This is a genomic window from Acinetobacter sp. 766875 (assembly GCF_000582055.1).
In the GTDB taxonomy this organism is placed as follows: Bacteria; Pseudomonadota; Gammaproteobacteria; order Pseudomonadales; family Moraxellaceae; genus Acinetobacter; species Acinetobacter nosocomialis.
The window spans coordinates 1-53,102 of record NZ_JEXX01000027.1; the positions used below are offsets into that span (position 1 = coordinate 1).

51 protein-coding genes are annotated in these 53,102 nt (G+C 38.0%); 32 read left to right on the forward strand and 19 right to left on the reverse strand.

Features of this window, described 5'->3' with window-relative positions:
* The 6 genes from J576_RS17065 to J576_RS17090 form a co-directional block, all read left to right on the forward strand.
* Nucleotides 1-307: IS5/IS1182 family transposase (locus J576_RS17065; RefSeq protein ID WP_033855602.1), on the forward strand; the 307-nt coding region annotated here is incomplete at its 5' end.
* A 263-nt stretch (nt 308-570) separates the two neighbouring features.
* Nucleotides 571-1,806 (forward strand): lactonase family protein, encoded by a 1,236-nt coding sequence (locus tag J576_RS17070; RefSeq protein WP_002049019.1) that lies wholly within the window; start codon nt 571-573, stop codon nt 1,804-1,806.
* 133 nt (nt 1,807-1,939) lie between these two features.
* Nucleotides 1,940-2,302, forward strand: a complete 363-nt coding sequence (locus J576_RS17075) for a hypothetical protein (RefSeq protein WP_002048992.1) — start codon at nt 1,940-1,942, stop codon at nt 2,300-2,302.
* A 257-nt stretch (nt 2,303-2,559) separates the two neighbouring features.
* Nucleotides 2,560-5,199, forward strand: a complete 2,640-nt coding sequence (locus J576_RS17080) for a bifunctional aconitate hydratase 2/2-methylisocitrate dehydratase (RefSeq protein WP_002049011.1) — start codon at nt 2,560-2,562, stop codon at nt 5,197-5,199.
* 229 nt (nt 5,200-5,428) lie between these two features.
* The gene (locus J576_RS17085; protein WP_002049000.1) at nt 5,429-5,863 is read left to right on the forward strand and encodes a hypothetical protein; all 435 of its coding nucleotides are present in this window, start codon (nt 5,429-5,431) and stop codon (nt 5,861-5,863) included.
* A gap of 138 nt (nt 5,864-6,001) precedes the next feature.
* Nucleotides 6,002-6,985, forward strand: coding sequence for an ion transporter (locus tag J576_RS17090; RefSeq protein WP_025467734.1), 984 nt, complete (start codon nt 6,002-6,004; stop codon nt 6,983-6,985).
* A gap of 28 nt (nt 6,986-7,013) precedes the next feature.
* Here the strand turns inward: J576_RS17090 and J576_RS17095 are convergent, their stop codons facing one another.
* Entirely contained in the window at nt 7,014-8,213 is a 1,200-nt protein-coding gene (locus J576_RS17095; protein WP_002048995.1) for an MFS transporter, read from the reverse strand.
* 230 nt (nt 8,214-8,443) lie between these two features.
* Between J576_RS17095 and J576_RS17100 the strand changes: the two genes are divergently transcribed.
* Complete coding sequence (locus J576_RS17100; RefSeq protein ID WP_004708124.1) at nt 8,444-8,872, forward strand: hypothetical protein; 429 nt, start codon at nt 8,444-8,446, stop codon at nt 8,870-8,872.
* Nucleotides 8,873-9,143: 271 nt separating this feature from the next.
* On the forward strand, nt 9,144-10,064 hold the full coding sequence (locus J576_RS17105) for a LysR family transcriptional regulator (protein WP_002048985.1): 921 nt from the start codon (nt 9,144-9,146) through the stop codon (nt 10,062-10,064).
* A gap of 62 nt (nt 10,065-10,126) precedes the next feature.
* Here J576_RS17105 and J576_RS17110 read toward each other — a convergent pair whose 3' ends face one another.
* A complete protein-coding gene (locus J576_RS17110; protein WP_002049035.1) occupies nt 10,127-10,579 on the reverse strand; it encodes a DUF441 domain-containing protein in 453 nt (150 codons plus the stop codon).
* A 256-nt stretch (nt 10,580-10,835) separates the two neighbouring features.
* Between J576_RS17110 and J576_RS17115 the strand changes: the two genes are divergently transcribed.
* Together J576_RS17115 and J576_RS17120 are read left to right on the forward strand one after the other, a co-directional pair.
* Complete coding sequence (locus tag J576_RS17115; protein WP_002049030.1) at nt 10,836-11,054, forward strand: hypothetical protein; 219 nt, start codon at nt 10,836-10,838, stop codon at nt 11,052-11,054.
* Nucleotides 11,055-11,156: 102 nt separating this feature from the next.
* Complete coding sequence (locus J576_RS17120; protein ID WP_002049002.1) at nt 11,157-11,861, forward strand: pseudouridine synthase; 705 nt, start codon at nt 11,157-11,159, stop codon at nt 11,859-11,861.
* Here J576_RS17120 and J576_RS17125 read toward each other — a convergent pair.
* The 3 genes from J576_RS17125 to J576_RS17135 all read right to left on the reverse strand — a co-directional run bounded on the left by J576_RS17125 (nt 11,854) and on the right by J576_RS17135 (nt 13,723).
* The gene (locus J576_RS17125; RefSeq protein ID WP_002049009.1) at nt 11,854-12,297 is read right to left on the reverse strand and encodes a GNAT family N-acetyltransferase; all 444 of its coding nucleotides are present in this window, start codon (nt 12,295-12,297) and stop codon (nt 11,854-11,856) included. The two genes, J576_RS17120 and J576_RS17125, sit on opposite strands and share 8 nt — an antisense overlap.
* Nucleotides 12,298-12,394: 97 nt before the next feature.
* Nucleotides 12,395-12,703 (reverse strand): type II toxin-antitoxin system RelB/DinJ family antitoxin, encoded by a 309-nt coding sequence (locus tag J576_RS17130; protein ID WP_002049033.1) that lies wholly within the window; start codon nt 12,701-12,703, stop codon nt 12,395-12,397.
* Between the two features lie 111 nt (nt 12,704-12,814).
* Entirely contained in the window at nt 12,815-13,723 is a 909-nt protein-coding gene (locus J576_RS17135) for a pseudouridine synthase (protein WP_002049040.1), read from the reverse strand.
* A 118-nt stretch (nt 13,724-13,841) separates the two neighbouring features.
* Here J576_RS17135 and tsaE point away from each other — a divergent pair, with 118 nt between their 5' ends.
* The 5 genes from tsaE (at nt 13,842) to J576_RS17160 (ending at nt 18,802) form a co-directional block, all read left to right on the forward strand.
* Nucleotides 13,842-14,315 (forward strand): tRNA (adenosine(37)-N6)-threonylcarbamoyltransferase complex ATPase subunit type 1 TsaE, encoded by a 474-nt coding sequence (gene tsaE, locus J576_RS17140; protein WP_002049012.1) that lies wholly within the window; start codon nt 13,842-13,844, stop codon nt 14,313-14,315.
* Entirely contained in the window at nt 14,308-16,263 is a 1,956-nt protein-coding gene (gene mutL / locus J576_RS17145; protein WP_002049038.1) for a DNA mismatch repair endonuclease MutL, read from the forward strand. Before tsaE ends, mutL begins: the two co-directional genes overlap by 8 nt.
* A 6-nt stretch (nt 16,264-16,269) precedes the next feature.
* Nucleotides 16,270-17,214: a tRNA (adenosine(37)-N6)-dimethylallyltransferase MiaA gene (gene miaA / locus J576_RS17150; RefSeq protein ID WP_002049018.1), complete on the forward strand. Its 945-nt coding sequence runs from the start codon at nt 16,270-16,272 to the stop codon at nt 17,212-17,214.
* Nucleotides 17,215-17,308: 94 nt separating this feature from the next.
* Nucleotides 17,309-17,815: an RNA chaperone Hfq gene (gene hfq / locus J576_RS17155; protein ID WP_000033651.1), complete on the forward strand. Its 507-nt coding sequence runs from the start codon at nt 17,309-17,311 to the stop codon at nt 17,813-17,815.
* Between the two features lie 129 nt (nt 17,816-17,944).
* Nucleotides 17,945-18,802, forward strand: a complete 858-nt coding sequence (locus J576_RS17160; protein WP_002048989.1) for an EamA family transporter — start codon at nt 17,945-17,947, stop codon at nt 18,800-18,802.
* A 36-nt stretch (nt 18,803-18,838) separates the two neighbouring features.
* Here J576_RS17160 and nfsB read toward each other — a convergent pair whose 3' ends face one another.
* Complete coding sequence (gene nfsB / locus J576_RS17165) at nt 18,839-19,492, reverse strand: oxygen-insensitive NAD(P)H nitroreductase (RefSeq protein WP_002048986.1); 654 nt, start codon at nt 19,490-19,492, stop codon at nt 18,839-18,841.
* 138 nt (nt 19,493-19,630) lie between these two features.
* Between nfsB and J576_RS20495 the strand changes: the two genes are divergently transcribed.
* Nucleotides 19,631-19,861: a hypothetical protein gene (locus J576_RS20495; RefSeq protein WP_002048982.1), complete on the forward strand. Its 231-nt coding sequence runs from the start codon at nt 19,631-19,633 to the stop codon at nt 19,859-19,861.
* 7 nt (nt 19,862-19,868) lie between these two features.
* Here the strand turns inward: J576_RS20495 and J576_RS17175 are convergent, their stop codons facing one another.
* Both J576_RS17175 and J576_RS17180 read right to left on the reverse strand, forming a co-directional pair.
* The gene (locus tag J576_RS17175; RefSeq protein WP_002049015.1) at nt 19,869-20,588 is read right to left on the reverse strand and encodes a UDP-2,3-diacylglucosamine diphosphatase; all 720 of its coding nucleotides are present in this window, start codon (nt 20,586-20,588) and stop codon (nt 19,869-19,871) included.
* 15 nt (nt 20,589-20,603) lie between these two features.
* Complete coding sequence (locus J576_RS17180; RefSeq protein ID WP_002049022.1) at nt 20,604-21,113, reverse strand: peptidylprolyl isomerase; 510 nt, start codon at nt 21,111-21,113, stop codon at nt 20,604-20,606.
* A 167-nt stretch (nt 21,114-21,280) separates the two neighbouring features.
* Here J576_RS17180 and J576_RS17185 point away from each other — a divergent pair, with 167 nt between their 5' ends.
* Nucleotides 21,281-23,008 carry a glutamine--tRNA ligase/YqeY domain fusion protein gene (locus tag J576_RS17185; RefSeq protein ID WP_002049025.1) on the forward strand — a complete coding sequence of 576 codons (1,728 nt, stop codon included), beginning with the start codon at nt 21,281-21,283 and terminating at the stop codon, nt 23,006-23,008.
* A gap of 661 nt (nt 23,009-23,669) precedes the next feature.
* Here the strand turns inward: J576_RS17185 and J576_RS17190 are convergent.
* From J576_RS17190 to exaC, 5 genes are all read right to left on the reverse strand, one after another.
* The gene (locus J576_RS17190) at nt 23,670-24,392 is read right to left on the reverse strand and encodes a glutamine amidotransferase (protein ID WP_002048996.1); all 723 of its coding nucleotides are present in this window, start codon (nt 24,390-24,392) and stop codon (nt 23,670-23,672) included.
* 164 nt (nt 24,393-24,556) lie between these two features.
* A complete protein-coding gene (gene eutC / locus J576_RS17195; RefSeq protein WP_002049027.1) occupies nt 24,557-25,372 on the reverse strand; it encodes an ethanolamine ammonia-lyase subunit EutC in 816 nt (271 codons plus the stop codon).
* Between the two features lie 10 nt (nt 25,373-25,382).
* On the reverse strand, nt 25,383-26,768 hold the full coding sequence (locus J576_RS17200) for an ethanolamine ammonia-lyase subunit EutB (protein WP_002049003.1): 1,386 nt from the start codon (nt 26,766-26,768) through the stop codon (nt 25,383-25,385).
* 14 nt (nt 26,769-26,782) lie between these two features.
* Nucleotides 26,783-28,219: an ethanolamine permease gene (eat, locus tag J576_RS17205; protein WP_002049020.1), complete on the reverse strand. Its 1,437-nt coding sequence runs from the start codon at nt 28,217-28,219 to the stop codon at nt 26,783-26,785.
* Between the two features lie 221 nt (nt 28,220-28,440).
* Complete coding sequence (exaC, locus tag J576_RS17210) at nt 28,441-29,952, reverse strand: acetaldehyde dehydrogenase ExaC (protein ID WP_002049023.1); 1,512 nt, start codon at nt 29,950-29,952, stop codon at nt 28,441-28,443.
* 142 nt (nt 29,953-30,094) lie between these two features.
* Between exaC and J576_RS17215 the strand changes: the two genes are divergently transcribed.
* Nucleotides 30,095-31,285 (forward strand): helix-turn-helix domain-containing protein, encoded by a 1,191-nt coding sequence (locus J576_RS17215; RefSeq protein WP_002049036.1) that lies wholly within the window; start codon nt 30,095-30,097, stop codon nt 31,283-31,285.
* Here J576_RS17215 and J576_RS17220 read toward each other — a convergent pair.
* Together J576_RS17220 and mdh are read right to left on the reverse strand one after the other, a co-directional pair.
* Nucleotides 31,282-32,250, reverse strand: a complete 969-nt coding sequence (locus J576_RS17220) for an alpha/beta hydrolase (RefSeq protein WP_002049001.1) — start codon at nt 32,248-32,250, stop codon at nt 31,282-31,284. The genes J576_RS17215 and J576_RS17220 overlap by 4 nt on opposite strands.
* Nucleotides 32,251-32,443: 193 nt before the next feature.
* Nucleotides 32,444-33,616 (reverse strand): iron-dependent methanol dehydrogenase, encoded by a 1,173-nt coding sequence (gene mdh, locus J576_RS17225; RefSeq protein ID WP_002049024.1) that lies wholly within the window; start codon nt 33,614-33,616, stop codon nt 32,444-32,446.
* Nucleotides 33,617-33,846: 230 nt separating this feature from the next.
* Between mdh and J576_RS17230 the strand changes: the two genes are divergently transcribed.
* From J576_RS17230 to J576_RS17240, 3 genes are all read left to right on the forward strand, one after another.
* On the forward strand, nt 33,847-35,559 hold the full coding sequence (locus J576_RS17230; protein WP_002049014.1) for a DEAD/DEAH box helicase: 1,713 nt from the start codon (nt 33,847-33,849) through the stop codon (nt 35,557-35,559).
* A 43-nt stretch (nt 35,560-35,602) separates the two neighbouring features.
* On the forward strand, nt 35,603-35,962 hold the full coding sequence (locus J576_RS17235; RefSeq protein WP_002048994.1) for a 5-carboxymethyl-2-hydroxymuconate Delta-isomerase: 360 nt from the start codon (nt 35,603-35,605) through the stop codon (nt 35,960-35,962).
* Nucleotides 35,963-36,043: 81 nt separating this feature from the next.
* Nucleotides 36,044-36,895 carry an AraC family transcriptional regulator gene (locus J576_RS17240; RefSeq protein WP_002049007.1) on the forward strand — a complete coding sequence of 284 codons (852 nt, stop codon included), beginning with the start codon at nt 36,044-36,046 and terminating at the stop codon, nt 36,893-36,895.
* Nucleotides 36,896-36,923: 28 nt separating this feature from the next.
* Here the strand turns inward: J576_RS17240 and thiM are convergent, their stop codons facing one another.
* The 3 genes from thiM to J576_RS17255 all read right to left on the reverse strand — a co-directional run bounded on the left by thiM (nt 36,924) and on the right by J576_RS17255 (nt 39,351).
* Nucleotides 36,924-37,751: a hydroxyethylthiazole kinase gene (gene thiM / locus J576_RS17245; protein ID WP_002049010.1), complete on the reverse strand. Its 828-nt coding sequence runs from the start codon at nt 37,749-37,751 to the stop codon at nt 36,924-36,926.
* 33 nt (nt 37,752-37,784) lie between these two features.
* The gene (locus J576_RS17250; protein WP_033855702.1) at nt 37,785-38,942 is read right to left on the reverse strand and encodes a hypothetical protein; all 1,158 of its coding nucleotides are present in this window, start codon (nt 38,940-38,942) and stop codon (nt 37,785-37,787) included.
* A gap of 151 nt (nt 38,943-39,093) precedes the next feature.
* Nucleotides 39,094-39,351: a hypothetical protein gene (locus J576_RS17255; protein ID WP_002049016.1), complete on the reverse strand. Its 258-nt coding sequence runs from the start codon at nt 39,349-39,351 to the stop codon at nt 39,094-39,096.
* 319 nt (nt 39,352-39,670) lie between these two features.
* On the opposite strand from J576_RS17255, the gene pepN reads away from it, so the two are divergent.
* The 10 genes from pepN to J576_RS17305 all read left to right on the forward strand — a co-directional run bounded on the left by pepN (nt 39,671) and on the right by J576_RS17305 (nt 51,704).
* Entirely contained in the window at nt 39,671-42,277 is a 2,607-nt protein-coding gene (gene pepN, locus J576_RS17260; protein ID WP_002049005.1) for an aminopeptidase N, read from the forward strand.
* A gap of 567 nt (nt 42,278-42,844) precedes the next feature.
* Complete coding sequence (locus J576_RS17265) at nt 42,845-43,375, forward strand: Csu type fimbrial protein (RefSeq protein WP_002049041.1); 531 nt, start codon at nt 42,845-42,847, stop codon at nt 43,373-43,375.
* Nucleotides 43,376-43,449: 74 nt separating this feature from the next.
* Nucleotides 43,450-44,154, forward strand: a complete 705-nt coding sequence (locus J576_RS17270) for a fimbrial biogenesis chaperone (protein ID WP_002048998.1) — start codon at nt 43,450-43,452, stop codon at nt 44,152-44,154.
* A gap of 9 nt (nt 44,155-44,163) precedes the next feature.
* On the forward strand, nt 44,164-46,623 hold the full coding sequence (locus J576_RS17275) for a fimbria/pilus outer membrane usher protein (protein ID WP_033855703.1): 2,460 nt from the start codon (nt 44,164-44,166) through the stop codon (nt 46,621-46,623).
* Nucleotides 46,614-47,636, forward strand: a complete 1,023-nt coding sequence (locus tag J576_RS17280) for a Csu type fimbrial protein (protein ID WP_002048984.1) — start codon at nt 46,614-46,616, stop codon at nt 47,634-47,636. Before J576_RS17275 ends, J576_RS17280 begins: the two co-directional genes overlap by 10 nt.
* Before the next feature lie 163 nt (nt 47,637-47,799).
* Nucleotides 47,800-48,672, forward strand: coding sequence for a DUF4882 family protein (locus J576_RS17285; RefSeq protein ID WP_025467732.1), 873 nt, complete (start codon nt 47,800-47,802; stop codon nt 48,670-48,672).
* 247 nt (nt 48,673-48,919) lie between these two features.
* Nucleotides 48,920-49,606, forward strand: coding sequence for a glutathione S-transferase (locus J576_RS17290; RefSeq protein WP_002049028.1), 687 nt, complete (start codon nt 48,920-48,922; stop codon nt 49,604-49,606).
* Nucleotides 49,607-49,613: 7 nt separating this feature from the next.
* Nucleotides 49,614-50,375 carry an SDR family NAD(P)-dependent oxidoreductase gene (locus tag J576_RS17295; RefSeq protein ID WP_002049037.1) on the forward strand — a complete coding sequence of 254 codons (762 nt, stop codon included), beginning with the start codon at nt 49,614-49,616 and terminating at the stop codon, nt 50,373-50,375.
* A 9-nt stretch (nt 50,376-50,384) separates the two neighbouring features.
* The gene (locus J576_RS17300; RefSeq protein ID WP_002049032.1) at nt 50,385-51,068 is read left to right on the forward strand and encodes an SDR family NAD(P)-dependent oxidoreductase; all 684 of its coding nucleotides are present in this window, start codon (nt 50,385-50,387) and stop codon (nt 51,066-51,068) included.
* A gap of 78 nt (nt 51,069-51,146) precedes the next feature.
* Nucleotides 51,147-51,704: a chorismate mutase gene (locus J576_RS17305; RefSeq protein WP_002048987.1), complete on the forward strand. Its 558-nt coding sequence runs from the start codon at nt 51,147-51,149 to the stop codon at nt 51,702-51,704.
* Nucleotides 51,705-51,732: 28 nt separating this feature from the next.
* On the opposite strand, the gene J576_RS17310 is transcribed toward J576_RS17305, so the two are convergent.
* Nucleotides 51,733-52,218, reverse strand: coding sequence for an Lrp/AsnC family transcriptional regulator (locus tag J576_RS17310; RefSeq protein WP_031944247.1), 486 nt, complete (start codon nt 52,216-52,218; stop codon nt 51,733-51,735).
* A 640-nt stretch (nt 52,219-52,858) separates the two neighbouring features.
* Between J576_RS17310 and J576_RS19925 the strand changes: the two genes are divergently transcribed.
* On the forward strand, nt 52,859-53,102 hold a 244-nt coding region (locus J576_RS19925; protein ID WP_033855746.1), incomplete at its 3' end, for a transposase.

Below are 53,102 nucleotides of genomic sequence, written 5' to 3' on the forward strand. Positions count from 1 at the left end.
TAGGCAAGCGCATGCGGTGATTCCACCTAGAAAAAATGCGAAACCATGGAAAGATACAAAGATCAGCTCGCTAGAGCGAAATGAATTACTTCGAACAGTTAAACGTTTAGGCAGCACACTATGGAAAAAATGGTCAGGCTATCATCGGCGAAGTTTGGTTGAAACTAAGATGCATTGCATCAAGTTATTAGGCGATAAACTCAGTGCTAGGAATTTTGACAGCCAAGTGAATGAGATCCATGCACGCGTAGCCGTATTAAATAAATTTACAGAATTAGGCAGACCTCATACCCAAGTTGTAACCTAAATTTTAGCAACTTAGGAAAACTCTGCCGTCAAAGGCTTTATGCAACAAAGCCACGCTATACTATTTTAAAAAATTAAATATTAATCATGTAGATCATCAATTCTTTTGGCAGGAATCCTACTTTAAAAAGGATTTTGATTAAAGAAAATTCACTTGAAAATTGCGGTTTTATAAATTAATTTTCAGAATCATTAAATGAAATTAGATTGATAATGCCTTGTTGTTAATTGCAAATAAGGTAAATTTTTCAAGGAAAAATGCCAGTGGAAAAAGATACTTGTGTTGAAATTAGAGATAGCAAGGTTAACGATACAAATATTAAATATCGTGGACTCATTCAGAAATTAACAGCAACATTATCATTGTCCTTTTTGTCACTTGGGTGGGGCTCCACAGTGAATGCAGCAGAACAACAAATCGCTTTAGTCGGAACTTGGACATCAATTCCTGATGCACCACTTGTTCAAAAACCGGAAAAGGCCAGTGAAGGTTTATATCAATTGCAAGTTAATGCTGACGGGACTCTAACTCCGGTTAAAGTGTTAAAAATGAAAAGTCCATCTTGGATTGTGAAATCTAAAGATGGTCGTTTTGCATATACAACAAATGAAGAAAATTTAGGAGAAGTCACTGCACTATCGGTTCAAAACGGAAAGGTAGAGGTTTTGAACACGGTGAATAGTCATGGTGGACATCCAACTCATGCCTCAATTAGTTTAGATGGTAAATTCCTGTTTGTGTCGAATTATTCGGCATTTGATAAAGGTCGTGGTGGTGTGGCTGTTTTTCCAATTTTGCCGAATGGGCATTTGGGTGAAATGGTACAAAATATTGTTTTTTCGGAAGGTTCTGGTCATGTTAAGGGGCGTCAAGAGAGTGGACATGCTCATTCGACAACTTTTAGTCCGGATGGTAAGTATTTATATGCAAGTGATCTTGGGAATGACAAAGTCTATGTCTTTCGTTATAACCCAAACAAAACGCAACCACTCGAAGCGGATAACGGTCGAGATGTGACGTTTAACCATGGCTCTGGTCCGCGTCATATGGTCTTTTCATCAGATGGTAAGCATGCATATGTTACCGCCGAAATGCGAAGTGAAATTGTGACCTTTAATGTGCAAGATGGCTATTTGAAGAAAACTGCTGAGTTAAAGCTAGTTCATGAAGACAAAACGCCCGAATTTAAGAGTGCAAGCGGAATTATTCTTAGTCCAGATGGCAAATATGTGATCGCTGCTAATCGTGGCTCAGACAACAAACTCCTCGTATTTAAAATTCAAGAGGATGGATTGCTGGCTCAACCGACTGTTTATAAAGCTAATGGTATTGAACCACGTGCTTTCTCATTCGATGCAACTGGTAAATATCTGTATGTAACAAATGTTTTTACTAATAATATTAGTTTGTTCCGCTTTGATGCCAAAAACGGTACCTTAAAATCAGTTGGAGATGCTGCAAAAATATCAACACCTACTGATATTAAGTTTTTTAATTAACTTAAATTAAGAAATGTGTATTTCTCACACTACATATAAAGGACCGAGAGTTTATATCTCGGTTTTTTTATAGCAGTTTTTGCAAACTCTGTCAGATTCAGTATGATGTTGGCAGCATAGTCTGTGTAGAGTAATGATGAAAAAAGTTTTATTTGTTTTGATGGGAATGTTGTTAGTCGGCTGTACAGAGAAAAAACCTTTAACACCTGAAGAACAATGGCATGGCTTTTGTACCAGTGTTGGGAATGCAGCTAGAAGTATTGTATTTGACCGTCAGCAAGCAATTGAAAAGTCTCAAGCGATTGAACATGCAAATAAAATCGAAGATGAGATCACCAAAAAATTCATCTTGAATATTATTGAAAAAGTTTATGCTATTCCACAAGATGAATTAAAAACTAATCCAGAAGCCCTGCAAGAAAAAATTAGAAAACAAATGGCAGATGAGTGCTTGGTTACACCACACGACAAAATGCCAAACTATAAAAAGTTCTAAGTGTTTAATACATCGTCAACACTCCACTAAGGTGGAGTGTTCTTTAAATTCAAAATACCGCATCATAAACCAGTCATTAAGATCATTATTTATACAGGGGTATTTAGTTACAAAATAATGGGCATCACGGAGAAACACCCCGCGCTCATTAACTTTTGGCTTGAACTCTAGTAAAATTTTGTAGTCCATATTACTTGTGAAGCTTTGTGAAAGCTGGAATTTACAAGTAATTTTTTAAAAAAAGAGGAATGAACACCGTGCTAGAAGCTTACCGCCAACACGTTGCTGAACGTGCCGCACTCGGAGTCCCACCGAAGCCACTTGATGATGCTCAAACTGCTCAACTTGTTGAGTTATTAAAAAACCCACCGGCAGGTGAAGAAGCATTCTTGGTTGATTTGCTTGAAAACCGTGTTCCTGCAGGTGTTGACCAAGCAGCTTACGTAAAAGCAGCTTTCTTGGCAGCGATTGCAAAAGGCGAAGCGACATCTCCGCTAGTTTCTAAAGAACGTGCAGTTTATTTACTAGGTACGATGCTTGGTGGCTATAACGTAGCGCCTTTAGTTGAGCTTCTAGATGATGCTGAATTAGCAAGCTTAGCTGCTGAAGCATTGAAAAAAACATTACTTGTATTTGATGCGTTCCATGACGTAGCTGATAAAGCTAAAGCTGGCAATGCTAATGCAAAAGCTGTTTTACAGTCTTGGGCTGATGCTGAATGGTTCACTAGTCGTAAAGATGTACCAGAAGAAATCAAAATCACTGTGTTCAAAGTAACCGGTGAAACAAACACTGATGACTTGTCTCCAGCTCAAGACGCATGGAGCCGTCCAGACATCCCATTGCATGCAAATGCAATGTTGAAAAACGAGCGTGATGGTATCAACCCTGAAAAACCAGGTGAAGTTGGTCCATTAAGCCAAATTAAAGAACTTATTGCTAAAGGTAATCAAGTTGCTTATGTAGGTGACGTTGTTGGTACAGGTTCATCTCGTAAATCTGCAACAAACTCTGTTCTTTGGTTCTTTGGTGATGAAATCGCTCACATTCCAAACAAAAAAGACGGTGGTGTGTGTTTAGGTGGTAAAATTGCTCCGATCTTCTTTAACACAATGGAAGATGCTGGTGCATTACCAGTAGAGATCGATGTTTCTAACATGAACATGGGTGACGAAGTTACTCTTAAAATCGATCATGCTGCTGCAAAAGTTACTGCGTTCAAAAATGGCGAACAAATCGCTGAGTCTGAACTTAAAACTCCAGTACTTTTAGACGAAGTACGTGCTGGTGGTCGTATTAACTTGATCATTGGTCGTGGCTTAACTGCTAAAGCACGTGAAGCTTTAGGTTTAGCTCCATCTACATTATTCCGTACTCCAGTACAACCAGCTGACACTGGCAAAGGTTTCACTTTAGCTCAGAAGATGGTTGGTCGCGCATGTGGTCTCCCAGAAGGTCAAGGTATCCGTCCAGGTACTTACTGTGAACCTAAGATGACTACAGTTGGTTCTCAAGATACAACTGGTCCTATGACTCGTGACGAGTTAAAAGACTTAGCTTGCTTGGGCTTCTCTGCTGACTTGGTAATGCAATCTTTCTGTCACACTGCTGCTTATCCAAAGCCAGTTGACGTACAAATGCAACATACACTTCCAGACTTCATCATGAACCGCGGTGGTGTATCTTTACGTCCAGGTGACGGTATTATCCACTCTTGGTTAAACCGTATGCTTCTTCCAGATACAGTAGGTACTGGTGGTGACTCGCATACTCGTTTCCCAATTGGTATTTCGTTCCCAGCAGGTTCTGGTCTTGTAGCTTTCGCTGCTGCAACTGGTGTAATGCCACTTGATATGCCTGAATCAGTTCTTGTTAAGTTCAAAGGTAAAATGCAGCCTGGTATCACTTTACGTGACCTTGTACATGCGATTCCTTACTATGCAATCAAAGAAGGCGATCTTACTGTTGAGAAAAAAGGTAAGAAGAACATCTTCTCTGGTCGTATCTTAGAAATCGACTTAACAGAAATGGAAACTGACTTAACAGTTGAGCAAGCATTCGAACTTTCTGATGCTTCTGCTGAACGTTCAGCTGCTGGTTGTGCAATCACACTTTCTGAAGAGAAAGTTGCTGAGTACTTACGTTCTAACATCACAATGCTTAAGTGGATGATTTCACAAGGTTATGGTGATGCACGTACTATGGCTCGCCGTGTTGAAAACATGGAAAAATGGTTAGCAAACCCAAGCTTACTTAAAGCTGATGCAGATGCTGAATACACTAAAGTGTATGAAATTGACTTGTCAGAAATCAAAGAACCTATCCTTTGCTGCCCGAACGATCCAGATGATGCAAAACTTCTTTCTGACGTTCAAGGCGACAAAATTGATGAAGTATTCATTGGTTCTTGTATGACTAACATTGGTCACTTCCGTGCTGCTGGTCAGTTACTTGAGAAAGTACCAAGCGGTTCATTAACAACTCGTTTATGGTTGGCTCCACCAACACGTATGGACGAACATCAGTTAATGGAAGAAGGCTTCTATAACACTTATGGCCGTGCTGGTGCGCGTACAGAAATGCCTGGTTGTTCATTATGTATGGGTAACCAAGCACGTGTTGCGCCGAACACAACTGTTGTTTCGACTTCTACACGTAACTTCCCTAACCGTTTAGGCCAAGGTTCTAACGTTTACTTAGCATCTGCTGAGCTTGCATCTGTTGCTGCTGTACTTGGTAAATTACCAACTCCAGAAGAATACCAACAATATGCAGCTCAAATTGACAGTATGTCTGCTGACATCTACAAATATTTGAATTTCGACCAAATGGGCGAATATACAAATGCTGCTGATAAAGTAGATACTAAGAAAATTGCTGCTGCTCAATTGACTTAATAGGTCGATTTAGTACAAAAAAGGAGCTGATTATTCAGCTCCTTTTTTATTTTAATGAGAATTAGTGCATATTTTAATTATTAAAGTAATGAATTAATCAAGTTTTATTCCTATAAAATGTAAAAATAAATATAACGCTAGATATTAAAGAAGATTTTGCTTTAAAATAATTGAATGAACTTAAAAATAATTAAAAAGAACATGGGTATTTTATATATGGAACTTAAAAATGCTAAAGACAATTGTTGAATTTAAATTTGATGATTATCAGCTATATGATCAAAATTTATCAGCAGAAGACGGAAATACGTTAGTACAGAAAACGGAAGATATTGCACAGTATATTTATAGTATATTGAAAAATAGATATCACTTAAGTATTGAATTAAATGCTGAACGCTGGGGGTGGGAAATAGAAGTACCATTACCTGAGATCACGATGTATATCGGTATTAGTGTTTATGAAGAATATAGTAATGGCTTTGCGATATTCATTTCACCGAATACGCCAATTTTGAGAAGATTTCTTTTTAGAAAATTAGATATTACTCACCATATTATGCTGCTTCAAAATTATATTAACGTCATTTTGAAGTCACATGCGGGTATTTATGATGTGCAATGGTGGGAAGAAAATGAGTTTAGATATGTTGCTGCTCATTAAAATATAATTAGAAAATATGAAATATTATTTATGATTGTTTAGTTAATACAATTAATAAAATATTTTATTGGTCCTTATAGTGGTGAATTTAAGTATGTGAGCTTAATATATGTTCAATATCATGTGGCTCAGATCTGTATGCGAATTTTAGCTTGGAAGAGATTACGTAAATTCTTCTATAACAACCTTCATGATCATGATTACGAAACAACAGTCAGTAGGTGTATTAACTACTTCTTGGTTTTCTTAATTATTGGGAATGTCATTGCGGTATTGCTAGAAACTGTAAACGATCTTTATTACAGCTATCGTATATGGTTTGACTACTTTGAAAATATTTCAATCACGATTTTTAGTATTGAATACCTCTTACGCCTCTGGAGTGTAGTAGAGCGTGATCCTACACAAGCTGCATGGAAGCAGCGTTTCGCATGGATGAAAAGCGGAGAAGCGCTGATTGACCTCATGGCAATTTTGCCGGCGTATCTAAATTTCTTTGTACGAATAGACCTTCGTATGCTTAGAATTTTACGATTACTTCGACTATTAAAATTAACTCGCTATTTTATCTCTTTGCAAATATTGCTATGTGTCATTAAAAGAGAAAAAGGTTCATTTCAGGCAGTAATTTTTATTTTAATCATTATGATTATTATGACTGCCTCTGGTATTTATGTGGTTGAGAATAAAGCGCAACCAGAAGCGTTTAGCTCTATTCCTAAAGCAATGTGGTGGGCGGTTGTGACTTTAACTACAGTCGGATACGGCGATGTCACACCAGTAACTAGTTTAGGAAAACTATTAGGAGCTTTAATTACAATTCTAGGGGTAGGGATTGCTGCTTTACCAGCTGGTATTTTAGCTTCCGGTTTGGCCAATGAACTGAACCAACGGAATCAGCGCCTTGAACAAGAGTTCCGCGAGTTACTTCAAGTGCGTGGTATTGATATCATGCATGATGAAGTTGAAATAGAACGTATTCGACAAAAAGTAGGGCTACCGAAAGAACAAGCGCATAATCTGATTATCCAAATCATGCGCGAAAAGGTATTAGAAGAAAAAGAATCTGTGAGAGAGAAGAAATGCTATTGTCCACACTGTGGTGAAAAGTTAACAGATTAGTATTTTTATTAAAAAAGCCTGATGAGAATCATGCTTTTTGATTTGCTTTTTCTACAGCAAATGCGATGAGCAAGATAATAAGGCCACCAAGGCTTAGTACGAAACCTACCCAGATCGGTGCAATCCAGCCCATCTGATGGCTCAGTACCCAACCACCTAAAAATGCTCCTAATGCATTGGCCATATTAAAAGCGGAGTGGTTAAGTGAAGCTGCTAGGGTTTGGGCATCGCCTGCAACGTCCATGAGGCGTGTTTGTAAAGCTCCACCTAAACCCATAACGGTTAGGCCAATTAAGAATAAAGAGCCAATTGCGCTATAGATATTACTCATTAGAAAGCTTGCGACAACAAAGGCAATCGCTGAGCTAATAAGTACGCCCACAATAGTTTTATTGAGATTTTTATCTGCAAGCCAGCCCGCGGCTAACCCACCAATCACCATCCCGATGCCCCACAGCGCTAATGCAATAGGAACAATCTGGATATTAACTTTAGTGTATTCAGTGAGAATAGGTGAGACATAGCTATATACCGAGAACATGCCCCCAAAGCCAATTGCGCCGACTGCAAGGGTTAACCACATATTTATATTTTTAAGCCCAGCTAATTCTGTTTTTATGCTGGCAGTAGCTTGAACTGGAATATTTGGTACAAAGCAAGCTACAGCAATTAAAGTAAAAAATGCAATTGTTGCTGAAAATTCAAAACCTGCTCTCCAACCAAAATGTTGGCCTAACCATGTTGCTAAAGGTACGCCAATAACAGTAGCAACTGTTAAACCCATCATCATTTGTGCAACAGCTGAAGCTCTTCTTGAAGGACCTGCGAGTTCAGCAGCTACAAGGGCACCGACTCCAAAATATGCACCATGAGGTAATCCCGCAATAAAACGAGAAATTAGAACTGTTTCTGGTGTATGTGCTAAAGCTGTACATGCATTAGCAATACCATAAAACAGCATGAGACAAAGCAATAGAGTCTTTCTCGGCACTTTAGCGCCCAAAATGGCAATAATAGGGGCACCAATAACAACACCTAATGCATAAGCACTAATAAAATGCCCGGCTTCAGGTACTGTAATCTTTAAATTGTGTGCAATTTCTTGAATAAGCCCCATTGCGACAAATTCTGTAGTGCCGATACAGAAACCGCCTACTGCGAGAGAGAAAATTGCCAAGAAGAGTGAGTAGTTTTGAGGAGAAGATGAAAGGGATTGGGGTGACGCCATAATAAATTAATAAAAGGAAACTCAAAAAAGAAAGTATAAGGGAAAAAATAGATCAAAATAATAAAAAACTAGAATCTCGAGAGGAAGTTTGCATATTTAAACTAATAACATTTTATCTTTATATTGAATAATTTATCGAAAGTTTTTATTAAATTATATATGATAAGCACGTAATACTTTAAGCATTACAATAAGTTGTATAAATATTTAAGAAATAGAGAATCTAAATCGTGAGAAAATTAAGTATTGCCTGCCTTATGGGCTTGGTTATGTTATCTATGTCTGGTTGCTCAGTCTTTATGGCGGGTAATCAACCAAGTAAAAAAAATTTAAATGTTTTAAATCCGGGTAGTTCTCGCAATTATGTTATTGCCGAGTTTGGAGCACCTGTACTTTCCGAATATCGTGATGGTACAAGAGTCGAAATTTATACTTTCCAGCAAGGTTATCCAAAATGGGCTAAAGTAAGCCGAGCATTTGGCCATGGCATAGCAGATGTTGCCTCATTTGGGTTATGGGAAGTATTTGGAACACCAACTGAAGCATATTTTAGTGGGAAAGAAACCTCTTATGAAGTAACGTATGGGCAAGATGACTTGGTAAAAAGCTTTAAGCTCATCGATTTTGAGCAGGCATTTCCTAAAGCAAAAGCACAATGATGAAATGAAAAGGGCCATAAGGCCTTTTTCTTTGTCTATATAAAAGGTTCACTAATTTCTATTTAATAAAAATATTTACCTTTATGTTTATGAAAATTCACTTCTTATAAAAAGAATTAAGAAAAGTTCATGTTGAGACAAATTAATTAATATTGTGATAAGATGAATACTGTTCATTAATAGTGATTTATCTAAACTGAATCTAATTGCTGTCAATTAACAGATAAGTTGAAAAATGTATAGATAAATCTATTTGTTCAGGCTTTTGCCCATGTTAGAAATTCGTCATCTTAAAACTTTGGTTGCTTTACGTGAACATGGTTCACTTGTTGCGGCTGCTAATGATCTGTGTTTAACACCGTCTGCTATTTCTCACCAATTAAAAGAATTAGATCATTGGTATGGTGTAGAAGTGGTGAATCGTCGAAGTAGACCTGTTAGTTTTTCAAATGTTGGACAGCGTTTACTCAAATTGGCTGATGATGTATTACCACAAATTCAGATCACACAAAGCGACATTACGCGAATTGTTCATGGGCAAACAGGCAGAATTATTTTTTCCTCAGAATGTCATAGCTGTTTTGACTGGTTAATGCCTTTATTAAATCAATATCGACAGCAGTATCCAGACGTAGACTTAGACTTTGCTTCGGGCTTTGAAGCAAATCCACATGAGCTTTTACAAAATGGTGAGTTTGATTTACTTATTACAGCCGATCCGATCGCATTAAAAGGAATCGAGTATTTTCCAATTTTTGAATATGAGTCGCGTTTGGTTTTATCAAATACTCATCGATTGGTTCGTGCTGAACATATTACAGTTCAAGACTTAGCTGAAGAGGTTCTCATTACTTATCCGGTAGATAAGCACCGTTTAGATATTATGTCGAAACTATTTATACCGGCAAATATTCAACCAAAACAGATTCGAACTACAGATTTAACGCAAATGTTGATTCAACTTGTAGCGAGCGGTCGAGGCATTGCTGCTTTACCAGACTGGGTAGTGAATGAATATGAACAAAAGGGTTGGGTAACTAGCCGCCGTTTAGACTGTGTTTCTGCAACGGGTTTAAGACGTACATTATATGCAGGCTACCGAACTGAAGAAAAAGAGAAGAGCTATTTTGAAGGATTTTTAAAGCAGTTAGAAAAGTTCTCTTTAAAACGTAATGCCTATTATTCTGGATAAAAAATTAATTGAGCTTAAGTGTTAAAAAGGTGCGATTAAGCACCTTTTTAATATCTATAATTTTATTTACCAATGAATAAAGACAGCAAGCCTGCAGCAATCAGGGGACCAACAGGGACGCCTCGGAGTAAAGCAACGCCCGCAACTGTACCAATAAGTAAGCCTGCCACAACATCAGGTTGGCTTGACATAAGTTTCACACCACGTCCACCTAGCCAAGCCACAAGTAGACCAATTGCAATAGCCAGCAAAGATTTAAAACTTATAAAGGATTTTAAAATACTCTCTCCGCTAAGCTTACCACTGGCAATTGGAGTCAGTACGCCAATGGTTAAAATGAGAATTCCTAGGTTAAGACCATGAGCTTGAATATAAGGAAAAAATTGATTTAATGGTGTGATTTTAATGACGATTAAGATGCCTGCGGCAATCGTTACAGCTGCATTTTGACTTAGTAAACCGCAGATAAGTAGAACTAATAAGACAACTAAATTAACATCAAATTGGGCGAGCATGAGAAGCGGCAAGAAAAGCAAATAATTTGAATTGTATAATAATTAAGAGCCAAAATGTGAGGGCTTTTTAAACGTGGAATAGTGTAAAGAAAGCGTTTTCAAGAAAAAAATTAATATATATGACTCAATGATAAGGAGTTTTATTTTTAGTTACGCTTGGTCACAATGTTATATAAATTAACAACTTAAAAGACCATTCTTTTGAGAGATTATGATATAAAAAATAATCAATACTTATAACTACAGGGTCAGCCATATGGATATTATAGATATCAAGATTAAAGATCAGTTCGACAAAATTTATGATGCGAAAGCACAATTGAAGAAAAATTTAGTTGAACATGAAAATGAGCCTTTAAAGTTAAGTCAGCGTATCGAACATATTATTGTGGATAATGAGATCATTTTGCCTACAACAGAATTATTATTTGAAAGTGAGCAAAACGAAAAAATTTATCGAGTCATTGAAGAATAATTTGAAGATGATGGAAGTTAAAAACAAAGTTGATAAAGCAAAAACGTAATAAAGCTCTGAAACTGAGTTAAAATAATGGTTTAGTCCTAAAGAGAAAGCTTTATGCTGCTGGAAAAAATTTTGCAATCACAAGGGTTTGGTTCACGTAAATATTGCCAGCAGTTAATAAAAAATGGTTCTGTAAGTATTGAGGGAGAGATTGTCACTGATCTCAAAAAACAGTTTTCTCCTGAAAATTTAGAATTTTCTTTGTTTGGGGAAACTTATCAATACCGGGAAAAAGTTTACCTCGCTTTAAAAAAGCCGCAAGGTTTTGAGTGCTCACACAATCCTCAGCATCATCAAAGTGTTTTTAGTTTATTGCCTGAAATCATGATTCAACGGGGTGTGCAAGCAATTGGCCGCTTAGATCAAGATACAACGGGCTTACTCTTACTCACTGATGATGGTAAATATTTACAAGCTTTAACTCATCCTCGTAAACACGTCCCAAAGGTTTATCATGTGACGACTATTGATTCAGTCACACCTGAGCAAATTGAAATGCTTACTCAGGGTGTTAATTTACACCAAGAAAAAGGTGTGTTTGCTGCGACAGATGTAGCACTGTTAGGGTCTCATCAATTAACAATGACCATTCATCAAGGCGTTTATCATCAAGTAAAAAGAATGATTGCAGCTGTGGGCAATAAAGTCGAAAAATTACATCGACATCAAATCGGTCAATTGGTCTTACCTGAGATTGAGGAAGGGAATTGGGTATATTTGTCGGAGCAGGAAAAGCAACTCGCTCAAAATATTATTTAAGAAAGCAATGGAATGTCTGAAATTCACTGTCTCGAATAAATCCCATTTTTTCATAGAGACGGTGAGATTCATGATTATTCGTTTGAGTCTCTAAACTAATACGTAAAGCATTTTCTTGTTTTGCAAATAAAATAGCTGTATCAATGAGCTGTTTTGCTGAACCCTGACGTCGGAACATAGGGGTAACATAGACATCATCTAAGATATAGTAAGTAGAGCAAGCAACTGAAGAAAAACCTAAATAAAGCAAAACGAAACCTGTGATTTTTTCATCCTTAATGTGGATGAAAAACACACTTTCTTTATTCTCAAAACGTTGTTTTAAAAAATGATGTGATTCATCAAGATTAGAAGATGCACCATAAAATTGACGGTATTCATCAAATAGAACAGCAAGTTGACTTAGATCTTCATAGGTCGCTCGTCTTACAATCATTAGACGCTCCTTGTATTTATGTTTATATTTTTACAAAGAGAGCATAACTAAAAAAGACGCCAATAGACGTTAAAAGTTGTTTAAAAATGCAACACCGTTAAGTTTTGTCACTTTCACCTAATAGAGCATTTAGCTCTTCAAATAAATCTTCATGGTCATCATCTTCATTTAAATTTGAAGGGTTCTGATTTAATGAAGTTGCTTTTGCTTTTCTCAGTTTTAATAATTGTTCCATATTAATGTTCTGATTTTCGATAGCAAAAGGAATAGATTTAGTTAAGACGACTTGTTTAAAGAACAGTCGTACCGCTTGGGCAGGGGTAATTCCCAATTGTTTAAAAACAGCAAAAGCTTGTTTTTTCTCTTGGGAGTCAAGTCGAACCTGATAAACTTCTGTTTTTCGCATGAATAACAAAACCAAATGATTTTTAATTTTTAGGGATTTATTTTAAACCATCGGAATGTAATTTCAATGTCTTTCAGCATAAAAAATAATCTTTTTGTCATTACGATGAGATTACAGTGTCAATTCAAAGTGTGAATTGAAAACCATTTCCTGTTTTGTTAGCGGGTCTATAAAAGAAATTTGCTTAGCTAAAAGCTGTAAGGGCTGAGAAAAATCATCATCGGCTTTGTGTTGAACTACTGGATAAAACGGATCATTTTTAATCGGTATACCTAAATGATTTAAATGAACACGGAGTTGATGTTGTTTGCCGGTGGTTGGCGTTAAACAATATTTAGCCCAAGATTGATTATGCTGAAGCAGCTCAATTTTAGTTTCGGTATTGGTTTTAGTATGGGGAATAACGCGCATTGTATAAAAGGGTGTACCTTTATCTAAATACAATTTTAAATTCTGAGGAAATTTTAATTCAGCTTTATAGGCAGCGATAGCATGGTAAATCTTATTGACTTGACGATCTGCAAATAACTGTTGGTAAATTCCACGTGACTGTGGTCGTTTGCAAAATAAAACGACACCGGCAGTTTCACGGTCTAACCGATGGATCGGGGTTAAAAACTCATTGCCAGTTTGCTTTTTTAATCGGACTAATAATGTTTCTTGTACATATTGCCCTGTTGGGCTAATCGTTAAAAAATGGGGTTTATCTACAACAAGCAAGTCATCATTTTCAAATAAAATCTGATGTTCAAAGGGAACATGTACTTCGTTAGCAAGGAATCGGTAATAAAAAATATGCGTGTTTGCTATATAAGGGCTGTCTAATGTTAATTTTTCACCATTTGCCGCATAAATAAGCCCATCTTGAAAACGCTGCTGCCACTCTGTTGCTTTTATATGAGGAAAATTTTCACAAAGAAATTGATAGATGGTTTGTGCTGGCGTTTGGGGCGGAAGATAGACTTGGCTTGCGCTTACGCCATCAATCATAGGTGGGAAAAATTCAATCGGGCTAGACATAAAAGTGTGTCAATATTTAATAAATGTGATGTAAAAAAGCCAACTTTAAGCACTTAAGTAGGCTTTAAAGCAGGGCAATGGTATCATATCGATTATTTTGAATCATGTTATGTGTGTTATGTCGTATTCATTGAAAATGGTCTTAAATCATGAAGAAGATACCCAGCGTTTAGCTCAAGCATTGGCGCAGCATGTTCAAGCTGGCGTGATTTATCTGATTGGAGATTTGGGTGCCGGTAAAACGACATTGACCCGTTATTTTTTGCAAGCTCTAGGGCATAAGGGCTCGGTTAAAAGTCCGACATATACGTTGGTTGAACCATATAAAATCAATAATAAAGAAATTTTTCATTTTGACTTATATCGTCTCAATGATCCGTACGAACTTGAATTAATGGGAATCCGTGATTATTTAGATATTCAGGATGCACTATTTTTATTTGAGTGGCCATCAAAAGGTGGAGACGAAATCCCTGAGGCAGATATCGTTATTGATATTCAAAAATCAGATGATGAACTCAATCGTTTCGTCACTTTAACTTTACCAACAGAGCATTTGTACCAGACTTTGCAGGAACAGCTTCATGACTGATGAAAAGCTAACACAACGTCGTATTCATACATTAGACGCCGCGTTAGCCAACCAGATTGCTGCTGGTGAGGTGATTGAACGTCCCTCATCGGTCGTAAAAGAATTATTAGAAAACTCAATTGATGCAGGTGCAACTGAGTTAATTGTGCGGATTGCACAAGGCGGCTCAACATTAATCGAAATTATTGACAATGGACATGGAATTCATCCTGATGATTTACCATTGGCAGTGATGCGCCATGCAACCAGTAAAATTAAAACAGCAGAAGATTTACACGCGATTGTGAGCTTAGGTTTCCGTGGTGAAGCACTTGCTTCTATTGCTGCGGTTTCACGATTGACTTTAACCAGTAGCCAAGATGAAAGCGGAATTGGCCATCAGGTCGAGGTGAATGGTACAGCCTTTGATCATCAACAAGTCCAAGCTGTTGCTGCACAAAAGGGCACCCATATTCGAGTTCAGGACTTGTTTTTTAATGTACCTGCTCGTCGTAAATTTTTAAAAAAACCAACCACTGAATTTGGGCATATTGAAGAAATTGTACGTCGTTTGGCTCTAACACATTTTGATATACGTTTTGTACTTGAGCACAATGACAATATTCGAATTAATTTACCAATAGCAGATAGCGGTGAATTGAGATTTCAGCGTGTACAGCAATTATTGGGTCAACAGTTTGTTCAAAATGCTTACTGGATCGATGCCGAAAGTATTAACATGCGTTTGTCAGGTTGGCTAGGGCATCCTTCTGATGCACGTGCTCAAGCAGACTTACAATATGTGTATGTAAATGGCCGAATTGTGAAAGATAAAACTATTTCACATGCTTTAAGAATGGCATACGACGGTATTTTACATGGTCATCAGCATTCATCTTATTTGCTTTTCTTAGAAGTCGACCCTGAAAATATTGATGTTAACGTTCATCCGACGAAACATGAGATTCGTTTTCTAAATCAACGAGAAGTACATGAGTTTGTCAGACATTATGCTAAAGAAACGTTAGCACAATTTCAGACCGCTAGTGCTGATTTGGCACAAGCCATGAAAGTAGATGATACTCAAAATCTTTCGGTACAACCTCAGCCTAAATATCAAGAACAATTCACATTGCATCGTACAGAGCAAGCTGTTGATACAACTCTAGATAAGCCGAATAGTTCTCAACCTTCGACTGAGCTTTTAACTGATTTTAATAATAGTCGTCCCCAAGCTGTTCACTATGCAGAACAAACTCCAAAATATAATGGTTCTGCGCAGTTAAATAACGCATTAAAGACTTATTTGGCGCCATTACGTGATCAACCTGCTACCAATTTTACAGTTGATGAAAATGTTGAACCAGTTGCTAAAGTAGATGAATTTCCATTAGGTATCGCAATTGCTCAGCTTCATGGAATTTATATTCTGGCGCAAAATACTGAAGGTTTGATTATTGTTGATATGCATGCAGCGCATGAACGTATTTTGCTGCAACAAATGAAAAATGCTTGGGATAAACCTGAGTTTTGGACATCTCAACAGTTACTTATACCTAAAGTCATTTCAATTAGTCGTATGCAAGCGGTACGGGTCGAAGACTTAAAGCCTCAGCTTGAGCGTTTGGGGCTAGAAATTGATTTATATGGCGATGAGCAAGTCATTGTGCGTGGTGTGCCGGCTATTTTGCAAAAAGCAGATTTTGAAAACCTTATTCCTGAACTTCTTAATGATTTAGATCCAAATGATGAAGCTCAAGGATTATTGCAAAAGCGTGATGAACTGTTAGCTGGTATGGCATGCCATGGGGCAGTGCGAGCACATCGACAACTTAGCCTCTCAGAAATGAACGCTTTACTTCGCCAAATGGAACAAACCGAATTTGCCAGTCAATGTAACCATGGTCGTCCAACTTGGCGTGCATTTCCATTATCTCAACTAGATAAATTATTTGCTCGAGGAGAGTAGTTTTACATGTCAAATCAATTGCCCGTCATCAATTTAATGGGACCAACTGCAAGCGGAAAAACCGCTTTGGCATGTGAACTTTATGAGCGTGGAGGTTTTGAGTTAATTTCGGTTGATTCGGCTCTTGTATATAAAGATATGGATATTGGTACGGCTAAACCAACACGTGAAGAGCAGGAGCTATATCCACATCATTTAATAGATATTATTACTCCACTTGAGGTCTATTCGGCTGCCCAGTTTGTTGAAGATGCTTGTGTTTTAATTGACGAGATGCATTCACGCGGCAAAACCCCTATCTTGGTAGGAGGAACTATGCTGTATTTCAAGGCGCTCCTAGAAGGATTATCAAGTAACTTGCCAAGCGCAGATGCAAATGTTCGTGCAGCAATTGAAGAAAAAGCAGCAAATGAAGGGTGGCAAGTTGTTTATGATGAACTGGTGGCAGTAGATCCGGCAGCTGGTGTGAAATTCAAGGTTTCTGATAAACAAAGAATTATTCGCGCGTTAGAAGTTTATCGTATTACAGGTCAACCAATTACCAAATTGCAGGCAGAACAACCAAAAAACGTACCATATCGATACATATTTCATAACTATGCTTTGCTTCCAGATCGGTTAGAATTACATCAACGCATTGAGCAAAGATTAAGCAAAATGTGGGATATCGGTTTTTTGAGTGAAGTTGAATCTCTAATTGAAAAATACGATTTAGATGAAAATTTACCCTCTATGCGTTCTGTTGGTTATCGACAAGCTCTAGAATTTCTATTAAAAAGTGATATGAGTCTCAAAAAAAAGCAAGAAATGGAGGATAAAGCCTTATTTGCAACACGACAACTTGCCAAACGTCAATATACGTGGTTACGTTCTTTGCAAGAAATACACGATTTTAAAACTTACTTGACGATAAAGCAGGCGAAAGAAGACTTGCGAAACTCTTATGGATAAAGCAAAATTTGCACACTGTCTTTTTATAATTTTTAGTTGAAAAATAAAGATAGTTTTTTTGCGCTGATTTAAAAATTTTTTTTTGGAGTTAAAAATGTCTAAAGGTCAAACTTTACAAGATCCGTTCTTAAATTCTCTCCGTAAAGAACGTATCCCAGTTTCTATTTTCCTTGTTAACGGTATTAAATTACAAGGTCATATTGAATCTTTTGACCAATATGTTGTCTTATTAAAAAATACTGTAAGTCAAATGGTTTACAAACACGCAATTTCTACAGTTGTTCCAGCTCGTAACCCACGTCCAGCAGGTGCACAAGGTGCAGGTTTCCCAGCTCAGGGTGGTAGTCAAGGTGGCTTCGGTGGTCAAGGCGCTGGCTTTGGTGGTGCTCAAGGCGCTGGCTTCGGTGGTCAAGGTGGCTTCGGTGGTCAAGGTGGCTTCGGTGGTCAAGGCGGCTTCGGCGGTCAAGGCGGCTTCGGTGGTCAAGGTGGCTTCGGTGGTCAAGGTGGCTTCGGTGGTCAAGGCGGCTTCGGTGGTCATCAAGGCGGTTTCGACAACGATTCTAAATTTGAAGATGGTCAAGACGACGAAAATAATCGTTAATTGATTAGCTTAGAAAAACCAGTCAGTGATGGCTGGTTTTTTTATGGCTTTAAAAATATAAAAAGTATATTCAGTTATTTGTAGTACATCTCGCTTTCTTGAAAATTCAGTTTAATAGGTTCTTCGCAAATGATATTAATATTTGCTGCGGCGCTGTGCAGTGTTCTGGTGTCTGTATTACTAAAAAATTTAAAGAAAAAGGGCTATCAACCCATGCAAATGATTGCATGGAATTATGCAAGTGCTAGCTTGTTATGTTATTGGTGGTTTAAGCCAGATATTCAGCATATTTCTATACAACACATGCCTTGGTGGCTAATCGTTGCTTTAGGCATCATTTTACCGAGTATTTTTTTATGTCTTGCGAAATCCTTAGAGCATGCCGGTATCGTCAAAACAGAAATTGCTCAACGATTGTCAGTGGTACTCTCTTTATTAGCAGCTTATTTCTTTTTTCAAGAACGGTTTAATTCTCTTAAATTATTAGGTATTGGTTTAGGAATTTTTGCTGTTATTTTAATCGTATTTGGACAGATAAATGGCTCTTCAGGCCATCAATCGAAAAAGGCAATTCTTGCGTTAATGAGTGTCTGGTTTGGTTATGCTGCTGTAGATGTCTTGTTAAAATACACGAGTAGTTTGGGGCTACAATTTACGTTAACTTTGAATCTGATTTTTATTACAGCCTTTGTATTATCAATAGTTTATTTATTATTCCAAAAAAAGTCAGCATGGAATTTTAAAAATACTGTGGCTGGATTAATACTAGGTGTACTTAATTTTTCAAACATTGCCTTGTATGTTAAAGCACATATTTTACTTAAAGATTCACCAGCGATTGTCTTTGCAAGCATGAATATTCTAGTGGTATTACTTGGCATAGTTTGTGGTGTAGTTTTATATAAAGAAAAATTAAAACTCCCAACGATTTTAGGAACGATTTTGGGAATAAGTGGATTGGTTTGTTTAGCCTTAGCTATGAAATAGGAGTTCAAAAGACTGTTCTTTTGAACTCTGCTAATCTTATAAATGTGTAAAAATAACTTCATCTGGCAGACGAGATTTTGGCAACTTCGCATTGAAATCATTTTCACTTCTATAGCCAAGTGAGACAATGACAGAGCTACGTAAGCCTTTTTCTTTTAAGCCAAATTCTTCATTTAAAACATCTTCGTCGAAGCCACCCATTGGGGTTGCATCTATGCCTTCAAGACCAGCTGCAAAAAGTAGTTGTCCTAAAGCGATAAAAGTTTGGTTTTCCATCCAGCCAAATAAATTTTTTTGTTCATTGCGATAAAACTCAACGTAGCCATGACGTGTATCTTTTTGACCAAGTTTTGCTTTTTCATCTTTAAATCGACCACTTAAATCATCTTGCTCAAGTAATTGATTTAAATATTCGGGTGAAATATCTGTTCTTGTACAAAATACAAGCGTATGTGATGACTCAAGAACTTTAGGAGCATTATAGGCATATCGCCCTGTTAAGGCTTTAGCAATGCGTTCTTTAGCAGCAAGATTGTCAGCCACCAAGAAATGCCAAGGTTGAATATTCACTGAAGAAGGGGTGAAGCGTAAAATTTCTAATAATTTATTAAATTTTTCTTTGGGAATTTTTTTCTCAGGATCATACGCTTTTGTGGTGTAGCGACTTTTAACCGTATTTAGTAAATCCATACTTACTCCATATCAATCTTATTACAATCGAAGTGTTCTCATCTTTGGCATGATACGCGATTTTGTAGGAAAACATCTGCATTTTAATGTGATAAAGAAATATAATACTTATATAAATTTTTTAATAATTTATTGAAAATGTTTGATTTAATGCCCAAAGATGCAAAGAGTAAGCTGCGAGAAATTAGAGTTGTTAAAGCCTTTATTATTCTTATATTTGTATTGAGTCTTCTTATTTTATATATTGATTATCACAATCATGCATATATAAGTTGGAAATTTATATTTATTGCTAGTATGTGTGTGATTTACGATTCTGATTTAAATAAAAAAATTAAAGAATTAAAAGTTCAAATAAAAAGTGACTAATTTCTAACTAATAATTCCAGACAATCAATTCGAGCTGTTGCGTATTTGAAGAGGGATCAATTTCTAAAATTTGTGCGTGATCTTCTTTCCAGTCACCGAGTACAATCCGTTGTTTATGCTGTACTTTATGAATAGCTGGACGATGAGTGTGTCCATGAATAAGTATGTCTATATCTTTTAGGGCGGAGAGCACGGCTTGTTCATTCACATCCATAATCTCATAACTTTTTTGCTGTTTGTCCGAATGGCTTCTTTTACGAAAACCATTGACAAGTTTCGTGCGGAAACTTAGAGGTGTTCGACGTAAAAAAGCGACTAAAAGGGGATTTCGAATAATTTTTTTAAATCTTTGATAAGAAATATCATCCGTACATAACGCATCGCCATGTTCTAGACGGTATTGGTGACCTGCAATATTAAGATAATAAATATCGGGGAGTAATACACCATTAAACTTATTGAGGAAAACCTGATTTAAAGCAAAGTCGCGGTTACCGACTTGAAAGTAAACACGATTACCTTTTTCATTAAAAGCTTTTAAAGCTTCAACAATTTCGTCGAGCCAAGGAGCTGAATAATCGTCACCAATCCAAGCATTAAACCAGTCACCTAAAATATAAAGCTGTGTTTGTTTATTTTGATAATGTACCAACAAATCTAAAAACCCTCGAACGAGTCGAGGGTGTTCAGGTGACAAATGTAAATCTGAAATAAACAGATAGGTCACAGCTTTATCCTAAAATTATTCAGAAATAATTTTAGCAGATTCGATAACAACGTTTTCTAAAGGAACGTCAGCGTGATAACCACGGTTACCTGTACGTACACTTTTGATCGCGTCTACAACGTCCATACCTTCAACAACTTTACCGAATACAGCATAACCCCAACCTTGTGCAGTTTTTGAAGTATGGTTTAAGAAAGAGTTGTTTTTTACATTGATGAAGAATTGTGCAGAAGCAGAGTGTGGCGCTTGAGTACGTGCCATAGCAATTGTACCAACATCGTTACTTAAACCATTGTCAGCTTCGTTTTCAATTGCATCACGAGTTGCTTTTTCTTTGAAGTTTTCATCCATCCCGCCGCCTTGGATCATGAAACCATCAATGACACGGTGGAAAATAACGCCGTCATAAAAACCGTCACGTACGTATTCTAAAAAGTTTGCTACTGTTTTTGGTGCTTTTTCAGTATTTAGTTCAAGAACAATACGACCTTTATTGGTGTTTAATTCGACTTGAGGAAAACTCATTACATTAATCTCCTAAACATGGGCTTATGACCATGGGTTTTTGGTTGAGAGAAGCATAAGCAAACTGTAAACTACAAGGCAAGTAAAAAACGTTAAAATCTTTGTGAAAAATGAAGATAGCGTTTATTTTTTCGAAATTTTATCTACAAAGAAGTGATTGATACACTATGAAGCCTAATGATGTTGTCTCGAACCTGCCAAACAACCCGACACCGAATACTCATGCCTCTGTCGATTCTGCGCAGCAAGAACAACAGGCTGGATTAGATTTTGTTCGCCAAGTCATTACTGATGATTTAGCTGCCGGACGTACCAAACAAATCGTAACTCGTTTTCCGCCAGAACCAAATGGTTATTTACATATTGGTCACGTAAAAGCAATCTGTCTAAACTTTGGTGTTGCAGAAGAGTTTGATGGACTCTGTAATTTACGTTTTGACGATACGAATCCAGATGCAGAAGAACAAGAATACGTTGATGGTATCGCCAATGATGTGAAATGGCTTGGTTTTAACTGGAATGGTGAACCTCGCTATGCTTCTGGTTATTTTGATCAGCTTTATGCATGGGCAATTCAATTGATTGAGCAAGGTGATGCATATGTTGATTTGCAATCTCCAGAAGAAATTAAATTAAACCGTGGTAGTTTTGTTGAACCAGGGAAAAACTCGCCATATCGTGATGCATCTGTTGAAGAGAACCTTGCTCGCTTTGAACAAATGCGTAGTGGTGAACTAAAAGAAGGTGAAGCTGTTTTACGCGCTAAAATTGATATGGCAAGCCCGAACGTGCATATGCGTGATCCAATTTTGTATCGTGTCTTGCATTCAGAGCATCATCAAACTGGCGACAAATGGAAAATCTACCCAATGTATGATTATGCTCATCCATTGTCTGATGCAATTGAAGGAATCACGCATTCACTTTGTACATTGGAGTTCCAAGATCACCGTCCATTCTATGACTGGATTGTTGAAAAAGTTAAGTCTAAAGCTGTTCCGCACCAATACGAATCATCTCGTTTGAACGTAGATTACACCATTACTTCTAAACGTAAATTACGTAAGTTGGTTGAAGGTGGTTATGTAAATGGTTGGGATGACCCTCGTATGCCAACAGTTGTTGGTATGCGCCGTCGTGGTTTTACACCAGAAGGCTTACGTGATTTCTGTAAACGTGTAGGTGTGTCTAAAACTGACGGTATTGTTGATGTTGCAATGCTTGAGTTCTGTATTCGTCAATCTTTGGAGAATACAGCAGCGCGTGGTATGGCTGTGTTAGATCCTTTAAAAGTGACACTTACAAACTTACCAGAAGATTTAGACCTTACACATGCGCGTCATCCAAATGTCGATATGGGTGAGCGTGTCATTCCATTAACTAAAGAAATCTATATTGACCGTAAAGATTTTGAAGAAGTACCGCCAAAAGGCTTTAAGCGTTTAATTCCGGATGGTGAAGTTCGTTTACGCCATGCATATGTAATTAAGTGTGATGAAGTCATCAAAGATGCAAATGGTGAAGTTGTTGAGCTGAAATGTTCAATCGATCCAGACACTTTAGGCAAGAATCCTGAAGGGCGTAAAGTAAAAGGCGTGATTCACTGGGTATCTGCAAGCAAGGGTATTCCTGCTGAAGTACGTATTTATGATCGTTTATTTACAGAGGCTGACCCTGAAACTGGTGATGATTTCTTAGCGAATTTAAATCCAGATTCTTTGAAAGTCGTTCAGGCTGTGATTGAACCTGCTTTAGCTCAAGCGAAACCAGAAGACCGTTTCCAATTTGAACGTGAAGGTTATTTCGTTGCGGACCAACATGATCATACTCCTGAAAAACCTGTCTTCAACCGCGTTCTTGATTTGAAAGACAGCTTCAAACCTGAGAAAAAATAAGAGATTGCTTATCTCTTATTTTTTCGCAAGACGAGCAACATGTTGTGATAGATAGTCGAGATTGCTTATCTCTTACTTTTTCGCAAGACGAGCAACATATTGTGAGTAGATAGTTGAGATTGCTTATCTCTTACTTTTTCGGAAGACGAGCAACATGTTGTGAGTAGATGGTCGAGATTGCTTATCTCTTACTTTTTCGCAAGACGAACAACATGTTGTGAGTAGATAGTTGAGATTGCTTATCTCTTACTTTTTCGCAAGACGAACAACATATTGTGAGTCAACAACAGATATTAAAAAAGCCCAACTGTAAGGTTGGGCTTTTTTCGGAGGTCTTCTCATCATAATATTCTTTTTCTTTATGATTTCGCTTCCTTGGCAAAAGAGCTTAGGTAGGATTAATCACATAAAAGTAAAGAACTAATAGTATGAGAAGCATTGTTGAAAGCATTAAGTAAGTATTGACCGTATTAAAGCTTTTAAGAAACTTCCAGATATCCATAGTAAATCAGCGTATATTTTATGTTACAAATTAATAATACACTGAAACTTTTCTGAAATGTTTCTAAAAATAAAATATAAAGTTTCTTTGTTTAAAAAATAGTCATAAAATACCAAGTGGTAAAAAATAATATTCATTAAACATTAGAAATTACTTCACTTATGCACTATAACCAATTCTTTTCAAGAATTTTTGAATTAATTCAAATGCAGCGTGTTCAAGTGCAGGGGCATATTCGATATTTTGCTCACGCAATTTAGGAATGGAAATTCCAGCATTACGAAGTTCACATGTGTGACCAATAAGCCATTTTTCAAAGTTTTCTTGAGTCGTCTCAATGTGGAACTGTAAAGCAAGAATATTATTACCCACTTCAAAGGCTTGGTTAGTATAAATATCTGAACTCGCCAAAAGGGCTGCATTTTCAGGAAGGTCGAAAGTATCACCATGCCAATGTAAAACATGGATATTATTAAGCAAAGGCGATAATACCTGATTAGGGCGTAAACTTAAGCTTAAAGCTCCCCAGCCAATTTCTTTTTGATGGCCTGCATATACTTTGGCACCAAGTGCATGAGCTATAAGTTGTGCACCTAAGCAAATGCCAAGTGTTGGTTTATCTGCTGCCAAACGTTGTTTGAGTAAAGCGATTTCATCTTTTAAAAATGGATAATCTTCAGTTTCATAAACTCCGATCGGACCACCTAAAATAATAGTTAAACCGTCATGGGCGAAAGCAGGAGTTAAATCATCTACACCAGCTTCAAAATAACGGACGCGAAAACCAAGTTGATAAAAGACATCTTCTAATGAACCTAAGTCTTCGAAAGCAAGATGCTGAATGGCATAAATAGTTTTAGGAAAGGCGTTTGTAGTACTCATACAAATGATTCATAGAAGATCAATAGGTGGAGTATAGCGATAAATATAAAGAAGAAAATATCCATATAAATCGTCAATACCTGAAAATTGCTATTTTTCGTTAAGATAATCTTGTTACGCAGAAATATTTTGTAGGTAAGAAATATCTATGCGTAACCTACTATTTAAAATAAAAGCTTTGAGTTTTCATTATGGTCGATATTTGAAAGTTGATGTTCATCTTTTAAATTTACTCCTGAAAAGCCAAGCTGCTTCGATTTTTTCATGAGTGCCATTAAACGTTGTACCGCAACTGGAATACTTAAGCCTGCTGAACGGACGTTGGAAATACAGTTGCGTTTGGAGTCAAGGCAACCTGAATATGCATTCCATGTGTAGTAAACTCCCATACTGTCAGGAGAACTTAAACCTGGGCGCTCTCCAATAAGCATAACCAGCATGGAGGCTTTAAAAATTTCTGCAACTTCATCGCCTAAAGCAACTCGGCTTCCTGTTGCAAATATAATTGGCGCAAGGCTCCAGTTTTCTTGTTGAATATGTTCGCTTAGCACTGCAATAAATGCGATAGCATTTGCTTCAATCGCTCTTGCAGAGAGGCCGTCACCTACCACAATACAAACATCATACTGCTGTGGTTTTTTTGCATACTCTTTAATTAAGGCTTCTTTTGATAGATTTGAAAGTTGGCGTCCCAAATCTGGGCGTTTGAGATAAATTTCTTTATTAGCGGCATTACTTTGAACATGAAGAGTTTGAAGTTGCTTTTGCTGTAACTGTTCAGACAAGTAGGGAACATCCATATGTTGATAAACAGCATCTTTTGCTTGCGCATGAGACAACTGGAACTCAAGTAAGGCCCGTGTTGGGATACTGCAACCAGCACGACCTAAAGCAATACGGGCATCAGTAAACTCTTTAAGTTTTTCCCACTGATCCTGATGGGTAGAGGACGGATATTGAATATCACGGTTCAGTTTCATGGTGTTCCCCCTAGTTCATGAGCAGACGAGAGAATTGGTCAGGCATATGGTCTGCCCAACATATTTGAGAGTTTTGCTGTTTAAAAATACCTTGCTGTTCAAGCCAAGCGGAGAACTCAGGAGCGGGTTTTAAACCGAGGAGTTGTCTCAAATAAAGAGCATCATGGAATGAAGTGGTTTGATAGTTGAGCATGACATCGTCCGAACCTGGAATTCCCATAATGAAGTTAATGCCTGCAGCGCCAAATAGAGTAAGAAGCACATCCATATCGTTTTGGTCTGCATCGGCATGGTTGGTGTAACAAATGTCGCAGCCCATTGGTACGCCAAGCAACTTACCGCAGAAGTGATCTTCTAAACCTGCACGTATAATTTGTTTACCGTTAAATAGGTACTCGGGGCCAATAAAGCCGACGACTGTATTTACCAAAAGTGGGTTATATTTACGAGCCACTGCGTAGGCCCGAGTTTCTAAGGTTTGCTGGTCAACGCCGTGATGTGCATTGCTTGATAGGGCACTCCCTTGACCCGTTTCAAAGTACATAACGTTGTGTCCAATGGTTCCGCGCTTGAGTGCGAGGGTGGCTTCATATCCTTCTTGTAATAAATCGAGCGAGATACCAAAACCTTCGTTAGCCAGTTGAGTGCCGGCAATGGATTGGAACATTAAATCAATCGGTACATTTTTTTCAGCAAGTTGAATGCCTGAGCTGATATGCGTAAGTACACAAGATTGCGTTGGAATTTGATATTCCTGAATGACATGATCAAGCAATTTCAGTAGCTCTGACAAATTATGCAGGTTATCCGTGGCAGGGTTAATGCCAATTACGGCATCACCATTGCCATACATCAAACCATCTAAAATACTGGCTGAAATACCGAGCACATCATCGGTAGGGTGATTAGGTTGTAAACGGGTAGAAAGATGACCTTTTAAACCAATGGTGTTACGAAACTGGGTAATGACTTCACATTTGCTGGCGACATAAATCAAATCTTGATTGCGCATAATTTTGCTGACAGCAGCCACCATTTCTGGAGTTAAACCTGATGCTAAAGCTTTTAAGCTTTGGGCAGTTGCATCTTCTCCAAGTAACCAATTTCGAAAATCACCTACTGTAAAGTGTGAAATAGGGGCAAAGGCTGTTAAGTCATGTTCATCAATAATCAGACGCGTAATTTCATCAGATTCATAATCGACTACAACTTCATTTAAAAAGTTTTTCAGTGGCACATCGGCCAAAGTCATTTGTGCCGCAACATGTTCGGTTGCATCTCTGGCAGCTATACCTGCTAGCTCATCGCCTGAACGTAACGGTGTAGCTTTTGCCATCAAAGTTTTTAGGTCAGCAAAATGATACTGTTGATTGGCGACAATATTGCGATAACTCATAGTTGCATCCCTTTTTATAGTTCTTGTTCGGCAGCTTTAATATTTGCAAACTCTTCTTCTGGTGTACCTTTCACTAAATGATAGCGGCTGTAGAATAAGAAGTAAGCAATAAATACGACATAGATGCCGGCAGCAATAAACCAAACTTTCGGATTAACAACAAAACCTGCGACCACAGCTGCGACTGCTAAAATGAGTGCAATACTTGAGGTTACAATGCCACCCGGAGTTTTATAAGGACGAGGCATGTCGGGTTTAGATAAGCGCAGTTTGATGTGGGATAAAAGAATCAACACATACGAAATGGTTGCACCAAAAACCGCGATTAAAATCAATGAATCACCTTCTTTGGTAAGTGAAAGCAGGAACCCGATAATGCCCGGAATAATAATTGCCAGATAAGGGGCTTTGTTTTTATTAGTTAATGAGAGTGAAGTTGGTAAGTAACCAGCACGTGACAGTGCAAAGATTTGACGCGAATAGGCATAGATAATTGAGAAGAAACTTGCGATTAAACCAGCTAAACCCACAAAGTTTACGAATGTCGCAAGCCAAGTGTTGGTGCCATAAACTTTCACTAATGCATCTACCAGAGGGGCACCTGAGTTTTGTAAAGTACTTGCACCTGCTGCGCCTGCACCCAAGAACAAAATGAGCATAGCAAACGCGGTTAAGATGAGCATTGCACCGATTAAACCGCGTGGCAGAGATTTGGCTGGATCTTTTGCTTCTTCTGCTGCTAACGGCACACCTTCTACTGCAAGAAAAAACCAGATTGCAAAGGGAACCGCGGCCCAGATGCCCAAATAGCCATGAGGTAGAAAACGGCTTGCACCAGTTGCTGTGCTAACGGGAATATCTAAAAGGTTTTGTGCATTAAAATGTGGGATCATTGCTGTAATAAAAACAACAAGAGCAACAGCAGCGACTAGCGTAATGGCAAACATGATTTTCAAGGCTTCGCCGGCACCTTTGAGATGTATACCCATAAAAATGGCATAACAGGCGAGGTAAATCATCCAGCCATTAATACCAAATAGAGATTCGCAATAACCACCAATAAATACGGCAATAGCAGCAGGCGCAATTGCGTATTCAATTAAAATCGCCGTACCTGTTAAGTAGCCTCCGAAAGGACCAAAGGCAGCACGTGCAAAACTATAACCGCCACCTGCTGTCGGCATCATGGTGGACATTTCTGACATAGAAAGACATAGACATAAGTACATAAGCGCAGCAAGAGCAGTGGCAATAAACATACCACCCCAACCACCTTGGGCAATACCAAAGTTCCAGCCGGCAAAATCACCTGATATCACATACGCTACGCCTAAACCAATCAGGAGTAACCAACCCACGGTACCTTGTTTAAGTTGACGCTGAGCAAAATATTCTGCTGATGAGACTTCTGCACATGAAGAAATAACGGAAGCTGTTTCTGGTTGATTCATACAATACTCCTGCGAGTTGGTTTGTATGAATGAATGCAAAAGCAATGCCTAAATGATGTGCTTTAAATATTAGATGACGCTTTTTTATTCCGGATAGTAAAAATTTGAGAGCTGGCTGTACTAAATAAAAAAGCCAGCAATCTAAATTACTGGCTTTTTATACAATTACTGAGCTTGCTTCCTTCTAGCGTTGATAGTTTGGTATCAACTTGGTGCGAAACTTAGAAGAAGCCCATTGGTTTAGTTGAATAACTTACTAACAAGTTTTTAGTTTGTTGATAGTGATCTAGCATCATCTTATGGTTTTCACGGCCAATACCAGACTTTTTGTAACCACCAAATGCAGCATGCGCAGGGTAGATGTTATAGCAGTTTGTCCAGACACGACCCGCCTCAATAGCGCGACCAGCACGGTAAGAAATATGGGCTGAACGTGACCAAACGCCAGCACCTAGACCATACATGGTGTCATTGGCAATTTTGATTGCATCGTCAAAGTCTTTAAATGTTGTCACAGCAAGTACAGGTCCAAAAATTTCTTCTTGGAAGACTTGCATGCTATTGTGGCCTTTAAAGATAGTCGGATCAACATAGAAACCGTCACCTACCTCTTTACGGCCACTACCACCTAGTAAGAGTTCTGCACCTTCTTCGCGGCCTGTATTAATACAACGTAAGATTTTCTCTTGTTGTTGTAACGATGCTTGAGCACCAATCATGGTTTCAGTATCGAGAGGATGACCAGTTTTAATGCGTTTTACACGTTCGACGGCCAACTCTAAGAATTGATCAGCAATACTTTCTTGTACTAAAGCACGAGAAGGACAAGTACATACTTCACCTTGGTTTAAGGCGAACATGGCAAAACCTTCAAGTGTTTTTTCTAAGAAGTCATCCTGTTTATCCATGATGTCTTCAAAGAAAAGGTTCGGTGACTTACCACCAAGCTCTAACGTAACTGGAATAATATTTTCGGTCGCATATTGCATCACCATTTGGCCAGTTTGTGTTGACCCTGTGAAAGCAATTTTGGCAATACGTGGATTGGTTGCTAACGGACGACCAACTTCTGCACCGAAACCATTCACAATATTGAGTACGCCCGGCGGTAAGATATCTTGGATGAGTTCGGCAACCAGTAAAATACCCACTGGCGTTTGCTCAGCTGGCTTAATTACTACACAGTTACCAGCCGCTAAAGCAGGAGCGAGCTTCCATGCAGCCATTAAAATCGGGAAGTTCCATGGAATGATTTGTCCGACCACACCTAGCGGTTCATGGAAATGATAAGCGATAGTATCTTCATCGATTTCAGAGATGCCGCCTTCTTGAGCACGAATACATCCAGCGAAATAACGGAAATGGTCGATTGCAAGTGGAAGGTCAGCGGCTAAAGTTTCACGGACTGCTTTACCGTTATCCCAAGTTTCTGCAACCGCAAGCATTTCAAGATTTGCTTCTAAACGATCGGCAATTTTTAAAAGTATATTTGAGCGTACCGTTGGAGATGCTTTATTCCATGTTGCTTTAGCTTTGTGCGCTGCATCTAACGCGAGTTCAATGTCTTCGGCACTAGAGCGTGGAATACGTGTAAAGGCTTTTCCGTCAACGGGAGATACATTGTCAAAATACGCACCCTTTACAGGTGCGACCCATTCACCGCCAATAAAATTTTCATATTGTGATTTGAATTGAACTTTTGAGCCTGGTTGATTTGGATCGATATAGCGCATATAAATATTCCTTTGCTTTTTAGGACTAAAGACTAACAAGAACCCTGTCAGTAGGTACTTTCGTACTTTGTATAATTAGGATATAAAGAAGAAGGTTGGAGAAAGGTTGGAATAGAAATGTGGATATATAAGGAATTTACAAATGTTCACAAAAAAGGATTTATTGCAGCAACGGACGTTGATTGATCAACTGCGCACGCAAAATAGTCTCTCTCCTCATAACGCTGCCAAACTCGGCCAAAGTATTGCAAGCTCATGGGAGCGATCAGCTTCTGCTGCGATTCCTAAAGAACGCTTTGCGGCTCCATTAGTCGAAAAAAAATCTGCTTCACAAAATGCTTTAGATATGGCTTTAAGTCAGTGTGGTGACGACTTACGTCATATTGCAGAACAATCTTCAATGGTGATTGCTGTCGGTGATATAGGCAGTACCATTATTTGGACTGCACCCAGTGCCCAAATGCAAAGTGCTGCTGAACGCGTGCATTTTGTAAAAGGCGGACAGTGGCGTGAAGAATTTGTCGGTACAAATGCCTTAGCTTTATCTTTAAAAACTCAACAATCAAGCTGTGTTTTTTCAAATGAACATTACATGGAGTCGATTCATGATTGGGTATGTTATGCCGCACCAATTATTGATCCATATTCAAAACAAACACTAGGGGTGGTTGATTTATCAACTACATGGAAGAATCATAATAGTTTAGGAATATTGGCTGCCGAACGTTGTGCATCCATTATTCAATCTGCTTTGCTAGAGCAGCAACGCCAACAATTACATATTCGGGCATTTTCGACGCCACAAGTTAAATTTAATGGTAAAAGTTTATTATTAACACCACGGCAAATTGAAATTTTAACCATATTGGCACTATGTCCACACGGCTTAACTTTAGAACATCTTTATCAGGCACTCTATGGTGAGCGCAAAGTCAGCATGGGTACGCTTAAGGCTGAAATGTCTCAACTACGAGATATTTTAGGCGGTTTGCTTGGTTCACGCCCATATCGGCTACTTGTGCATGTTGAAGCCGATTTCTTACAAGCTGAACAAGCACTCGATGCAGGATATGCGGCTTCTGCTTTACAGCTTTATACCGGTGTTTTTCTGGCAAAAACCGAAAGTCCGTTTCTGTGTGCATGGCGCGACTGCCTTGAGTCACGCTTGAGCGATGCAATTTTTAAAACCCAAGAAACGGATTTATTACTTAAGCATTTAGCTCATTTTCCCGAAGCAATCGATGCGGTAGAACGTCTTATGGAATTATTACCGAGTGAACATCCTGCGCATCAACTGCTGGTGAAATATATTGACTCGCCTAAGCTAAGTTAGGTGATTTTTTGATCCAGCCACTGGAATAGTTGTTGATAGACTTGATTCCGCACTGGCTGGGCCGAAAGGACTAAATCGTGTAAGCCATTGTGAATAGAGACAACCGAAACATCACCCTTTATTTTTTTACCGAATTTCGCAATGTCTTTAACATCTAAAATAACATCACTTTGGGTTGCATCTGGTCCCCATTTACGAGGATTTTTAGTTTGGTGCGAATGCATAATCAGTGCGGGGACGTTTAGCTTAACGCCGTGGTGAATTTCTTTTTGTGCTGTATGAATCGCATGTAGAAAGCTAAGTTGAACTGTAGGGGCAGAGGTCGGTTTCCAATCCAGGTTGAAGTCCCATTCACCCTTAAGTTGTTTGTGAAGACTGGTGGTGTACCATTTGTTAAGTTTGCTTGGAAATTTAACTTTAGGCAGATATTTTCCTACTCGACTGAGCATTGGAATACCAAATTTCTTTTCAACTAAACTTAAATTGAAGTCGTAAAACGGACTATTCGCCCATAGTGCTTTAATAAGTGGATGATCTGGATGATGAGTAGCATAAAGCGTTGCTGTCAAACCGCCAGTCGAATGACCTGCAAGTAATACTTGTGTATGTTTTTCTTGGCCAATGATCTCTAATGCTTGAGTAATTTCGGCATCATATTCATTTAAATCAAGCACATTATAGAAAATTTGATGAGGCAACTTTGAGCGGCCATATTTTCTTAAATCGAGTGCATAGAAGTCATAGCCATGCGCATTGAATTGCTCGGCCATTTCAGTTTGAAAGAAATAATCTAAAAAACCATGAATATAAAGTACGGCTTTTTGAGTTGGCTGAGTGGCCTTTTTACGAACTAAGGTGGCTATAACTTTACCTTCATAATCATCTGGAAAGTTGAGTGTTAGCTGTTCGTAGCCGGCACCTAAAATATCTGGGGCATAATTGTGTTTAGCTGTAGATGTATTCATTTTTATCGAGCTATTGTCATTAAGTCATGTTGAGTATCCTTCAATGAAATGGGCAAATTGTCAATCAGGTTTAGAGAAGGTTGGAGTATAGGTTTTAAAAAAAGGGAATACCGCTGGAGCTAAGTATTCCCAAAAAGTAAGTCAACGGTCGGAGGGATTTGACTTACTACAGGAACATACCGTTACATCAGTATTAAAGAGCGGCTTTAAAAATCTCCACAACTTGTGCATGGTTTGCTTTACGAGGGTTGGTCAGCATACATGCATCTTTTTGAGCGTTATCGGCCATCACCGCGAGGTCTTCGGTTTTTACGCCCAACTCTGTTAAGCCAGATGGGATACCAATTGAAGAAGACAGTTTACGGATGGCATCAATTGCAGCATACGCAGCTTCTGTTACGGTGAGACCTTGCGTATTTACACCCATTAACTCTGCGATTTTTGCATAACGATCTGGACAAGCAATTAAGTTAAATTCACAAACATGTGGTAGCAAGATTGCGTTACATACACCGTGAGGTAGGTTATAGAACCCGCCTAACTGGTGAGCCATTGCATGGACATAACCTAAAGATGCATTGTTAAATGCCATACCAGCCAAGTACTGCGCATAACTCATTGCATCACGTGCTTCGATGTTTTCACCATTTGCGACAGCGGGTTGTAACCATTGACTAATCATGGTGATTGCTTTTTCAGCACACGCATCGGTAATTGGGTTTGCCGCCGTAGACACATATGCTTCAACCGCATGGGTTAACGCATCCATACCAGTTGCTGCTGTTAAACCTGCTGGTTTTGCAATCATGAGTTTCGGGTCATCGATAGCAATAAGTGGGGTACAACGCCAGTCAACAATTGCCATTTTTACGTGAGTGTCTGTATTGGTAATAATACAAAAGCGAGTCATTTCAGATGCAGTACCTGCCGTTGTATTCACTGCAATCAGTGGTGTCATTGGTACTTTACTTTTATCGATGCCTTCGTAGTCACGAATATGACCACCACCTGCAGTGACCAAACCAATTCCTTTCGCACAGTCATGAGATGAACCACCGCCTAGCGAAACAATAAAGTCACACCCATTGTCGTTATAGGCTTTCACGCCATTGTGAACATTAATATCGGTTGGGTTAGGTTCCGCGCCCGGGAAAATATGGCTCGCTACGCCTGCTTCGGTTAAATAGCTTGCAATAAGATCTGCAACGCCAAATTTAAATAGCCCTTCATCGGTCACAATTAATGCTTTTTTTGCGCCGAGATTTTGTGCTTTTGTACCAATTTCTTTGGCACATCCTGGACCAAAGAGTGATACGCAAGGAATATAAAAACCGTTTGTTTGATCTGCAATATTTTTAAAAGCCATGGAGTGATTCCTTTTTCCATAAATCCATTGTTTGTTATTACAGGTGAGCCTCACCATGGGCTTAGTATTGTGATGTATAGATTATTTTCCTACCTACCAAAAACCTACCAAATATTACTTAAGTTTTAATTGTTGATTTTTAATGACTTTATATAAAATTTGGCGCATTCATTTAATTTTTTCGGGAAAATCGTTAAGCTATGGGCTGTTGAAGATGTACATATGAGATTATGAAACAGGAAACTGCACTTAAACTGCTCAAAGCAGGTGAAAATGTTTTTTTAACCGGTTCGGCTGGTGCAGGGAAAACCTATACACTCAATCAGTACATTCAATATCTAAAAGCACGTAAAGTGCCTGTAGCGATTACAGCATCGACAGGTATTGCTGCAACGCATATGAACGGTATGACCATTCATACGTGGGCGGGCATCGGCATTAAAGATCAGTTAACTGACGACGATCTAAAACGTATGAAAGAGCGTAAATATCTCAAGGAACACCTTGAAAATGCGCAAGTTCTCGTCATTGATGAAATCTCGATGTTACATGCAAAGCAGCTCAATCTGGTCAATCAGGTTTTAAAATATTTTAAAGAAAGTGATGAAGCTTTTGGTGGCATTCAAGTGATTGTGGCTGGAGACTTTTTCCAGTTGCCACCTGTAGGCCGTAATGGTGAAGCTAATCGCGATAAGTTCTGTTTTATGTCAGATGCATGGGTCGAAGCCAAATTCCGCGTATGCTATTTAACAGAACAGCACCGCCAAGACGATGAAATTTTAAATCAGATTTTAAATGCCATCCGTGCGCAAAGTATTCAAGTTGAACATTTGCAAGCTTTACATCAATCACGTGCACATGACATTGGTGAGACATTTACTCGCCTTTATACACACAATATGGATGTCGACAATATCAATTATCAGCACTTAAATGAAATTGATAATGAAGGGCATCAATTCAACGCTGTTTTAGATGGTAATGAAAAACTATTAGAAACTTTAAAATCCTCAGTTCGTGCACCAGAAGAACTAACTTTGAAAAAGCATGCCAAAGTCATGTTTGTAAAAAACAACTTTGATATGGGTTATATCAACGGAAGTTTAGGTGAGGTGATCGGCTTTGAGGAAGATGATGAAAACGGGTTACTGCCAAAAGTAAAATTAACTGACGGTACAACTTTGCTGGTCGCACCTGAAACATGGTCAATTGAAAATGAAGCCGGAAAAGTCATTGCAAGTTTCCAGCAAATTCCACTTCGTTTAGCTTGGGCGATTACCATTCATAAAAGCCAAGGTATGACTTTGGAGGCTGCTGAAATTAACCTGATGCATACCTTTGAAAAAGGGCAAGGTTATGTTGCGCTCTCACGTTTGAAATCTTTAACAGGATTAAAATTATTAGGATTTAATGAGCAGGCCTTAGAGCTAGATAGTCTTGCTGTAAAAGCTGATCGCCGTTTTCAGGAATTATCGGCTGAAGCCGAAGATAATTTTGCTGATGTCGATTTAACCGTCCAGCACAAAGCCTTTATCCGTCACTGTGGCGGCACCTTAAATGAAACCGAGATTTCTCGTAATGAGAAGAAACTCGCAAAAGGTGGTAAGCAAAATTATGCTACGGCAACGCTAGACGAGACACGTGTCTTGTTTGAAGAAGGTTACGAAATTGAAGATATCGCGCATGAACGTGGTCTAACACCAGCAACTATTATTAATCACTTGGCTCGACTTCATAAAGAGCAAAAACTAGATATTTCGGTTGCTCACCCAGGTGAAGAAGTGGTCGAAGAAGTGCGTAAAATTTATAAGAAGTTGAAAAAGCGTCAAAATCCAGATCATTTTTCTGATGATGGTTCGATCAAACTAAGACCAATTGTTGAAGCAACTAGCCCTCGAATGGGATATGATCAAGTTCGATTAGCTTTATTATTTATTGAATAAAGTTCAATGGGCTTAATGACTTATTATATAAATTGAGGTGGCTATGCCGCACGTTGTAGTTGATTATTCAGATAACTTAACTGGACTAAATGCAAAACAATTACTTGAAGAAATTAATACCACGCTGATTGAAACAGAGTTGTTTAGTCCAGAAGACATCAAAAGCCGTGCACGTAAAGATGAAGTTTTTCTGATTGGCTTAGGGGTTGATCAAGCTTATATTCATGTAAAGGCGTATATTTTGTCTGGAAGAACTGCCGAACAAAAACAGCTTATGGGGGAGCAGTTATTAGCGGCGCTCAGCAATAAAAAATATCTACCACAAGAGTTTACTAAAGAAATTCAATTGTGTATTGAGCTTATCGACATGCCAAGAGACGATTATTTTAAGCAAGTTGTATAATTCTAAAAAACGCAATTTCGATCAAGAATAGCGATGAGCACTATGTAAAAGTAGTGCTATCGAATGAACAGACATGAATGTATGGCTGTATATACACAAAAGCTGCAACTGGTTTGCGATTATATTCAAAGACATCTAGATGAAGACCTAGATGTTGATCGATTGAGCCAGATCGCTGCTTTATCTAAGTTCCATTTTCATCGCATTTTTGCCATTCATATTGGTTTAAATGTGATGAAGTTTATTCAACTTTCTCGTTTAAAGCGGGCCTCATTTCAATTGGCTTTTGAACCTGATCTCAAGATTATTGAGATTGCATTACAAGCAGGGTTTGATAGTCCAGAGGCATTTACTCGTGCATTTAAGCGTTCATTTGATCAAACTCCTCGAGCTTTTAGAGATAAACCGGACTGGGAATCTTGGCATCAGAAGTTTGTTTTTACGATTCCGAAAAGTGAGTTAAAAATGAATGTAAATATTGTTGAGCGACCTGCTGAAAAGATTGCGTATTTATCGCATTTAGGAAGCCCTGATAAATTCTTTGAAACGGCTGCACGTTTTATTGCTTGGCGCAAAGAAACAGGTTTGTCACCAGTGACCAAGTCTAGAACTTATGGTATTCCTTTTGCTGACCCTGAACAGACTCCATCTGATGAGTTTCGATTTGATATTGCCGGTTCAATTGAAAAGGCTGTACCTGAAAATACTTACGGTGTACAGACAGGTGAAATTCCTGCGGGGCGTTATGCAACCGTAAGACATTTGGGTAGCCATGACCAGATTAAAGATAGCGTCTATTACATCTTTAGAAACTGGTTACCTGAGCAACCAGAAGAGGCAGGGGATTATCCGATTTTCTTTCACTATCATAACTTTGTGCATGATGTGAATGAATGTGACCTTGTGACAGATATCTACTTACTTTTAAAGTGAGTCTAGTGTCATTCAGGCATAACTTAGGTTATGCCTGTTTATTTAAAAGTTTGATATCTGCATATTGCTCAATCAGATTGTCATCTAGCATATGGATATAATCCATAAATATGCTACTAAAACTACCCATCGTTTGTGCTTGATTTGCAGCAAGTTTACCTGCAATTGCAAAATGAATATGAGCTGAAAGAGCTGCAATAGTGGGTGTCGTCACAGCGCTATAGGCTGCAATTAATGCACCCAAAGCGCAGCCAGTTGCGGTAATTTTGGGTTGTAAGGGGCTTCCACCATTTACTTGAATCACAGCATCTATTTCTTTAGACAAAATGTAATCTGATTCACCTGAAATAGCGATACAGCTTGTATGCGTTAACAGTGAAAAAGCTTGTTGATAAGCTTGGTCACTGCTTAAAGTGCTGTCTACACCTTTTGATTGAACCTGATTGCCTGCAAGCGTGCTAATTTCTGAGGCATTACCACGTATAACGTTTGGCTTGAACTGCAAAAGCTCGTCTGTCATTTGACTGCGCCAAGTTAAAATTGGTCCGTAGCCCACCGGATCGAGTACCCACGGTACTTCATTAAGCTGTGCGGTCTTGGCAGAGATTTGCATGGCTTGCATTTGCTCTGAAGTCGGTGTACCCAAATTAATGCTTAAAGCCGATGAAATTCTGGTAAAGCTTTCTGCTTCATAAGGATTATCAATCATGGCAGGTGAAGCACCGGAAGCGAGTAATACATTGGCTGTATAGTTGGCAGCAACGCTGTTGGTAATACATTGCACAAGAGGCGTTTTTGCCTGCATGTTTTGCCAAGCTTCAATCACCTGTTCAATGAGGTTGGATGTCGAAGTCATCTGATAATCCTTATTAAGCCAGAGATAAGAAATTTAACGGGTAAAATAGTGATCTTGATGTTTACAGTTTTGGCAAATCAACGACACATAATCTGCTGCATCATAATCAACACTTAGATCATTTGAACCACAGTACATACAGCGTTTAACCGAATAAAAGTTTAACCGAGGTTCAATTTTTCGCCATGCTTTCCATACAGGTTGTACAAAAATCTGTTCGTCATAACCTAAAAAGCGGTTAAACAATATGTGGCTCATTTTACTGTAAGGAATATTGTACGGGCGTGGCAACATCGAAGTTTCCCACTTTTCTGCCAAGGCTCTTTCCCGATATTGCTCTAAAGTTTTCTTTAATAAATTAGTATTAATAAACTTTTCATTACGTGGCTGTAGCGCCTTTTGTTTATAAAGGTATTCAAGTGCAGTCTGAATAAGATAATAAATTTGCCCAATGGCCAGTGAGTCCATTAAACGATAGCAAAAAGTTTGAAAGTTAGAGCTACCTGCAATTTGAATACCCCATGTTCGGCAGTAGAACTGCATAAACTGGATAATTTCTTGATAGAGCACCTGAAACAGGACGTCTTTCACTTCATCGGCACTACGAAATGGAATACCAAGACTTAAGTTTTCATAAAACCAGTGACGTAGCTGCTGGGCTACACTAAATAAGCTTGGGTCACTATAACCATCTAAACGAATGTTTAAATAAAAGCATTGTGGTTCGTCAGATTGATCCTGTGCATTTAAAATCCCATCTTTATGAAGCTGTTTAATCAGATGGCTTTGGAACATCCAGTTGGGGGTAATCGGCTGATATTTTATCTGGTCCCAGTGAATGTATTCGTCATGTGCAACGTCATCACGAGCATAGTCATCAAGTAGGCTCAATAAAAAAAGTTTATGTAAAAAACTCAGTTGTTCCAAACTGCGTTGTGGCTGATCTTTTGACTTAAACTGGCGTTGTTCTTGTAGGCGGGGTTGCTGTAAAAGTTTCTTTCTTTGTTTTGTGCATTGGTCACAGTGGCACGTCATTTTTGTGTCTTTAAATACACGATGTTGGCAATGGCTACATTCATGAAATTGAACGTCTTGCTCAAATTGTTCGGCATCTACCCAATACATCGACGCTTGGCAGAGAGGGCAATGGCTACTTTCATCTAGCTGTTTTTGTAGAATTTGTAAGGCCATTTTGCTCCGAGCGTTTAAATCAATCACGACTGACCTATTATACACAGCCGCATTGCCGATAGCTGTGATTGTCTTTTTGTTTGGTGCAAAAATAGAAAACCTAAAGTCTTTGTTTTGACTTTAGGTTTTCATAAGCGGTTAAAAGTTAAGATTAAACAGGGCACGGTAAGGTCTCATCATTTTGTCCAAGTTTTTTGGCATTGATAAGTGCCTGCACTTTTTTACTTGGTAATTTCACTTTACCTAAGGCGTCATAAGTATTAACGATAGTAGTTACCTCCTGAGCAGTCATTGAAATACCTTCAGCAGACAAGAACACAGCAATCACATGATGGTCGAGTCCTGCTGCATCTAGATCATGAATCGCTTTAATGTTTTCTAAACGATGTAAATAAGTTTTTAATTCCATAGTGAGTTCCTCTTGTTCTGATTGAAATACTTATACTGGTATATTGGATAAGGCAAGAACCATGCCCAAAATGTAAGCAGCTCCTAAAAAATGTTAAAAGCGAAAGGAGTTTTATTTTTATTGTATAGATTGATTATATAAGCAGCGATTATCGTAATTTTGGTCTAATCTGTGCTAATAAAAGACGATTCTAATTTGAAATGTATAAATGAAGTCCCATTAATTTTATAAAGGTAAACAAACATAGTATGTATGAATGTGTATGATCAAATTCATAAAATTCGTACTACGGTTTCCGAAAAGTATATAAGGAATAAAGATGAATATTGCGGCGCAGCCTCCAGTTCAGGCAGATCAAACAGTTTATTTAAAAGATTATCAAAAACCTGCGTTCTTGGTTGAATCAATTAATCTTGATATTCAAGTCTATGACGATAAAACAATTGTTGATTCAACATTGGTCATGAAGCGTCAAACTGCTGGAGACTTGGTGCTATTGGGCCGTGATCTTGAGTTGCAATCTATTCAGCTCAATGGCCAAGATCTTACTCCTGCACAATATTCACTCGATAGTGAACAACTGGTGATCACTGATGCACCAGATGAAGTCATTTTACAAACTCAAGTTATTATTCACCCTGAAACCAATACTCAGCTTGAAGGTTTATATAAAGCTGGTGACTTATTTGTAACGCAAAATGAGCCTGAAGGTTTCCGTAAAATTACCTTCTATCCAGACCGTCCAGACGTACTTTCAGTTTTTACGACACGTGTAGAAGCAGACAAAAAATATCCGGTATTACTTGCTAACGGTAACTTGCTTGAAACAGGTGAAGTTGGTGAAAACCGCCACTTTGCGATCTGGCAAGACCCGACTAAAAAGCCAAGCTATTTGTTTGCTTGTGTGATTGGTGATTTAGCTGTTCTTAAAGATCGTTATACCACTTCAGAAGGGCGTGATGTCGCTTTAGAAATCTATGCGATTGAGAAAGATATTCCAAAATGCCATATCGCGATGGAAGCATTAAAGCATTCTATGCGTTGGGATGAAGAACACTACGGCCGTGCTTATGATCTCGACAACTATATGATTGTGGCGGTGAGCCAGTTCAACATGGGTGCAATGGAAAATAAAGGTTTAAATATCTTTAATACCTCATGTGTACTTGCCGATGAAGAATATACAACTGACGCAGCCATTATGCGTGTACAGTCTGTGATTGCCCATGAATATTTCCATAACTGGACAGGTAACCGTATTACTTGCCGTGACTGGTTCCAGTTGTGCTTAAAAGAGGGGCTAACTGTATTCCGTGATCAGTCTTTCTCGGAAGATTTACAATCTGCTGCGGTTCAACGTATTGACGATGTCGCTGTTCTTAAATCGCATCAATTCCCAGAAGATGCAGGTCCATTGTCGCACCCACCACGCCCAGATCACTTTGTAGAAATTAATAACTTCTATACAGCGACTGTTTATGAAAAAGGTGCGGAAATTAACCGCATGATGTCGACATTACTGGGTAAAGAAAAATTCCGTCAGGGAACGGATGAATATTTCCGCCGTCATGATGGACAAGCCGTAACTGTTGAAGACTGGGTTGCTGCACTCTCTGCGGGTTCAGGTGTTGATTTATCTGCATTCTTAACTTGGTATAACCAACCAGGTACACCAAAGCTTGAAGCGAAAGGTGAGTACGATGCAGCAGCACAAACTTACCGTTTAAGTTTTAAACAAAGCCTAAAAGCACATCCTAAATATCCAAACTTAAAAGCTGTTCCAATTCCTGTGGCTTTAGCGCTATTTAATGCTAAAACAGGTGAACAATATACATTGCACAGTGACAGCCTATTTGTAAACGATGTTAAAGATGGGGTGTACTTGTTTGATCAAGACGAGGCAACCATTGAGTTTACAGGTGTGACTGAACAGCCAGTTGTTTCGTTACTCCGTAATTTCTCTGCGCCTGTAAATCTTGTATTTGACTATACCGATGCAGAATTAGCTTTCTTAATTCAACACGAAACGAATGGTTTTAACCAGTGGCAAGCAACTCAAACCTTGCTTGAGCGTATTTTGTTAGAAGACCATTCTGCCGATGCGTACATTCAAGCAATTCAGAGCACTTTGCCTGAGTTGGTTGGCCGCGACCCACTTTTAGCATCACGTTTGTTTGATGTACCAAGTGAAGGTTATTTGGGTAGTCGCATCGATCAGAACTATGCACCAGCCGATGTTCATGTAAAACGTGAAGCCTTGTTGAATCGTTTAGCACAAGAGTTAGGTTCATTCTGGAAAGATACTTACCTTACCCTTGACCCAGACCAGCAAAAAGAATTTTCTTTAGCGATGGGTGTACGTGCATTAAAAAATATCATGCTCATGATGATGGCTCGTCAGGGCGACCAAACTGCATTTGAATTAGCACATGTGCAATACCAAAACACAGGCAATATGTCTGAACGTTTAGGTGCGTTACGTGTATTGGTTTGGCAAAATGCACCTCAAGCTCAAGATGCCCTAACTGATTTCTATGACCGCTTTAAAGATGAAGCATTGTCTTTAGACCAATGGTTTATGATTCAGGCAGCAAATCCAAATGCCACTGTTGAGACGATTGAATATCTCACTCAACATCCTGATTATGACCTCACGACGCCAAACCGTATTCGCGCCGTAAGTGGGGGCTTGTCAAATAACCCTGAAAATACTTGGGGCTTTGGTGTAGCGCACTTTATTAATCTTGCACAATATCTTGATGAGAAGAACCCGATTTTAGGGTCACGCCTATTACAGGTATTGTCACGTTGGTACACACTTGCAGAGCCTCAGCGTACCCAAGTACAGCAAGCTTTACAGGCATTGCAGCCTAAAGTGAAATCTAAAAACGTTTCTGAAACTTTAAATAGTATGCTAAGCGTTTAATTATTTAAATATGCTTAATAAAGGTCTCTTTAGAGGCCTTTGTTTTTATATAAATTTAATAATATCGATTAGTTAAAATTGATTATTATAAAAATTGAAATTTTATATTTTCATAATTAATTAATAAGCTAAAGCAGTTAATGATTTATTTTAAATATATCTTTTGATGAGTTGAAAATAAAATAGCTAAAATTTTTAGCCTAAAAATGAAATAAGGTAGTGTGTTTCTCACAAATTATTATCTAAAATAAATAAATTTCTGAAATATTTATTTAAAATTTAACGTATAAATTTTTTATGTATTTTTTAAATAGTATTTAAACCAATCAGTTAAAATTTAAATTGTTAATTATTGTGTTCACAATGTTTCTTTATGTAACTTTATTTTATTGAATAGAAATAAAAGTTAAATCAAGCTCATGCATTTTAATTATTTTTATGTATGATGTTTAAAATAGGATAAAAAATAAGCTTTAAAAGAGCAGTCAAATAAAAAATGATTGTAAGGATAAGAGTTAATTTTTTTATATCTATTAATTAGACAATTTAGTTTAAAAGGTTTTGGCCATGAAAAAGACTTTTTTTTATTTATCGGTAATAGCTGTAGGATTATTTTCTTTTAATGCAGCAAACGCCGCTACAGCAACGGGGACATTAACTGTTAAGGCGACAGTAACAAATAGTTGTGTCCTGAATACCTCTGCAACAGGTACCACAACAAATGCGGTTTTGGACTTTGGTACTTTAAGTTCACTTGCTAGCAACGTAGATGCTGATACCACAACAACTGGAGGTACCTCAATCAAAGTTCTTTGTAACAATACTGTACCTTGGACCTTGTCTTTTGATGGCGGTAAAAATGCTCAAACAACCCAACGACGTATGATTGGTGGGGCAACAAGTAACGAATATATTCCTTATAACCTTTTCTCTGACACAGGCCATGCTACCGCAATTGGTATAGCAACAACAGCTTATAGTGGTACAGGGAGTGGTGCGGTACAAACAGTAAACGTATATGGCCGTATTCCTGCTGGCTCAGCGTTGCCAAGTGCGGGTAGCTATGTTGATACGGTGACAATAACGGTAACTTATTAATTCGTATAAATTAGAAAAACTGTTAGCCCTTTTGAAAGGGCTAATATATTAAAAGATATATATTTGAGTAAAACATGAAAAAAAATATTTTTATTATTACGGGATTATTCTTATCTTTATCTACCATTATTAACGCAGCTACAATCCGTCTTTCACCAGTAACAGTGGAAATTTTAAGCCATCAGAAAGCATCTTCAATTAGTTTATATAATCAGTCAAATGAAAGTGCTGATTTACAGGTACGTATATTTGAATGGACTCAAAATAATGGGCAAGATCAATTAACGCCTACAGATGAAATCAACATTAGCCCACCTTTTTTAAAGCTAAAGCCTAATGAGTCTTATAATTTACGGGTAGTTAGAATTAATCCAGAGCCGATTTCTGGTGAAAAAACTTACCGTATTATTATTGATGAATTACCCAAACCTGTTGATAGCCGAAAAGCTTCTCAAGGTGTAAATGTATTGCTTCGTTCGTCATTACCTGTATTTGTTGTCAATAAAGATGCGATTACTCAACTAAATTGGAAAATTGATACTCATCAAAAAGAACCTTCCCTAAATATTAATAATGTTGGGAATCGACATGCACTGTTAAATGATTTAACGCTTGTAGATAACACAGAGAATAAGAGTTATCCGATTAAGGTAAATACAGTGAATGGCTATATTCTTGCAAAGCAAGCAAAAAGTTATTCAATTAATAATTTTACATATCAGCCAAATCATAAATATAGTATTTCTCTGACAGTAAATGGTAAGAAAACCACACTTTAAGAGGCTTATATGAAATATATTATAGGTGTCTTATGTGTTGCGTACTTTCCAGCGCATTCATTTGCTGAACAATTAGTAGATCATACGAATACTTTGATTCCAAGTGTTCCTGAATCTATAGATGGCAATAATAAATATACGCAGGAAAAGATAAATGGACAGGAGCAAAATCTTAATTTTATTCAGTTATTTTTAAATATTTCTATTAACTCTAATCCTTCAGAAGATTTGTTTTCCGTAAAACAATCTAAGGACGGAAAGTTATATATTCGTTCTGGTGACTTAAAAACGCTAAGAGTGAAAATGGATGAGCATATTCCAGATAGTCAATGGGTATGTATTAATGAACTTAAGGGAATCCAGTTTAAATATCTGGAAAATGAGCAGTCTCTGAACTTACAAGTTCCTTCGAGCATGTTAACTGGTTACTCAGTTGAGTTAAGTGGTCAGCAAACTACTAGTTCTGGTTTGCTAAAAATGAAACCCTTAAATGCTGCAATCCTGAACTATAGCCTGTACCACACCATAACCAATGATGAGAGTGTTTTCTCTGGTTCAGCTGAAGGTATTTTTAATAGCGCACTCGGTAACTTTTCATCAGGCGTTTTATATAACGGTAGTAATGAAACGAGCTATAGCCATGAGAAGTGGGTGCGTCTGGAAAGTAAATGGCAATATGTAGACCCTGAAAAAGTCAGGATATATACCCTAGGTGACTTTGTTTCCAACAGTTCTGACTGGGGCAGTAGTGTTCGTCTTGCCGGCTTCCAGTGGTCGAGTGCCTATACCCAGCGTGGTGATATTGTTACCTCGGCGTTGCCGCAATTTTCCGGTTCAGCGGCGCTGCCTTCTACACTGGACTTATATGTTAACCAACAAAAGATTTATTCAGGCCTTGTTCCTTCAGGCCCATTTGACATTAAGCAGCTGCCGTTTATTTCAGGAAATGAAGTCACACTGGTGACCACCGATGCCACAGGTCAGCAAAGCATTACCAAAAAACCTTATTACTTTTCATCGAAGATTCTGGCAAAAGGCATCAATGAGTTTTCAGTCGATGTTGGGGTTCCACGCTACAACTATGGGCTGTACTCAAACGATTATGATGATGCCACCTTTGCTTCGGGCGCGATTCGTTATGGTTATAGCAACTCACTGACTTTAAGTGGTGGTGTAGAAGCTTCAACAGATGGCCTGTCGAATCTAGGCACAGGTTTTGCCAAGAATGTTTTTGGTGTTGGAGTGATTAATGCCGACATTGCAGCAAGCCAGTATAAGGATGAGAACGGTTATTCTGCCTTAGTTGGTTTAGAAGGCCGTATTAGCAAGAATATTTCATTTAATACCAGCTACCGCAAAGTATTTGATAACTACTTTGACTTGGCCCGTGTGTCTCAAATTCGATATTTAAAAGAAAACCAGATTACTTCTGAGCCACAGAATTATCTGAGCTACAGTGCACTGGCAGATGAGATTATTAGGGCAGGGATTAACTATAACTTTTATGCGGGCTATAGCGTTTATGTCGGCTACAACCAAATTAAATATAGTGATAACTCGTATAAGTTACTGTCTGCTAACTTAAGCGGAAGTCTGAACAAGAACTGGGGTTTTTATAGTTCAGCTTATAAAGATTATGAAAACCATAAGGACTATGGCATTTACTTTGCCCTGCGCTATACGCCATCTACCAGAGTGAATGCTATTTCTAGTGTATCTAGTGATAGTGGCAGATTGACTTATCGACAAGAAGTATTTGTTCTATCGGAACCACAAATTGATTCATTTGGATGGGGCGGATATGTTGAGCGAGATCAGGATGCACATAACAATAATGCATCGATCTATGGTTCGTACCGAGCAAGGGCTGCGTATCTGACAGGTCGTTATAACCGAATTGGGGATAATGACCAGGTTGCACTTTCAGCGACAGGATCGTTGGTTGCGGCGGCAGGACGTATATTTGCGGCCAATGAAATAGGGGATGGTTATGCTGTTGTTACCAATGCCGGACCGCAAAGCCAGATTATTAATGGTGGGATAAATCTAGGAACAACTGATAAGTCTGGAAGATTTCTGATTCCAAGCCTCATGCCCTATAGAGAGAACCATATTTATTTAGATCCATCATATCTTCCTTTAAATTGGAATGTTAAATCTACAGATCAAAAAACAGTAGTAGGTTACCGCCAAGGAACCTTAGTTGACTTTGGTGCACATCAGGTCGTTTCAGGCTTAGTGAGAGTCGTTGATAAAAACAATTCACCATTATTACCGGGTTATAGCGTTCGAATTAATGGGCAACAAGAGGCTGTAGTGGGCTACGATGGCGAAGTATTTGTTCCCAACCTATTACAACAAAACAAACTTGAAGTAGATCTTCTCGATCATGGTTCATGCCAGGTTAACTTCACTTATAACAGTAATCAGTACTCAACTAAAAAATTGGGACCTTATATATGTCAGTAAATAGTATTAATAAGGCTCAAAGAGAGAGCTATAAAAAATTTTCATTGTCTTTAAAATATTTTATAGGTATTTGCTTATTTTATATCATTTATGCATTTTTTAGTCCGTCACATGCTGCTTGTACGGTAGCTGGAACGACCAATAATACGTTTACCTACACGGCAGCAAATATTAATAGTGATGCAACGGTAAACTTTTCAGGAACAATTACTTGTACGAATGGAGGGATAATACCTCAGATCTCTCCGTTTATGTGTATGAAGACCGTATTTACAGGAGCAACCACTGCGAATAATAACGTGACCTTACCCTATACGGTTACTGCAACTGTAGGTGGAGCAGGTTCTTCTACCACCAACCAAACCTCCAATGTTTGGTATGGTCCAGTGGTAACTATCGCTTCAAACAATGTTCTTAGCTATTCGGTAAATGTGAAGGTACCCGCACGTACAGGATCACTAATTGCTTATCCTCAAGGAACATATACAGCTACAGTTCAACTATTTTGGGATATGGATCTTCTATCAGTGTTATGTTTAGGTGATTTACTCAGCTGGGACTCTGGAAGTGTAATTTTAACAGCAAATTTTGTAGTGCCGACACTTTGCCAATTAAACTCAACCTCGAATGTAGATTTTGGCAATATTAACGATATTGGCACGGCTAGTCGTGATTACACAACACAAGGTGCTGTAAATACGACATGTAACTATGGAACGCCTTATACGATTTATTTGGGGGATGGCAATAACCGTATAAGCGGAGGATTCAGGCGTATGGCCAATAGTAATAATGAGTTTATTCCCTATCAGTTATATAAAGATGCTGCTTATAGTTCGGTGTGGGATGCTACGGGTGGAATATCTAGTATTGGTGGCGCAGGTGGAGTGTCTGGTACTGGAACAGGTAATGCTCAAACCACAACAGTTTATGGAAAAATTCCGCAAGGTACTACGATTGCAAGTAGACCCGGTAGTTACTCCGATAATGTTGTGGTTACAGTGACTTATTAATTATTTCAGGCACTATTTCTTTAAAAGAGGTAGTGCTTGATTAATTATAAGATTTAGTTTTTTTAATTATTAGGAAATGATAAGTATTCCATTTGTCGGATTTAGTTAAATTATTTATGTATTTATATATACTAAACGTTCAAATATAAAAAAGGATAATGACGTGAAAAAGATAATTTTAGCAACAATAATAGGTATCTCGGGTATGAATAACTCTTTTGCTGAGTGTACCTATAGCTTTGATGCGAATCAGCAAGATATAAAGGCTTTTGAAGTAGCAAATTCAGCTCATGCAGCTAGTTATCGTTATGCGGAGCCAGTTGCTAATTTAAATATTGCAAATCAGTCAGGTTATGATGTTATACAATATTACTCAAATAAAAACGTTGATTCATTGTTCACTTCTAAAAAATATATTCAGTTTAAAACCCAGTATCCATCTGATACACCAGACAACGTTGTTATTGTAGATAAAGCTATTGGTAGTTCAGATATATTTGCTCAGGAGTTTATTTTTGATGTGAATAACTTAAAGGTTAACCTTGGCAATAATTCTCAGATGTATGAGTATGGTTTTATTATTACTGGGTCTTCAGAGTCTAAAGTGGAATTAACACTAAATTTAATGTTTGCAAAAGGTAATAATTATTCTGGTGTACTAAATGGAGATGCAATTGCTTCTTTAGGCGCTACATATAAATCTGATGGGAATGGTCATTTAACATATTTAAGTGCCAATAGAACTAATAATCCAGTAGAAGTTCCAGCAGATGGAAAAGTTAGAGTAGGTATTTATGTAAATCAAAATACTAAACAGGTTGGCTATATTATTAATGGTGTGAATTATGGCTACTTGAACCTTACGATGGAAAATAAATTAAAATATATAAGTTTTATGGGAGCAATTAACCAAGATCATTTCGCTAACTCGGCCTTAACTGGTAAAACAGTAGGTCTTCAATTGGTTACAGATAAATCAAAAATGCAGTTTACTTACCCAACAGGGGCAAAAGATATTTGTGGTGATGCTTTATAAGAAAAATATCAAGGCTATGTATCTTAGTTTTTTAGGGTACATAGCTTTGCAAAATCTATAAATTAAAAGATAACGTAAATACTCACAGCTCTTTTAATCATAATAAAAAATTAAATAATTCTTAGTATTCGAAACTTGACCGTCATCAAAAATGGTTTGACTTAAAAAAGTATTCTGTATATTTGTTTATTAGTTCCAAAAAAGAACTGGCAAGTAAAACAGGCAATTAAAAAATAAAGGTGAATAAATGTCGGATATTATTTTGCATCAGTGGGAAATTTCTCCATTTTGTCAAAAAATTTCAAGGGCTTTGAAATTTAAGGGTATACCATTTGATACAGTAAACTATAACGGCATTCTTGGTGCCAAAGTTCCTTTGCTGAGTAAAGTAGGGAAAGTGCCCGTTATAGATGATAAAGGGCAACGTATACAAGACAGTACCCGTATTGCTCGTTATTTAGATGAAGCCTATCCAGATACACCGCGACTTTATCCCGAAGATCCAAATCAAAAAGCACTTGCCGAACTGTGGGAAGACTGGGCAGATGAGTCTCTTTATTTTTATGAGGTGTATTTAAGGGTAAATGACTCGGAAGCGTTAGAAGAAGCAATCCGTATTAGTAGCATTGGTCGCCCAGCTTATGAAAAGCCAATGGTAAAAGCTTTTATTTTAGCCGAATTAAAAACACAACTTTTCTTTCAGGGTTTGGGCCGAATGAAAGCTGAAAATGTAGAAGCAGAGTTTTTAAAACATTTAGACCGTATTGAGCAGGTGTTATCACAAAGTGAATGGTTGGTTGGAGATAAACAGACGATAGCAGACATTGCCGTAGTTGCCCAACTCGGTGAGGTGGTTCGAACAAGCAAAAAGTTTAGTAAAGAAATTTTGAATCGTCCGTTTATTGCTTTATGGTATAAAAAACAAACAGGGTGAACCGGCTATGTCATTAGAACCACCGAATAAAACACGAGATTGTGCAGTTGTTATTGGTGTCGGGGCTTCACAGGGGATCGGAGCAGCCGTTTGTCATCGTTTTGCAAAAGAAGGATTAAAAGTTTACGTTGCTGGGCGAACTTTCCAGAAAATTGAAGCAGTGGCTGCTGAAATCCATGCAAATGCAGGTGAAGCTGTCGCATTTCGTTTAGATGCTGAAGATATACATCAAGTACAAGCCTTATTTGACACCATTACTAGTCAAAACGAGCGTATTACCGCTGTTATTCATAATGTTGGGGGGAATATACCCTCAATTTTTTTACGTAGCCCGCTATCGTTTTTTAATGATATGTGGCAATCCACATTTTTATCAGCTTATTTGGTTTCTCAAAGCTGTCTAAAAATTTTTAAAGAGCAAAAACACGGTACGCTTATTTTTACTGGAGCGAGTGCCTCTTTGCGCGGCAAACCCTTTTTTGCTGCTTTTACGATGGGTAAATCTGCATTGCGAGCTTATGCATTAAATCTAGCTCAAATTTATAAAACACAAGGCATTCATATTGCTCATGTCATTATTGATGGAATGGTAAATGGTGACAGAATTAATAAAGCTTTATTTGGGCTAGGCCGTTTGGCGCGTCTTACACGTGGAACAGGCGGGCTTAATCTTGATGCAATAGTAGAAAACTATTGGATGCTCTACCTGCAAAGCCCTGAACTTTGGACACATGAGTTAGATTTACGCCCATACCAAGAAAAATTTTGAGAGACTTATATGCTAAAAACAATATTTCAGAAGTTTCAAAAAAAGCAGGGCTGTGTAGTGGTTGCTGGTCATGATATAGACCTACTGGGCCATGACTTTGTAATTTTAGATAAAAACCATCAAGCTCCATTACATGTTTATCAAGTCATACATGATTCTACTGTTCAGAACATACAAGTAAGTTTCGTAAATGATGGCATGACAAGTGTCCGCTTAAACTTGATAAAAACTAAGCATTTAAAAAATCTGCTGAAATATATAACAGAGCATCGTCATACCATTGAGTTATGCGTGTTTCAGCCAAATTTTTCATCTGCGCCAAATATTGAATCTTTATCTTTAGAAGAAATTGAGCACAGTTGGCAGACCACAGGTTTAAGTGCTGTGAGCATGTCGCAGTTAGTACTTAAACCCATGTTAAAGCAGCAGCGGGGTACAGTTATTTTTCTTGGAGCGCCATCTCATCATTCTGCTCACCACGATGTATTAAGCCAAAGTATGTTTGCGAGTATTCGAGCGTTATCGCAGTCGTTGGCAAGAGAATTTCAGCCCAAAGGTATACATGTCACGTATTGCATGGTAGAAAAATGGGATGGACAAAACCCGCACTTTATTTCATCTGTTAAACAAGTGTGTCAGCACATCTATCACCAATCTGATTCTGCATGGAGCCAAGAGCTCAACGTATCGTGAGATTTTACTTTCGAGTGTTCTTAAAATAGAGTACTGCTTTGGAATGACAGCACAACAATAATTTCGGTAGGTACTCAAATGTTAAATATTAAGAATGCTCAACAAACGGTTAAGGTAGCGACTACAGTGGCAGCTTTGATGTGCTTTTCTTCACTGGCACAAGCTTATCAATATGAGCAAACAGCACGTTTAATTAACGAACGTTTATCTTATATGAAAGATGTCGCAGGCTATAAAGCAGAGCAGCATTTACCGATTGAAGTTTTAACACAAGAAAAGAAAGTACTCGACCAATCACTTTCTGAAGCCGACTCTTTTGGACTGAACAGCGAAACAGTAAAGCCGTTTATAGTGACACAAATGAATGTAGCGAAAGCTATTCAGTACCGATATAGAGCAGATTGGTTGTCTAGCCCTGAAACCAACTGGAAGCCTCAAGACTTAAGCGAAGTGCGTTTAAAAATTAGTTCTTTAAATACGGAGCTTCTAAAAAATATTGCCTATGAACTCAAGAAAAATAATAACAAGGCGCCTCATGGCTGTAGCTATATGTGGCCAGTTCAGCACCCTCAACTTAAAGAAGCTGACAAGAAAGCTTTATGTGTAACATTAAATAAAATCAAATTAAAACAATGAAACACCCAAAGCTGTCTATATAAGTAAATCACTCAATTAACATTAAGTCGGCAGTATTGGCAGATTTAAGTGGTCGTAAGGCAAAGGTTGAACGCGTATGCCGAATACCTTTAATCGAATACAGCTTTTTACGTAAAAACCGTTCGTAATGTTCGGCATCTTTTACGGCCACTTTTACCAAGTAATCATAATCACCAGTAACTAAATGAGCCTCGACTACTTCGGGAATGTCTGCCAAAGCCTCACTAAAGTTTTCTAGCATTTCGTCATCGTGTCGTTCTAGCGTAATTTCAATAAAGAACAACTCGTGAATACCAATCGCTTTTGGGTTTACGTTTACTGTATAGCCTTCAATAATTTTTAGACTTTCTAAACGTTTGAGTCGAGTCCAGCAGGGTGAAGATGAAAGCCCAACTTCTTCGGCGAGCTGCGCAACCGTTAAGCGTCCATTTCCACGAAGGGCAGATAATATTTTCCGATCTATGCGATCTAGTGTGTATTCTGTGCTGTTCAAAATATAAACCAAAGAAGATTCTTCTGTTAATTTTTAATATACGTGATTTTTATGCTGAGATCATTTAAAAAAACTGAAAATACAGTAAACATTTTGAGTGACACAGCCATACACTATTTCTATGCATCGAACTCTACTGGATAGGAGTTGTGATGAAGCAAAGAGCACTGTTTCAGTAAGGGTGACTAAACAGTGCTCTTTGCGGATCTTATAAAAAATTAAATATTAGAAATTTTTGATTCGAAAACTGCTTTTATAGTTGAAGAAAAGTCACTAAAAGAAATTATCTCTATCTGCTGCTTAGTTTTATATTTGACAAATTTATTTAAACATTTGTTAGGTACTCTCATAAACTAAATCTATCGATTTAATGAAGTTAATTCTCATTTTTATTTTACTATTATTCTTATATGGTTTTATAATCTCATTCATTAAAAAAATATAACGTATGTTATTAAAATTTACATCAAAATTTTAATTTAATCATTATAAGTGCATATAAAACTAATCCCATAATTTTAATAAGGTGATGAAATATTCAAAAGATAAGAGGATTTAGCTAACTTTCTTATTATTAATAGACACTGGCTTTGTTGCACAAAGCTGTTCTTAAGGGCTTCTTCAGCAATATAATTTTCAAATGAAGAAGCCTACACAAAAAATCTACCGCACAACCAATTGGCCCGCATATAACCGAGCTCTCATTAATCGTGGGAATATTGCCATTTGGTTCGATCCAAAGACCCAGTGGTATGCACAATCACAAGGCAAGCATGGTCGAAATCAAACTTACTCTGACACCGCTATTCAATGCTGTTTAATGATCAAATCTTTATTCAGACTCTCTTTACGTATGGTCACAGGTTTTGTTCAAAGTCTGATTA

Excerpts from the sequence above, each read along its gene's own strand:
- mutL (WP_002049038.1), top strand. The coding sequence starts at position 14,308 with ATGACTGATGAAAAGCTAACACAACGTCGTATTCATACATTAGACGCC.
- J576_RS17200 (WP_002049003.1), bottom strand. The coding sequence starts at position 26,768 with ATGAGTTATCGCAATATTGTCGCCAATCAACAGTATCATTTTGCTGAC.
- J576_RS17280 (WP_002048984.1), top strand. The coding sequence starts at position 46,614 with ATGTCAGTAAATAGTATTAATAAGGCTCAAAGAGAGAGCTATAAAAAA.
- J576_RS17255 (WP_002049016.1), bottom strand. The coding sequence starts at position 39,351 with ATGGAATTAAAAACTTATTTACATCGTTTAGAAAACATTAAAGCGATT.
- J576_RS17130 (WP_002049033.1), bottom strand. The coding sequence starts at position 12,703 with ATGCGAAAAACAGAAGTTTATCAGGTTCGACTTGACTCCCAAGAGAAA.
- J576_RS17250 (WP_033855702.1), bottom strand. The coding sequence starts at position 38,942 with ATGGCCTTACAAATTCTACAAAAACAGCTAGATGAAAGTAGCCATTGC.
- eat (WP_002049020.1), bottom strand. The coding sequence starts at position 28,219 with ATGAATCAACCAGAAACAGCTTCCGTTATTTCTTCATGTGCAGAAGTC.
- pepN (WP_002049005.1), top strand. The coding sequence starts at position 39,671 with ATGAATATTGCGGCGCAGCCTCCAGTTCAGGCAGATCAAACAGTTTAT.
- J576_RS17295 (WP_002049037.1), top strand. The coding sequence starts at position 49,614 with ATGTCATTAGAACCACCGAATAAAACACGAGATTGTGCAGTTGTTATT.
- J576_RS17185 (WP_002049025.1), top strand. The coding sequence starts at position 21,281 with ATGAAGCCTAATGATGTTGTCTCGAACCTGCCAAACAACCCGACACCG.
- J576_RS17160 (WP_002048989.1), top strand. The coding sequence starts at position 17,945 with ATGATATTAATATTTGCTGCGGCGCTGTGCAGTGTTCTGGTGTCTGTA.
- J576_RS17075 (WP_002048992.1), top strand. The coding sequence starts at position 1,940 with ATGATGAAAAAAGTTTTATTTGTTTTGATGGGAATGTTGTTAGTCGGC.
- mdh (WP_002049024.1), bottom strand. The coding sequence starts at position 33,616 with ATGGCTTTTAAAAATATTGCAGATCAAACAAACGGTTTTTATATTCCT.
- J576_RS17215 (WP_002049036.1), top strand. The coding sequence starts at position 30,095 with ATGTTCACAAAAAAGGATTTATTGCAGCAACGGACGTTGATTGATCAA.
- J576_RS17115 (WP_002049030.1), top strand. The coding sequence starts at position 10,836 with ATGGATATTATAGATATCAAGATTAAAGATCAGTTCGACAAAATTTAT.
- J576_RS17240 (WP_002049007.1), top strand. The coding sequence starts at position 36,044 with ATGGCTGTATATACACAAAAGCTGCAACTGGTTTGCGATTATATTCAA.
- J576_RS17135 (WP_002049040.1), bottom strand. The coding sequence starts at position 13,723 with ATGTCTAGCCCGATTGAATTTTTCCCACCTATGATTGATGGCGTAAGC.
- J576_RS17125 (WP_002049009.1), bottom strand. The coding sequence starts at position 12,297 with ATGATTGTAAGACGAGCGACCTATGAAGATCTAAGTCAACTTGCTGTT.
- J576_RS17220 (WP_002049001.1), bottom strand. The coding sequence starts at position 32,250 with ATGAATACATCTACAGCTAAACACAATTATGCCCCAGATATTTTAGGT.
- J576_RS17270 (WP_002048998.1), top strand. The coding sequence starts at position 43,450 with ATGAAAAAAAATATTTTTATTATTACGGGATTATTCTTATCTTTATCT.
- J576_RS17265 (WP_002049041.1), top strand. The coding sequence starts at position 42,845 with ATGAAAAAGACTTTTTTTTATTTATCGGTAATAGCTGTAGGATTATTT.
- hfq (WP_000033651.1), top strand. The coding sequence starts at position 17,309 with ATGTCTAAAGGTCAAACTTTACAAGATCCGTTCTTAAATTCTCTCCGT.
- tsaE (WP_002049012.1), top strand. The coding sequence starts at position 13,842 with ATGTCGTATTCATTGAAAATGGTCTTAAATCATGAAGAAGATACCCAG.
- eutC (WP_002049027.1), bottom strand. The coding sequence starts at position 25,372 with ATGAAACTGAACCGTGATATTCAATATCCGTCCTCTACCCATCAGGAT.
- miaA (WP_002049018.1), top strand. The coding sequence starts at position 16,270 with ATGTCAAATCAATTGCCCGTCATCAATTTAATGGGACCAACTGCAAGC.
- J576_RS17105 (WP_002048985.1), top strand. The coding sequence starts at position 9,144 with ATGTTAGAAATTCGTCATCTTAAAACTTTGGTTGCTTTACGTGAACAT.
- J576_RS17290 (WP_002049028.1), top strand. The coding sequence starts at position 48,920 with ATGTCGGATATTATTTTGCATCAGTGGGAAATTTCTCCATTTTGTCAA.
- J576_RS17300 (WP_002049032.1), top strand. The coding sequence starts at position 50,385 with ATGCTAAAAACAATATTTCAGAAGTTTCAAAAAAAGCAGGGCTGTGTA.
- exaC (WP_002049023.1), bottom strand. The coding sequence starts at position 29,952 with ATGCGCTATATCGATCCAAATCAACCAGGCTCAAAAGTTCAATTCAAA.
- J576_RS17230 (WP_002049014.1), top strand. The coding sequence starts at position 33,847 with ATGAAACAGGAAACTGCACTTAAACTGCTCAAAGCAGGTGAAAATGTT.
- thiM (WP_002049010.1), bottom strand. The coding sequence starts at position 37,751 with ATGACTTCGACATCCAACCTCATTGAACAGGTGATTGAAGCTTGGCAA.
- J576_RS17235 (WP_002048994.1), top strand. The coding sequence starts at position 35,603 with ATGCCGCACGTTGTAGTTGATTATTCAGATAACTTAACTGGACTAAAT.
- J576_RS17120 (WP_002049002.1), top strand. The coding sequence starts at position 11,157 with ATGCTGCTGGAAAAAATTTTGCAATCACAAGGGTTTGGTTCACGTAAA.
- J576_RS17110 (WP_002049035.1), bottom strand. The coding sequence starts at position 10,579 with ATGCTCGCCCAATTTGATGTTAATTTAGTTGTCTTATTAGTTCTACTT.
- J576_RS17305 (WP_002048987.1), top strand. The coding sequence starts at position 51,147 with ATGTTAAATATTAAGAATGCTCAACAAACGGTTAAGGTAGCGACTACA.
- nfsB (WP_002048986.1), bottom strand. The coding sequence starts at position 19,492 with ATGGATTTACTAAATACGGTTAAAAGTCGCTACACCACAAAAGCGTAT.
- J576_RS17085 (WP_002049000.1), top strand. The coding sequence starts at position 5,429 with ATGCTAAAGACAATTGTTGAATTTAAATTTGATGATTATCAGCTATAT.
- J576_RS17190 (WP_002048996.1), bottom strand. The coding sequence starts at position 24,392 with ATGAGTACTACAAACGCCTTTCCTAAAACTATTTATGCCATTCAGCAT.
- J576_RS17275 (WP_033855703.1), top strand. The coding sequence starts at position 44,164 with ATGAAATATATTATAGGTGTCTTATGTGTTGCGTACTTTCCAGCGCAT.
- J576_RS17095 (WP_002048995.1), bottom strand. The coding sequence starts at position 8,213 with ATGGCGTCACCCCAATCCCTTTCATCTTCTCCTCAAAACTACTCACTC.
- J576_RS17180 (WP_002049022.1), bottom strand. The coding sequence starts at position 21,113 with ATGAGTTTTCCTCAAGTCGAATTAAACACCAATAAAGGTCGTATTGTT.
- J576_RS20495 (WP_002048982.1), top strand. The coding sequence starts at position 19,631 with ATGTTTGATTTAATGCCCAAAGATGCAAAGAGTAAGCTGCGAGAAATT.
- J576_RS17090 (WP_025467734.1), top strand. The coding sequence starts at position 6,002 with ATGCGAATTTTAGCTTGGAAGAGATTACGTAAATTCTTCTATAACAAC.